At 45.7% G+C, this 46695-nt stretch carries 38 protein-coding genes and 1 pseudogene; 30 read left to right on the forward strand and 9 right to left on the reverse strand.

The annotated features are described in order from the left end of the window. A pseudogene (locus OCV68_RS13375) lies at positions 1 to 97 on the forward strand (IS5/IS1182 family transposase); the annotation flags it as partial. 163 nt (positions 98 to 260) lie between these two features. On the opposite strand, the gene OCV68_RS13380 reads toward OCV68_RS13375, so the two are convergent. The 7 genes from OCV68_RS13380 to OCV68_RS13410 all read right to left on the reverse strand — a co-directional run bounded on the left by OCV68_RS13380 (position 261) and on the right by OCV68_RS13410 (position 12076). Continuing rightward, a complete protein-coding gene (locus OCV68_RS13380; RefSeq protein WP_262573378.1) occupies positions 261 to 2015 on the reverse strand; it encodes an ABC transporter ATP-binding protein in 1755 nt (584 codons plus the stop codon). Further along, positions 2008 to 3786, reverse strand: a complete 1779-nt coding sequence (locus tag OCV68_RS13385) for an ABC transporter ATP-binding protein (protein ID WP_262573380.1) — start codon at positions 3784 to 3786, stop codon at positions 2008 to 2010. Before OCV68_RS13385 ends, OCV68_RS13380 begins: the two co-directional genes overlap by 8 nt. Positions 3787 to 3800: 14 nt before the next feature. Continuing rightward, entirely contained in the window at positions 3801 to 4751 is a 951-nt protein-coding gene (locus tag OCV68_RS13390; RefSeq protein ID WP_262573383.1) for a helix-turn-helix domain-containing protein, read from the reverse strand. A 175-nt stretch (positions 4752 to 4926) separates the two neighbouring features. Then, on the reverse strand, positions 4927 to 7356 hold the full coding sequence (locus tag OCV68_RS13395) for a PAS domain-containing protein (RefSeq protein WP_262573385.1): 2430 nt from the start codon (positions 7354 to 7356) through the stop codon (positions 4927 to 4929). 130 nt (positions 7357 to 7486) lie between these two features. Next, positions 7487 to 8341 (reverse strand): hypothetical protein, encoded by an 855-nt coding sequence (locus tag OCV68_RS13400; RefSeq protein WP_262573387.1) that lies wholly within the window; start codon positions 8339 to 8341, stop codon positions 7487 to 7489. A 10-nt stretch (positions 8342 to 8351) separates the two neighbouring features. Continuing rightward, positions 8352 to 11660 (reverse strand): hypothetical protein, encoded by a 3309-nt coding sequence (locus OCV68_RS13405; RefSeq protein ID WP_262573388.1) that lies wholly within the window; start codon positions 11658 to 11660, stop codon positions 8352 to 8354. 14 nt (positions 11661 to 11674) lie between these two features. Then, the gene (locus OCV68_RS13410) at positions 11675 to 12076 is read right to left on the reverse strand and encodes a hypothetical protein (protein WP_022474970.1); all 402 of its coding nucleotides are present in this window, start codon (positions 12074 to 12076) and stop codon (positions 11675 to 11677) included. 147 nt (positions 12077 to 12223) lie between these two features. On the opposite strand from OCV68_RS13410, the gene OCV68_RS13415 reads away from it, so the two are divergent. The 3 genes from OCV68_RS13415 (at position 12224) to carB (ending at position 18726) form a co-directional block, all read left to right on the forward strand. After that, the gene (locus tag OCV68_RS13415) at positions 12224 to 14626 is read left to right on the forward strand and encodes an ATP-binding protein (protein WP_262573390.1); all 2403 of its coding nucleotides are present in this window, start codon (positions 12224 to 12226) and stop codon (positions 14624 to 14626) included. Further along, on the forward strand, positions 14616 to 15218 hold the full coding sequence (locus OCV68_RS13420; protein WP_262573392.1) for a response regulator: 603 nt from the start codon (positions 14616 to 14618) through the stop codon (positions 15216 to 15218). Before OCV68_RS13415 ends, OCV68_RS13420 begins: the two co-directional genes overlap by 11 nt. A 295-nt stretch (positions 15219 to 15513) precedes the next feature. Then, the gene (gene carB / locus OCV68_RS13425) at positions 15514 to 18726 is read left to right on the forward strand and encodes a carbamoyl-phosphate synthase large subunit (protein WP_262573394.1); all 3213 of its coding nucleotides are present in this window, start codon (positions 15514 to 15516) and stop codon (positions 18724 to 18726) included. Between the two features lie 61 nt (positions 18727 to 18787). Here carB and OCV68_RS13430 read toward each other — a convergent pair whose 3' ends face one another. Continuing rightward, on the reverse strand, positions 18788 to 20737 hold the full coding sequence (locus tag OCV68_RS13430; protein ID WP_262573397.1) for a coiled-coil domain-containing protein: 1950 nt from the start codon (positions 20735 to 20737) through the stop codon (positions 18788 to 18790). A gap of 102 nt (positions 20738 to 20839) precedes the next feature. Here OCV68_RS13430 and OCV68_RS13435 point away from each other — a divergent pair, with 102 nt between their 5' ends. The 16 genes from OCV68_RS13435 to OCV68_RS13510 all read left to right on the forward strand — a co-directional run bounded on the left by OCV68_RS13435 (position 20840) and on the right by OCV68_RS13510 (position 38105). Beyond that, complete coding sequence (locus OCV68_RS13435) at positions 20840 to 21709, forward strand: LacI family DNA-binding transcriptional regulator (protein ID WP_262573400.1); 870 nt, start codon at positions 20840 to 20842, stop codon at positions 21707 to 21709. A 369-nt stretch (positions 21710 to 22078) separates the two neighbouring features. After that, positions 22079 to 23620, forward strand: coding sequence for an alpha-amylase family glycosyl hydrolase (locus OCV68_RS13440; protein ID WP_262573403.1), 1542 nt, complete (start codon positions 22079 to 22081; stop codon positions 23618 to 23620). Between the two features lie 370 nt (positions 23621 to 23990). After that, on the forward strand, positions 23991 to 24587 hold the full coding sequence (locus OCV68_RS13445) for a TetR/AcrR family transcriptional regulator (protein WP_262573405.1): 597 nt from the start codon (positions 23991 to 23993) through the stop codon (positions 24585 to 24587). Beyond that, complete coding sequence (locus tag OCV68_RS13450; protein WP_262573407.1) at positions 24584 to 25021, forward strand: alpha/beta fold hydrolase; 438 nt, start codon at positions 24584 to 24586, stop codon at positions 25019 to 25021. The genes OCV68_RS13445 and OCV68_RS13450 overlap by 4 nt, the downstream gene beginning before the upstream one ends. A 268-nt stretch (positions 25022 to 25289) precedes the next feature. After that, a complete protein-coding gene (locus OCV68_RS13455; RefSeq protein WP_095926336.1) occupies positions 25290 to 26357 on the forward strand; it encodes a DNA cytosine methyltransferase in 1068 nt (355 codons plus the stop codon). Positions 26358 to 26469: 112 nt separating this feature from the next. After that, positions 26470 to 26784 (forward strand): YdcP family protein, encoded by a 315-nt coding sequence (locus OCV68_RS13460; protein ID WP_227177024.1) that lies wholly within the window; start codon positions 26470 to 26472, stop codon positions 26782 to 26784. 21 nt (positions 26785 to 26805) lie between these two features. After that, the gene (locus tag OCV68_RS13465) at positions 26806 to 27183 is read left to right on the forward strand and encodes a YdcP family protein (RefSeq protein ID WP_021390915.1); all 378 of its coding nucleotides are present in this window, start codon (positions 26806 to 26808) and stop codon (positions 27181 to 27183) included. Positions 27184 to 27221: 38 nt separating this feature from the next. After that, positions 27222 to 28619, forward strand: coding sequence for an FtsK/SpoIIIE domain-containing protein (locus OCV68_RS13470; protein WP_227177025.1), 1398 nt, complete (start codon positions 27222 to 27224; stop codon positions 28617 to 28619). Positions 28620 to 28812: 193 nt separating this feature from the next. Then, positions 28813 to 29994, forward strand: coding sequence for a MobT family relaxase (gene mobT / locus OCV68_RS13475; protein WP_227177033.1), 1182 nt, complete (start codon positions 28813 to 28815; stop codon positions 29992 to 29994). A gap of 51 nt (positions 29995 to 30045) precedes the next feature. Then, on the forward strand, positions 30046 to 30267 hold the full coding sequence (locus tag OCV68_RS13480; RefSeq protein WP_002570387.1) for a hypothetical protein: 222 nt from the start codon (positions 30046 to 30048) through the stop codon (positions 30265 to 30267). Between the two features lie 96 nt (positions 30268 to 30363). Beyond that, the gene (locus tag OCV68_RS13485; protein WP_449555771.1) at positions 30364 to 30885 is read left to right on the forward strand and encodes an antirestriction protein ArdA; all 522 of its coding nucleotides are present in this window, start codon (positions 30364 to 30366) and stop codon (positions 30883 to 30885) included. Between the two features lie 92 nt (positions 30886 to 30977). Then, complete coding sequence (locus OCV68_RS13490) at positions 30978 to 31370, forward strand: conjugal transfer protein (RefSeq protein WP_005427021.1); 393 nt, start codon at positions 30978 to 30980, stop codon at positions 31368 to 31370. Continuing rightward, entirely contained in the window at positions 31354 to 33804 is a 2451-nt protein-coding gene (gene tcpF, locus OCV68_RS13495; RefSeq protein ID WP_227177026.1) for a conjugal transfer ATPase TcpF, read from the forward strand. The genes OCV68_RS13490 and tcpF overlap by 17 nt, the downstream gene beginning before the upstream one ends. Further along, the gene (locus OCV68_RS13500; RefSeq protein ID WP_449555772.1) at positions 33801 to 36179 is read left to right on the forward strand and encodes a CD3337/EF1877 family mobilome membrane protein; all 2379 of its coding nucleotides are present in this window, start codon (positions 33801 to 33803) and stop codon (positions 36177 to 36179) included. The genes tcpF and OCV68_RS13500 overlap by 4 nt, the downstream gene beginning before the upstream one ends. Beyond that, entirely contained in the window at positions 36176 to 37180 is a 1005-nt protein-coding gene (locus tag OCV68_RS13505) for a bifunctional lytic transglycosylase/C40 family peptidase (RefSeq protein WP_227177027.1), read from the forward strand. The genes OCV68_RS13500 and OCV68_RS13505 overlap by 4 nt, the downstream gene beginning before the upstream one ends. 16 nt (positions 37181 to 37196) lie before the next feature. Further along, entirely contained in the window at positions 37197 to 38105 is a 909-nt protein-coding gene (locus tag OCV68_RS13510; protein ID WP_227177028.1) for a conjugal transfer protein, read from the forward strand. Between the two features lie 57 nt (positions 38106 to 38162). Here the strand turns inward: OCV68_RS13510 and OCV68_RS13515 are convergent, their stop codons facing one another. After that, on the reverse strand, positions 38163 to 38540 hold the full coding sequence (locus tag OCV68_RS13515; RefSeq protein ID WP_009255071.1) for a helix-turn-helix domain-containing protein: 378 nt from the start codon (positions 38538 to 38540) through the stop codon (positions 38163 to 38165). 160 nt (positions 38541 to 38700) lie between these two features. Here OCV68_RS13515 and OCV68_RS13520 point away from each other — a divergent pair, with 160 nt between their 5' ends. From OCV68_RS13520 to OCV68_RS13565, 10 genes are all read left to right on the forward strand, one after another. Continuing rightward, positions 38701 to 38889 (forward strand): helix-turn-helix domain-containing protein, encoded by a 189-nt coding sequence (locus tag OCV68_RS13520; RefSeq protein ID WP_032509791.1) that lies wholly within the window; start codon positions 38701 to 38703, stop codon positions 38887 to 38889. Continuing rightward, complete coding sequence (locus OCV68_RS13525; RefSeq protein ID WP_074099369.1) at positions 38882 to 39574, forward strand: response regulator transcription factor; 693 nt, start codon at positions 38882 to 38884, stop codon at positions 39572 to 39574. Before OCV68_RS13520 ends, OCV68_RS13525 begins: the two co-directional genes overlap by 8 nt. A gap of 6 nt (positions 39575 to 39580) precedes the next feature. After that, positions 39581 to 40498: a sensor histidine kinase gene (locus tag OCV68_RS13530; protein WP_227177029.1), complete on the forward strand. Its 918-nt coding sequence runs from the start codon at positions 39581 to 39583 to the stop codon at positions 40496 to 40498. Positions 40499 to 40634: 136 nt separating this feature from the next. Then, positions 40635 to 41561: an ABC transporter ATP-binding protein gene (locus OCV68_RS13535; RefSeq protein ID WP_016728878.1), complete on the forward strand. Its 927-nt coding sequence runs from the start codon at positions 40635 to 40637 to the stop codon at positions 41559 to 41561. Further along, positions 41554 to 42363: an ABC transporter permease gene (locus tag OCV68_RS13540; RefSeq protein WP_074099368.1), complete on the forward strand. Its 810-nt coding sequence runs from the start codon at positions 41554 to 41556 to the stop codon at positions 42361 to 42363. The genes OCV68_RS13535 and OCV68_RS13540 overlap by 8 nt, the downstream gene beginning before the upstream one ends. Before the next feature lie 5 nt (positions 42364 to 42368). Continuing rightward, positions 42369 to 43142 carry an ABC transporter permease gene (locus tag OCV68_RS13545; protein ID WP_074099367.1) on the forward strand — a complete coding sequence of 258 codons (774 nt, stop codon included), beginning with the start codon at positions 42369 to 42371 and terminating at the stop codon, positions 43140 to 43142. 452 nt (positions 43143 to 43594) lie between these two features. Continuing rightward, positions 43595 to 44017 (forward strand): RNA polymerase sigma factor, encoded by a 423-nt coding sequence (locus tag OCV68_RS13550; RefSeq protein WP_077710151.1) that lies wholly within the window; start codon positions 43595 to 43597, stop codon positions 44015 to 44017. Continuing rightward, entirely contained in the window at positions 44014 to 44253 is a 240-nt protein-coding gene (locus OCV68_RS13555; protein ID WP_009255079.1) for a helix-turn-helix domain-containing protein, read from the forward strand. The genes OCV68_RS13550 and OCV68_RS13555 overlap by 4 nt, the downstream gene beginning before the upstream one ends. Positions 44254 to 44709: 456 nt before the next feature. Further along, positions 44710 to 44862, forward strand: coding sequence for a transposon-encoded TnpW family protein (locus OCV68_RS13560; protein ID WP_009255080.1), 153 nt, complete (start codon positions 44710 to 44712; stop codon positions 44860 to 44862). Positions 44863 to 44956: 94 nt separating this feature from the next. Beyond that, positions 44957 to 46633: a recombinase family protein gene (locus OCV68_RS13565; RefSeq protein ID WP_009255081.1), complete on the forward strand. Its 1677-nt coding sequence runs from the start codon at positions 44957 to 44959 to the stop codon at positions 46631 to 46633. Positions 46634 to 46695 lie beyond the last annotated feature (62 nt).

Below are 46695 nucleotides of genomic sequence, written 5' to 3' on the forward strand. Positions count from 1 at the left end.
AATAAAAAATGAATTTGAAATTCAGCCTGTTCGTTGGGTAGTTGAACGAACATTTGGCTGGATGACTTGGTCCGGGCGTTTGTCAAAGGACTATGAAATTAGGACTTTTTACCAAGAAAATATTTGTATTATTTCCAATTTGCAAACCCTGTTGCGTCGATTTTAGCTTGTGAAGACAAGTTCTGACATAGACATAAAATCGCCATATACACAAGGCATTATGCTTTTGTGTATATGGCGATGATTTTTTTGTATTGACCTTATACGCTGCCTATGCGCCAGCCCTCGGCCTGTTCTCTTATCTGAATGATGCGTTTGTAAACGCCGTCCTGGCTGATAAGCTCGCTGTGAGTTCCCTTTTCGGCAATTCTGCCGTCATCGACTACAAGTATCTGATCGGCGTGCTCGATAGTTGCGAGACGATGTGCGATGGTGATGATCGTCTTGCCCTTTGTAAGCTCGGATATTGCCGACTGGATAAGATGCTCGTTTTCGGGGTCGATGGAAGCGGTGGCTTCGTCAAGGATTATGATAGGAGCATTTTTGAGGATAGCTCTTGCGATGGATATTCTCTGCTTTTCGCCGCCTGAAAGAGTTCCGCCGCCCTCGCCTATAACGGTGTCATAGCCCTGAGGGAGAGCCGATATAAAGTCGTGGCAGCGTGCCTTTTTGGCTGCGGCTATCATTTCCTCTTCGGTAGCGTCGGGCTTTCCGAAGCAGATGTTTGCACGTATGGTATCATTGAAAAGATATACGTTCTGGAAAACCATGGAGATGTTTGAAAGCAGGCTGTCGCAGGTCATTTCACGCAGGTCATGGCCACCTACTGTGATGCTTCCGCTGTTGGGATCATAAAATCTGGCAAGCAGGCTGCAGATAGTGGTCTTTCCCGAGCCGGACGGTCCCACAATGGCGGTAGATGTCTTTTCGGGGATAGAGAAGCTTACATTTTTAAGCACCTGACGGGAATCATATCCGAAATCAACATTTTTGAACTCGATATCGTAGTGGCTGAGAGGAATATTCTTTCCGTTTTCATCAATAAAGCTGCTTCCTTTAAGAGCATCCAGCTGATCCATTGCATCGTCGATAACGCTGAGAGTGTGTGCGCTGTCGCTGATAGGTTCAAGGCTTGCAAATACCACAAAGGAGAAGAACACGAACATGAGCATTACGGAAAAGTCCATCTTTCCGTTAAGGCACATAAGTGACGCTGCAAGTGCAAGTGCTACCGAGCCGCATTTAAGGGCTATCAGGTGGCAGAGATTTGAGGGAAGATATCCCCACTCTATTTTAAGATGTATGCGCTTGCTGTCCCCTACCGCCTTTGTGACGGAATCCATGGAAGCACCGCTTTTTCCGAAGGACTTAACTACCGCAAGTCCTCTTGAGTATTCGATTATTGCGCCTGTCATATCCTTGTTAGCCTGAGCCTCAACAGGTGAATTTTTGGCGCTGTAGCGTGAGATGAGCACAAGGAATATGAATGAAACCGCTGCGGCTGCCAGTGCTATAAGTGCGGTCACGGGGCTGAATATTGCAAGTGTGACAAATATAACGATAAAGTTCAGATATCCGCCTACGAAATTATCGACCATTCGTATGCCCATATTTTCAAGGGTAGAAAGACCTGTGGTTACCGAGCTGAGTATATTTCCCGTGCTTACCTGCTGGAAATAGCCGAGAGATACTCGCTTCAGGGCATCACCTACTGCAAGGCGGTCACGGGCGGTAAGCTCATAGCCGATAGACTCCTGAAATCTTGCTCTGAGATAATCAAACAAGAATCTGAGGGCAACGAAAACGATCTGCAAAACAAGGCTCTTCCATATCCAGCTTCTGTCAAAGGCTGTGCCGTTCATTTTTGAGTCAATAAGCAGTCCTATGGTATAGGCTGCGACCATTATTGGCATAGCTGTGAAAATATGAGATAAAAATGATACCGCAAAGCCTGCGTAAAGCCTGCCCTTAAATTCACCGCACCAGTTGATTATGCGCTTGATAGTTTTAAACATTTTCCGCACCTCCGTTTGTGGCAACAGCCCAGTCCTTTGCGCCTATATGGGCTTCCCACATATCCTTGTAAAGCGGGCAGTCTGCCAGAAGCTGTTCCTGGATTCCCTGAGCAAGTATTTTGCCGTTTTTCAGCACAACAATATTGTCGGCAGATTTAATGGTAGAAAGTCTGTGGGCAATTACCAGCAGAGTTTTGCCCTTGGTGAGAGCTGTTATGGACTGCTGTATCTTATGCTCGTTTTCGGGGTCGGTAAATGCTGTTGCCTCGTCAAGAATTACTATGGGAGCATTTTTGAGCATCATTCTTGCAATGGCGATACGCTGCTTTTCGCCGCCTGACAGGCGCTTTCCTGCTTCACCGGCGGGAGTGTCGTAGCCATTGGGGAGCTTGTTTATAAACTCCTCGCACTGGGCTGCTCTTGCAGCTGCCTTTACCTGTTCATCGGTCGCCTTGGGATCGCCCAGACGGATATTTTCAAGTATGGAGCAGCGGAAAAGGAAGTTATCCTGTGTAACAAAGCTTACATATTCCGAAAGCTGGGAAAGGGGCATATCCTTGACGTTCACGCCGCCTATCTCTATGCTGCCCGAGCTTACGTCCCAGAAGCGGGCGATAAGCTTTGCCACTGTGGATTTTCCTCCGCCGGATGGGCCAACAAGAGCTGTGAAGCTGCCCTGAGGGAGCTTCAGGTCAATGCCGTGGAGGACTTCATCATCAGCATTTCCCATGTAGGAAAATCTGACATTTTTAAGGGAAACATCTGTCTTTTTAACATCTGCACGCTTTGCAGGCTCGGGAAGCTCCTTCATATTAAGAAACTCTTCCAGTCCCTCAACCGTGAACTTGACCTGACGCATATTTTCGGAGAATACCTCCAGCTTTGCAAGCGAGCCTACCATGGAGATAGAAAGCATTACTGCCAGTGCTGCCTGCGCAGGAGATATGGTTCCCGATGATGCCAGAGCCAGCGCTGTGGGCAGTGTTCCGATAAGTGTTGAGGGGAAAAGCGCAAATGCAAGCTTCATGGTCACATATGTGGAAGCGAGCCACTTTACAACAAATGTTTTAAAGTCGTTTATTGCGCCTGCGTATTTTTCGTAGGAAACGCCTGCACGTCCGAAAGCTTTGATAACTTCAATTCCCTCGATATACTCAACCACGGTGCTGTTCATATAAGCGCCCGCCTGATCATATTTATCGAAGTTTTCGCCGCTTATTTTAAAGGTAAGCCCCATGCAGATAAATGACAGAGGGAATGTTACCAGCGATGCCAGAGCAATTCGCCAGTCGATGCAGATGAGAGCGATAATGCTCACTACAGGCAGCACGATATGTCCTGCACCCTCGGGGACCATGTGAGCAAGAGGAGGTTCGAGATTTTCAATCTTATCCACCATCATGTTCTTTATTTCGCCTATGGAGTGATTTTCCACATCTCCGAGAGGTGCGTGGAGAAATCTGTCTGCCAGACGGAGACGAAGTCCCTCAAGAACATTGTATGCCATATTGTGGGAGATGCCTGTGGATAGCGTGAACAACACTACCTTTACGATATAAGCCGCCAGCGCACCAATGCACCAGCCGATTATCGAGCTGCTTGAAGCTATGCCGTCAGTGAACAGGCATATTATCCTGTACATACAATAAAAAGGCACAAGTCCCGATGTTACGCTTATGACTGAGAGTATCACCGATATCACAAGCTTTGCCTTCTGCCCCTCGGCGTACCTGAACAGCGTGGCTGTCCAGCTGCTTTTTTCCTTTTCCATTTTCATCTTTCCTTTCAGCGGATATCTTTGCGGTATTCAATGGGCGTGCGGCCCATTATCCTTTTAAATGTCGCCGCAAATTTGCTTGCACTGTCATATCCCACAAGTCCTGCTATCTCTGCTGCGCTTTTGTTTCTGTCATTTATCAGCATTTCCGCAGCACGGTTCATTCGGAAGCCTGTGAGCCATGCTCCGATAGACGTTCCATAGACCGAGCGGAAACAGCTTTTCATTGTTGTAAGAGGAATTTCAAACTGCTCCGAAAGCTCTTCCTGAGTAAAATTATCTGACATATTTTCTGCCAGAAATGTTTTTATCGCCTTGACCTTTTCAACCTGCGTCCTGTAGAAATACTGTCGCTTTTCATCTTCTGACGTCTCAGCAGTATCAAGGCAGAGCAGAAGTTCCAGAACCTTTACCCGCAGATACGGGAGACGTATGCTGTCGGGAACTCCGTACATTCCGCTGAAAACCGTATCAAGAGCGGCATTTTCACGAATAACTCTGGGGTATTTGCCCATGCGGAATTTTTCCGTAAGCTTATCAAAGTCAATGGTCATTCCGTCTATCATGCCGTTAAGCGATCTTTCGGCTATAGCTGTGGCAAATCCAACTGTTATGCCGTGAAAATGGCATGACGGGAACACGAACCGACCTGTATGTATCTGCCTTGTATCAAGCTTTACGTCGTGGGCTTCAAAATAAGAAAATGTGTTTTCGGCATATTCATATTCCATTCGCCCCTCGCTGCAGTGATCTGCCACAAGAACGCCATTTTGGGGAACATATCCCGAATCGACATATTCCATGTGGAAATCGTTGTAGAAAAGCTGCACGCCGTCAAAAAGCTCATAGCAGGTCATTGTGCCGTCGCCAGTTTCATTCCTGAATTTCCAGACGCTGCACCCGCTGCTTTGTGCAAGAAGTTCTGCACCTTGCTTTGTGAATGCTTCCGCACCGTTCATTCTGTGCCTCCTTTATGTTGCCTATTGCTAACTATATGATATTATATCATGCAAATATTTGTTTGTCTATCCCTTTCGGACAGATATGCTCCGTTTGGACAGAAAAGATTTCTGCTCTGTTCTGTATATAAAAAGTCCCCCGATAACGACTGAATATCATTATCGGGGGATATCATTACTTTTTAGTCATAACGTCCGTTATAGCTTCACGAATTTTGTTGATATCAAGTGGCTTTGTGATGTGGGCGTTCATTCCCACCTCAAAGCTGCGCTGAACATCGTCCTGAAAAGCGTTTGCGGTCATTGCGATAACGGGTATGGCCTGAGCGTCCGCACGGGTCATTGACCTTATTTTGCGGGCAGCGTCCAGTCCGTTCATTACGGGCATCATAACGTCCATGAAGATGATGTCAAATCCGCCGACCTCAGAAGCGGCGAACTTTTCCACAGCTTCTTTGCCGTTGGAGGCTTTTACAACTATCATGCCCTCACCCTCAAGAAGAAACTCGGCTATTTCCATGTTAAGCTCGTTATCTTCGACCAGGAGAGCCATTTTGCGGTGCATATCAACTGTGGGGCGGACAGTGCTGTCGGACTTTTCTCCGCTGACATCACGGTCAATTTTCAAAGGCACGGAGACAGAGAAGTAAGTCCCTTCATTGACCTTGCTTTGCAGGTCTATCTTTCCGCCCATACGTTCAACAAGCTCCTTGACGATGGAAAGACCGAGACCTGAACCGAAGGAGCTGTTTTCGCTGCGCTCCTCCTGTGAAAAGGGCTCAAAGGCGTGCTTGATGAAATCCTCATTCATGCCGATGCCTGTGTCGGAGCAAACAAAGGTGTACATGGAGGTATCGCTGTCTATAGGCTCTTCTGTGCTATATACGGTTATGCTGCCGTTTTCACGGTTGTATTTAACGGCATTGTTTGTCATGTTGAGAAGTATCTGCTGGAGATGTACCGGGCTGCCGATAACATTCCTGTGGATTATGTTAAGCTTGCTTTCATCAACATTAAAGGCAATGCAGTGTTCGGAGGCATTTATTTCAGCAACGGAATTGGATTTTTTCAGCATATCTATGATATCGAACCGCTTGTTTTTCAGTATTACCTTGCCCGATTCCAGCTTGTTCATATCAAGAACGTTGTTTACCAGCGACAGCAGATATCCCGAAGCCTCCCCTATCTTGCGGCGGCATTCTGCCTGCTTTTCCATATTTTCGGGGAAATGGTTTGCTATTTCAAGCATTCCACGAATGCCGTTTATGGGGGTTCGGATATCGTGGCTCATTCTTCGGAGAAAATCAGATTTTGCTATATCAGCACGCTTCACTTCCTGAAGTGTATTTACAAGCTTTTCTTCGTATTCAAGCTCCTTGGTCTTGCGGTCGTTTATGTCGCTTACAACATACAGCACTCTTGTTACTTTTCCATTTTCGTCCCTGCTCTGCACTATAAAATTAACAGAATACCATTTGCCGTTGAAGCCTTTCATTTCCGTATAAACGGAATTTTTATCGGCAAGGCGGTCTGCAAGGGTATCAAAATCAAGAAACTCTGCCATAACATCGTGATATTCGGGAGAAGCAAGCCGGTTTATGCCGATATCAGCCATTTCGGAAATATGTCCGCCACGTTCCACCATGCCGTATTTAACGCCATAGGTATTAACTCGGTCATATCTTTCGGCAGTGAGATCGACTGCATATATCTGCAAAAAAAGCGTGCTTACGGCAGAGATAACTTCATTTTTCAGGTTTGCCGAGCTGAGAGCAGCTTCAAGGGCACGCTCTCCTTTTTCCTTATCTTCCATATATTTGGTTATGTCGGAGATTATACCCTGAAAAAAAGTTCTGCCGCCTGCGGCAATGAGTATTGTGGTATCGGATACCCAGTGATAGCCGTCTTTTCCAAGGAGCCTGTATATCTGATCTGCATAGTTATCGGTCCCTTTTTCCTGTATCACCGTATTGCAGTATTTAAGTATGAGCTGGCGGTCATCGGGGTGAACAAGGTTCATGTATTTGTTGTCAAACCGTGTTCTGATATCCTCCTCAGTCCAGCCGAGAATATTAAGGAAACGGTCACTGACGTAAAGGAACGGGAAGCCCTTTTCACACGAGCAGCGGTGATATCCACCCGGCAGATTTTTGAACATTGATTCGGACAGAAAATTCTGCTGTTCAAGCTCCTTCTGCCGCCTTACAAAATCCGTCATGTCATTGCATATGCTTACAATGGCGAGCCTGCCGTCATCGGTCCTGATGACCTTGCCCTTATCCACAGTCCAGAACCAGCTTCCGTCTTTGCGGAGCATACGGTAGGTGGTCTCATATGTCTGACCCTCGTAATAGCTGTCGGTAAGGTCTTTTTGCACCTGCGGCATATCGTCGGGGTGTATAGTGTTTGCCACCATTCCGCCGATACCCTCTGCCAGTGAAGCGGTATCGGGATAACCGAGCATTTTTGCCATTTTATCGTTTGCATAGTACAGCGGAAATCCGTCTTCACAGTACCCGCCGAGTATTCCTGCGTTCTTTTCATGCAGGAATACATCTGTGATAGCCTTTTCATCATATTCAGACAAATGTCCGTTCATCTGCATTGTGAATACCTCCGATAAATAAAATTATAGCAAGGCATAAAATGACCTTGCTATAATACAACTGCATGATATTATAACATATAAAGATTAACAAATCATGCCAAGTGTGGAGAATTTCGCTTAATGTGCTTTAACGTACATGATCGAGGAAATTCAGCCTTTCAACAATACGCACCAGCTGTTCCGTCTGAGCGGTGAACTTTTCGCTGTTTGCTTTTATGGAACGGAATGCTTTGCCTTTGAACGGCAGGTCGTTTGTGCATACTGCAAGGTAAATATACTTATCTGTCACAGCTGCCGCTGCGGGATCCCCTGTTTCGGCGACAAGTGCGGAAAGACCGTTTGTGAGAGCAACAGGTACATTTTCTCCGATAGATGAAAATACGGATATGCCGTTTTCACTGCGAAGCTTTTCACCGTTCCGATACAGCGCAGGAGCATTTGCAGTGTCACTGCACACTTTCACTCCCGCATACTGCGGTATCTGATGTTCGGTGCGCAGGATATAGCCTGAAAAGACCTTGTTATCAGATGTTACTTTTTCATATGAATTGATATCGGGGTTATATATTTCTTCCGTATCACGGTCTGTCAGCTCGATATTGCAGCGGACAAAGTGTATGCCCTTGACCGAGCCGTCAATATACGCTCCGCCGTCAGCAGAAGTAAATCCGCTGAGGAGACCTGTACGTCTTATCTCAGGATCGTCAAAGCGCTTTGAGGCGGAGTATTCTTTCAGCTCAATGCGCTGCATAAGGATATCGGGCAGGATATCCTTACTTATATCGTCTGAGCCTGTTTTTTTCATTGCCATTGTGACCGCAGAACATATGAAAAAGCCGATGACTGCCGCAATAAGTCCTGCCGTAAAGCCGTAGGAAGCTGCCATAGAAACAGCTGCTACGAGAGTTATTATTATAAAAAGCAATGTGACTGCTATACGGAGCAGTATTTTTCCTATCCGTTTTGCTTCCTTATTATCCATAATGCACCTCTTATCCGAAAATATCGCCGGTTACCGTTTCAGAGCCGCCGCAATAAAGAGCGCCTGTGTTTATGTCAAGGTAAAAATCCACTGTGTCAAAATCGGGGTCATACATATCAATGGCTGTTATTTTTATTCCTGTATGCTTTGAGCCGCCTGCGTTAAAGGTGATAAGTTTTGCGTCCGCACTGAGGCAGTCCATATAAAATCCGTCTGCACCGCTGCAGTATTCATCAATGTAGTTAATTGCATTGGGAACTATCCTGTCACGCAGATATGCCGCCTTGCCCGTATCATTTTCCCAGTTGTTTACCCAGAAAGGCACTTTTTCGCCGTGCATTGATGATTCGGTAAGGCAAAGGATAATATCGCCGTATTTGTCGTAGATATCACTGCAAAGCGAAGTATCGGTAAGCAGGGCGTATTCTTCTATCTTATCGCTGTCAGTTATTTTCCATACCGTGTCGGTGTAGATATCAGGCTCGCCCCAGCCTGTGCCGTAATCGTCATATTCGGGGAAATATATGTATGCTTCCTTTGCGGGCAGAGGTGAACCGCCTGTCATGGCGCTTATAACACGGTCGTCGGAGTAATTTGCCAGAATATATACAAGGGTGGTGATATAGCCGTAATCATAGTCGTATCCGCCTGTGTACATTTCGGCGGTGATTGCTGTAAGCTCTTCATCGCTGTATTTGTCGGCGATATATGCGGCAATAGAGTCCTCGTCATATTCGGTGAGTATCATGTCGATAGTTTCAGCCATTTTGCTGTTGTAGCCGTATTCTGCATCGTGGCTTGTGTCGCCGTCGGTTATCCGATAGCGGTCAAGCTCCTTTGCTGAAGTCGTCTGAGTCGTAACAGGCTTTGTTTGCTGAGATGTGACCGCTTCTGTTTTTGCTTCTGTCAGAGCTGTGACGGCGGGTGCTGTGGTCTGAGAAGTTTCCTCGGAAATATCACGGACATAATCGGGCTTTTCGATTTCAATGATATTGCATATCTCTTCCAGAACAGAGGGCACGCCCTTGCCAAGGTCGGAATCCTTTTGTGGCTCGCACTTGTAGGCAAAATACATGGCAAACTCTGTGTCCATGGTCAGATTCTGGAGCATGGACTCTTCATCATAGTCAACATAACCTATCCGCTTATAATAATCCTTTGCAAGCTTATCTACATCATAATTATTGTATCTTAGAATATCAAGAATATGGGCAACAAGCTCTTTCTGCTCTATGCAGTATATGGCTGAATCCGACTGAATGCTCTCGTCATATTCCTGTTCAAGGCTGTACCAGTATTCACCATCGGCAGAGGCATAGGTATAATCTGACTCAGGCTCATAGATAAGCACTTTGTTTGGATATGCAACAGCTTCTGTAACTGTGGTAACTGTAACGGAAGCTTCCTCGGGCGGGTCGGACATGGTGAGTTCTGTCTCCCTTGCTTCTTTTGCCAGCTGTTGGGCTTTGGTCTCTTCCCTGCTGTCTTCGGTGACAAATTCCACGCTGAACATGGGGAGAGTGGATTCGTATGCCTTTGCCACATTTGGAGCATCTATCTGCATAAGGGCTTTCATATCATTGCCCCTTGCTCCGTAGAAAAATCCGCTGTTTGAAAGCCAGCTCACATAGCTGTCGCCTATGCGGATATCATCGTCATCAGCGATAACGTCAAAGCAGGCAAAAAGATTTCTGCGCTCCTTTTTTGTGGTGAGGTATTCAAAGGTAACGGTCATTTCCATGCCGTTAAGGCCGTCCTTATAGCGGATAACACCGTCATAGAAGGACGTTTGTGTGAACTGGAGGGGCATTGTGATGAGTGCACCGTATTCCTCAATGAAAACGGTCTGCATTTCGGTATTGCTTATCTCGGAGGCTGAGGAAATGATAGTGAAGCTTTCTTCAAATTCCTCATACACCCATGCGTACTCCTCGGGATAGCTAAGCACAGCGCACACGTTCTCGGTATCGGTAAGGTACATTACGCCGTATCTTCCGCCGTTCATATCGCCGGCTTTTACTCGGTGTTCGCTGTCAATATAGCTTTCATCAAATCCATAGTTCTGCGCCCAGTCGCTGAGGGGGATACGGTCTGTGTCGCCGAAAAGGGTTATTTCCGCATTTGTAACAGGGTCGGTGAAAAACACGTATTCATCGGTTTTATCCACCTGAGAGAATATTTCGGGATAAAGCAGGATAACGCCGTGTTTCTCGCTATAATATGCCGCTGTTTCTCTGCTGAATTTGTCGCTGTAGGCAGTGACCTTATCCTTGGAGTAGCCCTCGCCCGAGGCGGTGCTTTTCCAGATATCGTCACCCACAAAGCAGCATTTTATCAGTCCTTGGAGCTTGCCAAAGACATTGCAGTTTTTTTCGGGATATGTAAGCTCCGCTTCAACTATATATCTGCTGCCGAAGCCCGAATAATCGAATGTTATCCTGCCGTTTTCTTTGCTTTCCGAGGTGAACCAGTTTGCCCCGTATGCCAGAACCTGATTGTTTTCAGTGTTCTTTATAAAGCTTTCCACCTCTGACATGGAGGTATATTCATTGGGAGTGAGAGTTACTTTAAGGACTGCGCTGCTTTTCTCGTCACGGAAGATATATCCGCTGCCTATATCGGAAAATGCTGTAAGCTGTGCAGGGTAATAAAGCAGGCAGTTTGCTTCTTCGATGTAAAAGGAAGAGCTGTCAGTGCGGTATTCGATTTTATTGGCATCTTCCGAATAGGGCGTGCTGTCAGTTACAAGAACAGCTGCTGCGGAAGCTGTATATTCAGCTCCTGCATTATTGGGCGATGTGTTCACCTTGGCTGATACCATAGTGTCCCCTGCGGATATATAAACCGTTTGGGGCTTGCCCTCAGCATCTATTACAGCCGACCATTCACGTCCGTCACTTTCGCCGTGCAGGACTGAGCCGCTTATCACGGAATTGTCGGACAAAGCCGCTGTATCATAAGCCGATGAAGCTTCTTCAAGAGCGCTTTCCATATCATCTGCTGATATTTTTTCAAAGGTGAGGGATATTTCGCCGTCATCATATGTATAGGTGTTGTCGCCGTTATCGGTCATATCCTCCACAGCTGCGACAAACTGGGAATGTGAGCTGACGGCATTTGGGTCGGGATCATCGTAAGGATCGTCCGCCCTGAAAGCCATTATAAATACAAGTATGATGTAGGTAAACATAAGTGCGAATACTATGGAAAAAAGTGTGATGCCAAGTATTTTTACAGGCTTTTTCTTTATTTTAAGAGCCGATAAAATTATTCCTGCCGCTGATAACGGCATAAGAAGCAGTGCGAGCCAGAAAGGCATATGTTATCCCCCTTTCAACCGGTTACGCTGTTGTTTGCGTAGTAATTGACTTCATACAGGCGGTTGATTTTTCCGTCATCGCCTACAGTCCATGTGAATTTTGAGTCAGTGCCTATCTTTCCGTCCTTAAAACCCTTTTTAAGTTCACTTGCGCTGAAATACTGCTCGGGAGACCATGCTCCCACACGTTCAGGGTCCTGAAATTCCGCATATACATCATCGGAAACAGGCAGCCAGAAGCCTTCGTCCCCGCTGTCTGACCAGTCCTCCCCTGCTTTGATCGCCCCGTTTTTTACATCGTAAAGATAGAGAACATCTGCCGAAATGTCAGATGGGTCTGTCATATCATCACTGCCCGAACAGCCCGCCAGCATAAGACAAGCCATAGTGCAGAAAAGCATTTTTTTAATATTCATAAAATACCCCTTTCAGTATATCATAGTCCATTTTCATTATAGGATATACACGGCGCAAATACAATGTCCCTCAGGGACACTTCTGCGTTCAAACCGTTGCGAAGCACGTTTGCATATGTTATAATAGCAGTAATATGGGGTGATGATATGCTCAAAAGAATAAAGTACAGGCTTTTTTCACGGGAACTTAATTTCAAGGCAAGGATATTTAATCTCCTTGCTGTTACGGGCTTTTTAGTGAGCTTTGTTATATTTGCGGTGTCGCTGATAAACGGTGCGTCGGCGCTGAACAGCGTTGTGCTGCTGTCGGCGGCTCTGCTTTCAGGCGCACTTCTTGTGTATTCAGCGGTAACTGGCAACTACAGACCGTGCTACATAATAACGGTCACATTTGTGTTTATGCTTCTGTTCCCCATAATGTTCTTCTCCGCAGGGGGATATAACAGCGGAATGCCATGCTTTTTCGTGTTTGCAGTCGTTTTCACGCTGTTTATGCTTGAAGGCATGGCGGGTATCATATGCGCTGCTGCCGAGATAGTCATATATATCCTCTGCTGTGTTGCTGCCTATAAATTTCCGCAGTGGGTAACATCTTTTCCCGATGAAAAGGGCGTTGTGGGCGATGTCATAACAGGCTTCTGCATATCGTCGGCGGCACTGGGAGCGGCAATGTTCTTTCAGATAAGAATGTACAATGCCCAGCAGCGTCAGCTTGAAGAAGCTATGGCGGAAGCCAGACGAAGCAGCAAGGCAAAGGGTATTTTCCTTGCAAACATGAGCCACGAGATACGCACGCCCATAAATGTTATTCTCGGAATGAATGAGCTTATAACCCGCTCTTCAGACCGCAGCGAGATCAGGGAATACACATCAAAAATACAGAGTGCAGGCGATTTGCTGCTTTCAATAATAAACAATATCCTTGATGTTACCCAGATAGAGTCGGGAAAAATGATAACCGCCGTAAAGCCATACCGCACAGATTCGCTTATATCCGAGCTTGCTTCCATAGGCAGCGAGCTTTGCGGAAAAAAGGGGCTGGATTTTGACACTGAGTTTTCCCCGCAGATGATGTCCATGCTTGAGGGCGATAAGAACCATCTCAGGCAGATAGTTACGAATTTTATCTCCAACGCAGTCAAATACACAGAATCGGGCGGCGTAAAGCTTTCTGCCGAGACTGTTCCCTGCGGCGATGATGAGAAAAAAGCAGTTCTAAGGATAACCGTTTCCGATACCGGCATAGGTATTCCCTCAAAGGAGCTTGAACACATTTTTGAGGTGTTCGGACGTGGCAAAAACGCTGTGGAATGTGCTGTTGAGGGAACGGGTCTGGGGCTTGCAATTTCAAAGGATCTGGCGGACAGCATGGGCGGCAGGCTGATTGTGGAAAGCTGCGAAAACAAGGGCAGCACCTTTGGCATTGAGATACCGCAGAAGATATGCGACAGCTCACCTGTAGGCGAGATATCGCTGAAAGTAAGCGAAAAGACCTGCTCCGACAGCTTTATTGCTCCCGAATGCCGCATACTTGCGGTTGATGACAACGCCGAAAATCTTCGCGTTATAAGCCTTCTGCTGGAGCGCACCATGATAACTGTTGACACAGCCTCTGACGGGATATCTGCAGCGGAAGCAGTAAAAAAAGCAGATTATGACCTTATCCTGCTGGACTACATGATGCCTGTTACGGACGGCATAAAAACTCTTGGGATAATGCGTGAAAACGGTCTGCCGGAAAGCACTCCCGTTGTTGCTCTCACAGCCGAGGCACTTTCTGGGTCGGAGGAAAAGTTTATTTTGGCAGGGTTCTGTGCATATCTTTCAAAGCCTGTGCGCTGGCATACGCTGGAAAAGCTGCTCATATCCCTGCTTCCTGCGGAAAAGGTCATAATCAGCAGTGCTTCCGAGGACGTGCTTTCTCCCGAAGACTTTCGCAGGCTCTCGGACGGTCTTAAAATGTATGACATCAGCCTTGAATCGGGGCTGAGCTATCTCAGCGGAAACATTACCCGTTTCTGCGCACTGGCTGAGATATTTGCTGACGGCTATGACCGCAGCCATGAAAAAGTGGAGCAAATGTTTGAAAGTGGCAGCGACAGTCTTGTGTTTGAGATACACTCCCTTAAATCGGCTGCCAAGGGAATTGGCGCTCTAACGCTGTTTGAGGCGGCAAATGAGCTTGAAAAGCGGTTGAATGCAGGTGACAGAGAGTATGCGGCTCATGCACGCAGTCTGCTGATGTTCGAGTGGAAGCGTGCGGCAGAGGGCATGAAGCTGCTTATTTCGGAAACAGCAGATAATATCAATTCATCTGTCGGCGAAGCTGCCAGCAGCCGCAGTCTGGAGGCACAGATACAAAAGGGATTGGAAGAGCATATCTGGCTTGAAACCCAGAATGACCTGAAACAGCTTATTGCCATGGAAACGGACAGCGAAAATATAAAAAATCTGACCTATATTGCGGAGTTTGTTGACGAGCTTGACTTTGTAAGTGCGGAAGCTCTGTTCAGGCAGTTTATGGAAAGGAGAAACGAAAATGGACGATAAAAAGCAGCGTATAATGGTGGTCGATGATGACAAGGTGATGTTAAAAAATGCCGCAGTGCTGCTGGGCGTGAACTACAGCGTCAGCCTTTATTCGGGAGGCAGAGAAGCGCTTGAAGCTCTTTCGGATAAAGCTCTCCCCGACCTTATCCTCCTTGATGTAAGAATGCCCGATATAGACGGTTACAGCGTTATAATCGAAATAAAATCAATGCCCAAATGCAGAAATATCCCTGTGGTGTTCGTTACGGGAATGTCCGACGAGGAGGACGAGCTGAGGGGCTTTCAGCTTGGTGCGGCGGACTACATCAAAAAGCCCTTTTCTCAGAAAATACTGCTTGCAAGGATAAGTAATCTTTTGAAAAAATCTGAGCCTGTGCTGTCGTCACAGTTCCCGACGGCTTATTTTACCGAGACCGAGTGCAAAGTGGCAGAGCTTATAGCAATGGGTTACAGCGGCAAGGAAATATGCGACAAGCTGTTTTATTCCTACAGCTATGTTAAAAAGCTGCTGGCATCTATGCGTGAAAAAAGCGGCTGCGAAACGCTGGGAGACTTAAAAAAGCTGCTTTGCTCCAACATCAGAACGAATTAAGAACCTGTCTTCATAAGAAATGTGTGCGGATTTTCGAGCATAATTTTGTTGCAGAGTAGGCAAAAATCCGCAGGCGGGCTTTCGCCCGGCAAGGATTTTTAACGCAGTCTGCGGCAAAATTTGCCGAAAAGACGTGCGCATATGCTTGTGAAGACGGGTTCTAAAACGGCACTCTCTTGTAAAAGCAGTAAATTCAGCAAAAAATTTGCAAAATCTATTGGCTTTTTGTCTGAAATGTGCTATAATGGAAAAGCTAACTATTCCATTACGATAAATTTCAAGGGAGATACTAACTATGGGGAATAACCGTAAAAAAGTTCTTATTATCGGATCAGGACCGATAATCATCGGACAGGCGTGCGAATTTGATTATTCGGGCACTCAGGCGTGCAAGGCGCTGAGAAAGCTTGGATACGAGATCGTGCTTGTCAACTCCAATCCCGCAACCATCATGACAGACCCGGGCATTGCTGATGTTACCTATCTTGAGCCTCTTAACGCTGAGAGACTTGAAGAGATCATCGCTGCTGAGCGCCCCGACTGCCTGCTGCCTAACCTTGGCGGTCAGTCCGGTCTTAACCTTTGCTCAGAGCTTGACAAGAAGGGTATCCTTAAAAAGTACAATGTTGAGGTAATCGGCGTTCAGGTAGATGCTATCGAGCGTGGCGAGGACAGAATCGAATTCAAGAAAACTATGGACAGCCTTGGAATTGCCATGGCTCGCAGCGAGGTCGCATACTCTGTTGAAGAGGCGCTGAAGATCGCTGACAAGCTGGGCTATCCCGTATGCCTCCGTCCCGCATACACAATGGGCGGTACAGGCGGCGGTCTGGTATATAACACAGAAGAGCTTAAAACTGTCTGTGCAAGAGGTCTCCAGGCTTCTCTCGTAGGTCAGGTACTGGTCGAAGAGTCCGTTCTCGGCTGGGAAGAGCTGGAGCTTGAGGTCGTGCGTGACCGCAAGGGCAACATGATAACCGTTTGCTTTATTGAAAATATCGACCCTCTGGGTGTTCATACAGGCGACAGCTTCTGCTCCGCACCTATGCTCACCATTCCCGAGGACGTTCAGAAGGAGCTGCAGCGTCAGGCTTACAAGATCGTTGACGCTATTCAGGTCATCGGCGGAACCAACGTTCAGTTTGCAAGAAACTCCGAGGACGGCAGGATCATCGTTATCGAGATAAACCCCAGAACATCACGTTCCTCCGCACTTGCTTCCAAGGCAACAGGCTTCCCTATCGCACTTGTTTCCGCAATGCTGGCAACAGGTCTTACTCTGGAGGATATCCCCTGCGGCAAGTACGGTACTCTTGACAAGTATTATCCCGACGGTGACTACATCGTTATCAAGTTTGCACGCTGGGCATTTGAGAAGTTCAAGAACGCCGAGGACAAGCTTGGTACTCAGATGCGTGCTGTGGGCGAAGTAATGAGCATCGGCAAGACCTACAAGGAAGCTTTCCAGAAGGCTATCAGAAGCCTTGAAAAGGGCCGCTACGGTCTGGGCTTTGCAAAGGATTTCCACGATAAGACCAAGGAAGAGCTTATCGGTATGCTCCACGTTCCCTCTTCCGAGCGCCAGTTCATCATGTATGAGGCTCTCAGAAAGGGTGCTACCGTTGATGAGCTGTTTGAGCTTACAAAGATAAAGAAGTACTTCATTGAGCAGATGAAGGAGCTTGTTGATGAAGAAAACGCACTTATCGCAGCCAAGGGCGCTATTCCTGAAAAGGACGTTCTTGCACAGGCTAAGAAGGACGGCTTCTCTGACAAGTACCTTTCACAGATACTTGATGTTCCCGAGAATGATATCCGTGCAAAGAGAACTGAGTACGGCATCGTTGAGACATGGGAGGGCATTCACGTAAGCGGAACTCAGGACGCTGCTTACTATTATTCCTCCTACAATGGAACCGATAAGGATCCCGTTAACAACGACAGACCCAAGATAATGATACTGGGTTCAGGCCCCAACAGAATCGGTCAGGGTATTGAGTTCGATTACTGCTGCGTTCACGCTGCAAATGCTCTCAAGGAGCTGGGCTTCGAGACTATCATGGTAAACTGCAACCCTGAGACTGTTTCCACCGACTATGATACCTCTGACAAGCTTTATTTCGAGCCCCTTACTCTTGAAGATGTTCTTTCTATCCATGAAAAGGAAAAGCCCGTGGGCGTTATCGCACAGTTTGGCGGACAGACTCCCCTTAATCTTGCGGCTGACCTTAAAAAGGCAGGCGTGAACATTCTCGGAACAACTCCCGAGACCATCGACTTTGCAGAGGACAGAGACCTGTTCAGAGGCATGATGGAAAAGCTTGGTATCCCCATGCCAGAGTCGGGAATGGCTGTTACGGTTGACGACGCTCTCTCTATTGCAGAGAAGATCGGCTACCCTGTAATGGTTCGTCCTTCCTACGTTCTTGGCGGACGTGGAATGGAAGTTGTTCACGATGCTGAAAACCTTAGAGTTTATATGAATGCCGCTGTCGGCGTAACTCCCGACAGACCTATTCTTATAGACAGATTCCTGCACAATGCTCTCGAGTGCGAGGCTGACGCTATCAGCGACGGCGAGAACGTATTCGTTCCTGCTGTTATGGAGCATATCGAGCTTGCAGGTATCCACTCGGGCGACTCTGCCTGCATTATCCCCTCTCTTAACATTTCCGCAGAAAATGTTGCGACTATCAAGGAATACACCAAGAAGATCGCCAAGGAAATGGGCGTAAAGGGTCTTATGAATATGCAGTATGCTATCGAGGACGGCAAGGTATATGTGCTTGAAGCAAATCCCCGTGCATCGAGAACCGTTCCTCTGGTTTCAAAGGTATGCAATATCCAGATGGTAAAGCTTGCTACCCAAATAATCACTGCACCTATCACAGGCAAGCCCTCACCCGTGCCCGAGCTTCGTGAAAAGAAGTTCAAGCACTACGGTGTAAAGGAAGCCGTATTCCCCTTCAATATGTTCAGTGAGGTCGATCCTCTCCTTGGCCCCGAGATGCGCTCCACAGGTGAAGTTCTGGGAATGTCCGACAATTTCGGCGAGGCATATTACAAGGCTCAGGAGGCTACTCAGACAAGAATTGCGCTGGAGGGCACTGTTCTTATCAGCGTAAATGACAACGACAAGCCTGAGATAGTAAGCGTTGCAAAGGATTTTGAGGCTCTCGGCTTCAAGATAATCGCTACAGGCGGAACCTATGACCTGCTCACCAAGAACGGCATCAAGGCTGAAAAGATCTGCAAGCTCCAGCAGGGCAGACCCAACATTCTTGACGCTATCACCAACGGCGAGATAGATATCATCATCAACACTCCCGACAACAAGCAGGGTCTCGAGGACGACAGCTACATCAGAAAGAGCGCTATCCGCAAGCGTGTATTCTATGTTACTACCGTTGCGGCTGCAAAGGCTACTGTTGAGGGCATCAAGGCTGTAAGAAGCAGAGGTGCAAACACAGTCAAGTCTCTCCAGAAGTTCCACAGCGAGATCGAATGATATAGTCAATAAATAAAAAGGCTCCTTCCGATATGGGCTTTCATATCGGAAGGAGCCTTTTTTATGTGCTGTTTCGTACAGTAGGAAGATGCCCGGGCATATAGCCAATGGCAATTTTCTTTGCTTCATCGTCCCAGGTGAAATATACACGGATAAGCACCTGAGATTTTATGCCGTATTTTATGTGCTGATCCATAAGAAGTTTTCTGCCGTCAATGTTCATTGTGTAGTCGCTTTTATAGATTTTCAATGCTTCTTTTCCGCAGTTCTGGACTTCCCAGCCTGAGTGCTCGGCGTACAGGTCAAGGAGCTGTTTATCTATCCTGCCTGTTTTGAATTTAGCGTAACCGCTGAGAAAATATATGCCGTCGCAAAGGGTGGAAACGTCCAGACTTCCCGAATATTTTTTCAGCTCGCTTTTTGCCCGTGAGCTTATTTCAATGTATTCGCCGTACTCACGTTCCGCCCATTCCGCCACTGCGGATATTTCTGTGGGAAATTCAGCCGCTGCTTCGGCTTTGTCCTTGTAAAATTTTATTACAGATGCTGAATTATAGAACGCATCGCTTATTTTACGGTAACGCATTTCAAGTTCATTAAGGCTTGCGGAAAGCTGTGCAGCATTTTCCTCCGATTCACGAAGAAGCTTTCTGTACTGCCTGAGTTCATCGGAGGTCTGGTTGCCTGCGGCGGATTTCTGTTCCAGATCACGTATTTTATTTTTAAGTTCTCTGTTTTCCTGAGAAAGCAGATCGCATTTTTCCTCAATAGTGATGTTCTGCTTCTTCTTTTCCTTTATTTCCAGCAGTCTTGCATCACTGCCGAAAACTACATTGCCGAAATCAACGGTATTGCGCATGGGCAGAGAAAGAACTTTTTCCTTTATCCGACAGTAAAATTCATCAAAATCAGCAGATGATACGCTGTAAGGAAATCTTTCAATCACTGTGTTATGGTCGATGATAATAACATCTCCGCATTGCAGCTTCATATCCATTCGGTTATTGAAGATGCCGAAGCAATCCTCTTTTACAAAGCATATAAAGGCATATCCCACCGACTTCCGTGCAAGGCGTTGATAGTCAAATGTCCGAAGCCTGTCCGCTTTTTCATCGGTAATAGAAACAGCAGGCTTTTCAGGCATTTGAGGCTTTGCTTCCGAAATGGTATGATCTTTGTTTGCAAGCTTTGTTTCAAAGCCCAGGTGAGATATATCCACCCTGACAGAGGATAATTCATCTGCGGGTCTGAGACCGTACAGCGATAGCTGGATATCATCAAGACCGTATCCTTTTAATGCTGCCATATGTTTGCTCAGCAGAGCTTTCACATCGGCAGCTGATATTTCATGACATTCTTCCGCTTCATACGGTGCTTCCGCTGCTATTACCACGGGTATGTTGAACTTAGGGTCCTGCACTGCATCAATAAGGCGGTTTGCCTCAGACCTTGTGGTTATATCAAGCGGCTGACCGTTCATCTCATATTCGTTTCTGAGACCGATCATGGGATTTTGTGCCAGCATTTTAACTATTGCGGGGCGGAAAACCTTGCATGGCGCTGTTGTGTCCGATGGCTCGGAGCATATGGTCCGGATACCTATCTCAACGCAGGCGTTATGCAGCATGAAAGAAATTTCGGTGCGGAATGTCCTGCCGTTTACGGGAGGGCGCTCTCTGTCAGTGCCGGGATTTTCGCCCATATCAGTTTCCGTAAGCTCAAACGACCACACTCCCCTGCTTTCAATAAAAACAACGCTGATATTAAAGCCTATGCTAAGGCTGAATGACTGGAGCATATCAAACGACAGCAGATCATAGTTTTCCGGTTCGGGAAGCATTATCTGTTCGGGCAGGGTGTCAAAGCGAGAAAGCCTTGAACGCAGCCATTTCATTGTTTCAAGGATACATATTCGGAACATATCCTCTGCTGCCGAGCTGCTGCTTCTGGTGTAAGCATGGAGCTGATATGTGGGGTAACTTTTTATCTGACGAAGCTGTGTGGTAAGCATGATGACCGCCCCCTTTTGTACTTTTTATATATTGTATCACAGCACTTTGTTATTGTCAATATGGTTTGTTATAAGAAAAAGCAGCGGAAATGCGCTGCCGAAATGGGATATAACATCAGCCCCGAGCGTATGATGTGCAAGAAAAACGTTGCCGTGCTGGTTTTCGGAATACATTACGGCACGAGCAATCAGTTTGGATATGAGATAATCGCAGGTATCCAGACGGCTGCCATTGAAAATAATGTGGGGATAAACATAATCTCAGTTACTGAGGATCAGGTCAACACAGGTGACTATGACCATCTGATCATTGATAAGAATTATGAGGGTATCTTTTTCCTCGGATTTCGCCCGCATATTGACTTTATCGAGCGCAACCGTGGGCATAACATACCCATGGTTGCGCTTGATAACTACATCGAAAATCCCCTTGTGGCAAGAGTCGGCTGTGACAATGCCGACGGTATAACTCAGGCGGTGAAGTACCTTTATGCAAAAGGTCATCGGAAAATAGATTTTCTTGGCGGCGAAGCTGACAGCATAGTTACCATCGAGCGAAAAAACGCATATGCGGATAATCTGACTGCTTTGGGGATACCTGTTTCGGAAAGCATCATCAAGTACGGGCATTTCTCGGGCAAGGGCATCAAAAGAATGGTGCTGGATATTGCAAAGGAAAATGTAACGGCTATCGTCTGCATAAGCGATGTGCTCGCTTCAAACGCCATAAAGGAGCTTACAAAAGCAGACTATCGTGTTCCGCAGGATATAAGCATCACAGGCTATGACAATCTGCCCATTTCCGAATGCTGCGTTCCTCCGCTGACAACTATTTATCAGAACAGACTTCACATTGGAAAAGTTGCATTTTTCACCATGCAGCAGATAAAAAGCGGCATACAGATAAGTTCGGTGCAGCTTCATACACGGCTGGTGGAGCGAGGCTCTGTGGCTGACATAAATCAGCATTGACAGGTCTGGCAATACAAAACTATAATACTAATCTTCAATCAACCTACAGACAAATCCTCGGCTGAAATAAGCCCATTCTTCGTCAAGCTCCCTTGCCGGGCGGCAAGCCCGCCTGCGGTCGCTTTCCTTGACTGGTCTTATTTCATCTGTCGGCTTTGCCTATAGAGCGATTGAAGATTAGTATAACATTGGCACCGAAACGGACATCTGCTTCGGTGCTTTTTGTTTATCTGATTTAAAAAGTAGGATAGTATTATTATATAGTGCTTTTTTGATAGAAATGCGTGGTCAAAAGCAGTATTATATAACCAGAAAGCAATAATGTGAAATATATAACGATTCATATTTTTGAAAGGACGGTAATTTTTTATGGCAAAGTGGCTTGATAATGCAGTATTTTATGAGATATATCCTCAATCGTTCAACGACACCAACGGTGACGGTATCGGCGACTTCAACGGAATAATCGAAAAGCTTGATTATATCAAAAAGCTGGGCTGCAACGCTATCTGGATAAATCCCTGCTTCGAGTCCCCTTTCGGCGATGCGGGCTATGATGTTTCCGATTACTGCAAGGTCGCTCCCAGATACGGAACTAACGAGGATCTCAGGCATCTTTTTGATGAGGTTCACAAGCGTGATATGCACGTTCTTCTTGACCTTGTTCCGGGTCATACAAGCGTTCAGCACAAGTGGTTCAAGGAATCAATGAAGGCTGAAAAGAATGAATACACCGACCGTTATGTATGGACTGATTCCATCTGGGAAAGCCCTCAGAATATGGGCAGCATAAGAGGATTTTCCGACAGAGACGGTACTTGTGCGGTAAACTTTTTCTCACATCAGCCTGCGCTAAACTACGGCTTCTATAAATGCGAGCGTCCCTGGCAGCAGCCTATGGACGCAGAGGGCCCCAAGGCAACTCTTGAAGCTATGAAGGACGTTATGCGCTTCTGGCTGGGAATGGGCTGCGACGGCTTCCGTGTGGATATGGCAGGCTCCCTGGTCAAGAACGATGAGGACGGCAAGGGTACTATCAAGCTCTGGCAGAATGTAAGAGAATTCCTTGACAGGGAATTCCCCGAAGCTGCAATGGTATCAGAATGGGGCGAGCCTGACAAATCCATTCAGGGCGGCTTCCATATGGACTTCCTGCTCCACTTCGGCCCGTCTCATTATAATGACCTTTTCCGCTGCGAGGAACCTTTCTTCTCCGACAGAGGCAAGGGCGATGTTTCCGAGTTCGTGTCAAAGTATAAGGAGAATTACGAAAAGTCCGAGAAAAAAGGGCTTATCTGCATACCCTCGGGCAATCACGACATGGACAGACTGGCACGCACTATCAAGGGTGATAACCTGAAAATTGCCTTTGCATTCCTGCTTTCAATGCCGGGAGCGCCTTTTATCTACTACGGCGACGAGATCGGCATGAGATATGTTGAGGGCCTTACCTCTGTTGAGGGCGGCTACGGCAGAACAGGTTCACGCTCCCCCATGCAGTGGGACAGCACCACAAATGCAGGCTTCAGCTCCGCACCCAAGGAAGCGCTGTACATCAGGCAGGACGAAAGTGCCGACAGACCCACCGCTGCTGCCGAAATGGCAGATGAAAATTCTCTGTGGCATGAGATAAACAGGCTTATAGAAATAAGGCAGTCCCACAAGGCACTTCTCAGCAAGGGCGAGATAGAGTTTGTATATGCCGAAAAGAACAAATATCCTCTTGCATATGTAAGAAGCAGCGGTGACGAAAAGATACTTGTTATCATCAATCCCGCTGACAGAGAGGTTTCCTTTGAAAGCAATCCTTCGCTTGGTGAAAGCATTTACAGCTTCGGGGGTAAGGCTTCTGCCGAAAACGGCATTATCACTGTTCCCGCCAAAAGCGCAGGATTTTATACTGTTAAGTAAGAACCTGTCTTCATAAGAAATGTGTGCGGATTTTCGAGCATAATTTTGTTGCAGAGTAGGCAAAAATCCGCAGGCGGGCTTTCGCCCGGCAAGGATTTTTAACGCAGTCTGCGGCAAAATTTGCCGAAAAGACGTGCGCATATGCTTGTGAAGACGGGTTCTAATAATCAAATATTCTGAATATCCTTTTAAATCGCAGAGGTCAATACCGACTTCTGCGATTTTTTATACATAAAACCTTATGAGATTTTGTTGCAAATATACAACTTTAACAAATCATTCCAAAATAGCTTGACATTACAGTTAGCGTATGGTAACATATAGCTGTGACCAAAATGAATAGAAACGGTCACAGAAATGAGGTGTGCTAATGCCGATAGCTTTTACAGAAGAAGAAATGACAAAACTGCGGCATGAACTGATACTTGCGGGAATAAGGCTCAGCAGAGAGCTGGGGCTGCAAAGAATGTCTGTGGAGAAGATAACCTCCGCTGTGGGGATTGCTAAGGGCAGCTTTTACATTTTCTTTGACTCAAAGGAGGACTTTATCCTTGAAATTGCGGATTATGCAAACAGAGAAACAGAGAAAATGCTGCTTGCCGCACTGAATGGTCGGCGGCAGATGTCAGCACATGAATTTATCAGCTTTTTTAATATGTATATCCACTCCGATTATGACCTTATGGGCAGTCTTACGGTCAATGATTTTTTCTGGCTGCAAAAGCACATAAAAAAACAGGATCTGTTTGACCCCGATGCTCAGCTCAAAACGGCACAGATCTGGCTTTCGCTGATAAATAACGTGCGTGACGGCGTTGATGTAGGAACCTTTGTTAACCTTATAAAATCTATCTACGCCATAAGAGAGCACAGCGACACCATGGTGAAGGCTTCCATAGAGAACAGTATTCAGGTGATACTGCGCACCATTGAAATATATATAAGCGGAAAGGGCGATATAATATGAGAAAATTTTCAGAAGATTACAACGCATTTTTCAACACACACAAATTCAGCAAGGTAACAGTCTTGGGGTATGATTTTCAGGTTGTCGATGCTGGCAGCGGAAAGCAGACTGTAGTATTCCTCAACGGAATGGACATCTATCATTCCTGGATCAAATATGTTTCGGCGCTTGAAAATGATTATCGTGTGATAATGATGAACTATCCTGTTGAGGTCAGCAAGAATGATGAAATGGCTGATCTGCTTCATGCACTTTTCGGAAAGCTGGGCATTGAAAAGCCTGTATTGTGCGGCATCAGCGACGGCGGAGTTCTTGCGCAGCTGTATGCAAAAAAATACAAGGTTGGCGGTCTTATAATGGTTTCCACTCTGACGGTGGATTCGCAGTATGTTAAGAAAAATAAAAAGGAAAAGCTTGTATTAGCAAGGCTTTGATAAGGATGGTAGTAGAAAACCAGTAAAATCAAGGCTTTGCAGACAGCAGGCAGACAGTGCTTTTATAAAAAATGAATATGAAGATAGAAAAAGACGCATTTTTGAGATTTGCGTCTTTTTCTATTGAGCTTTCTGCTTTACCTTGAAACATTAGCAGACAACAACAAACGCCATTGAATGGACTTCCATTGATGGTGTTTTTTTTATTGTCTGGAAAGGAGCAGAAAAATGGAAATAACACATGAAAAAGTAAAACGAAAGGCGGTCTATGTGTGCCCTTAAATTAGGAAGCCTGTTTGACGGAATCGGCGTGTTCCCTCTTGCGGCTTCCCGTAATGGAATCATTCCCGTTTGGGCAAGTGAGATTGAAAAATCCCCGATTGCCATAACAAAACGCCATTTCCCCGGCATGGAACATTTAGGGGATATTACAAAGATACATGGAGGACACATCCCTCCTGTCCATATTATTACATTCGGCTCTCCCTGCCAGAACCTTTCTAAAATCGGGAAACGTGAGGGACTGGCTGGAAGCAAATCAGGTCTGTTTTTTCAGGCTATCAGAATTATAGAAGAAATGAGGTGTGCTACAAATGGGTTATATCCAGTTATCGCTGTTTGGGAAAACGTCATGGGAGCGTTTTCTTCAAATGACCGGATGGATTTTAGAGCCGTGCTGCAATCATTTTCCGATACCGAAATTTCAATGCCTCCTACTGGAGGATGGGCTAACGCCGGTATGGTGCGAGGGGGAAAAACTGACCTGTGCTGGCGGCTCATGGACGCCCAGTATTGGGGAAAGCCCCGGCTTGTTCAGCGAAGAAAAAGAATCTTCCTTGTGGCGGATTTTAGAGGACAGCGTTCCGCAGAAATACTATTTAAGCCCCGCGATATGTTCCCGATTCCTCCGCCTTGCACAGACTACGGGCTGCCCGCCGCCGGAGCCAGTCGAATATCTCTTGATAAAACAAGGGGGAAGATACCCATCATCCGCCCCTTTCAGGAACGGCGTATGCGGAGTGCTGCAAAATCAGGAAACCAGTCTGCTTTCCTCGCAAGTTTCGGACGGCCAGATGAACCTTTTCCAACTTTACTGGCAAAAGCAGTCAATATGATTTCATTCTGGTATGAGGGGGAAGAAAAAGACGGAGTTCTCCGAAATTTGACACCTGTTGAGTGTGAGCGCCTGATGGGATTACCGGAGGGGTGGACAGCATATGGAAATTTAGGACAACCCATTAGTGATAATGCACGATGCAAAGCACTTGGAAACGCAATCGCCCTGCCGTGTGCTGATTACATCATGGCAGGAATAGCAGAAACCATACATGAATAAGAAAGGCAGTTTTGTATGACAGAGAAAAATCGTTCTCCTCCGTTGTCGGGTGGAACATCAACAGAAGCTATCGAACCAACTATATTATTTCAGAAAGGACAGGTACATCTATATGGAATTAAAATTCGTTATCCCCAACATGGAAAAGACATTCGGCAACTTGGAGTTTGCCGGAGAAGACAAAACAGAACAGAGAAAAATCAACGGACGCATGGCGATACTCTCTCGTAGTTTCAACCTGTATTCAGACGTACAGAGGGCAGATGATATTGTGGTTATCCTCCCTGCCGAAGCCGGAGAGAAACATTTTGATTTTGAGGAACGTGTGAAGCTCGTCAATCCCCGTATCACCGCAGAGGGCTATAAAATCGGCACAAGGGGCTTTACCAACTACATTTTGCACGCTGACGATATGGTAAAAGCGTAAGGAAAAGGAGGACATCAAACTATGAGATTAGCAAACGGAATCGTAATTGACAAAGAAGCAACATTCGGGGCATTGAAATTTTCTGCCCTCCGCCGTGAGGTTCACCTCCAGAATGAAGACGGCTCGGTATCAGAAGAAATCAAGGAGCGTACCTATGACTTAAAATCCAGAGGACAGGGACGTATGATTCAGGTTTCCATCCCTGCCAGCGTGCCGTTAAAGGAGTTCGATTACAACGCAGAGGTAGAACTTATCAATCCTGTGGCAGATACCGTGGCAACGGCTACCTTTCAGGGGGCAGAGGTGGACTGGTACATCAAGGCGGAGGATATTGTCCTGAAAAAAGGGGCTGCCATGAATCCACAGCCGCCGAAGAAAGACGCTCCCCCTGTAAAATAACAGGAATATAAGAAGAAAGCGAAAGGAGGATTGTTCCCATGAAGCAGCTTTTCCACCGTGGAAAACGTATCCGTCCCACGGATAAAGACCTTGTATTCCATACTGCCCTTGCTTCTCTGTTCCCTGTCTTCCTGCTGGTTGTCCTGCTGTTTCATATCCGGCAGATTGCCGGAACCAACTGGCAGGAAGAGTCCCTCTCCCAGATAGTACAGGATGTAAACATCCCTTACCTGTTATTCAGTATGGGCGTGGCAGGGTTGGTGTGTCTTACAGCCGTTCTTCTGTTCTGGCGATACCGCAGGGATGAAGTAAAGCAGCTCATCCACCGCCAAAAGCTGGCAAGGATGGTGTTGGAAAACAAGTGGTATGAATCAGAGCAAAAAAAGGAAGACGCTTTTTTCAAGGACTTGTCTTCCAGCCGTTCCAAAGAAACCATCACTTACTTTCCTAAAATCTACTACCGGATGAAACAGGGCTTGCTCCATATCCGTGTGGAAATCACCTTAGGGAAATATCAGGAACAGCTCTTAAACTTGGAGAAAAAGCTGGAAAGCGGCTTATACTGTGAGCTGACGGATAAGGAATTAAAGGATTCCTATGTGGAGTACACCCTGCTTTATGATACTATTGCCAACCGTATCTCCATTGAGGACGTGCAGGCAAAGGACGGCAGGCTCCGGCTTATGAAAAATGTCTGGTGGGAGTATGACAAGCTCCCTCATATGCTCATTGCCGGAGGAACCGGCGGCGGAAAGACTTATTTCATCCTGACCCTTATTGAAGCCCTGCTCCGCACCAACGCCGTCCTGTCCGTGTTAGACCCGAAGAACGCCGACCTTGCGGATTTACAGGCGGTTATGCCGGATGTGTACTACAAAAAGGAAGATATGCTCACCTGTATTGACCGTTTCTATGAGGAAATGATGAAACGCAGCGAAGACATGAAGCTCATGGAGAATTACCGGACAGGGGAAAACTATGCTTATCTGGGGCTTCCGGCACATTTCCTTATCTTTGATGAATATGTGGCATTTATGGAAATGCTCGGTACAAAGGAAAATGCCGCTGTCCTTAACAAGCTAAAACAAATCGTTATGCTTGGGCGGCAGGCTGGCTTTTTCCTGATTCTCGCCTGCCAGCGTCCAGACGCAAAGTATCTGGGGGACGGAATCCGTGACCAGTTCAATTTCCGTGTGGCTCTGGGGCGGATGTCGGAAATGGGCTATGGAATGATGTTTGGGGAAACCACAAAGGACTTCTTCCTAAAGCAGATAAAGGGGCGTGGCTATGTGGATGTGGGAACCAGCGTTATCTCGGAGTTTTACACGCCCCTTGTACCAAAAGGACACGATTTCCTCAAGGAAATAAAAAAGCTCATAGACAGCAGGCAGGGAGTGCAGGCGGCGTGCGAAGCGAAAGCCGCAGAAACGGACTGACCTGCTGTGGCTGGTGTGCCGCAAGGCACGCCAGCATAAACCCCTCGTATCTAACAGAGGGGTACAAATCGACAGGCAACAACCAAACAACAGGGCAGAATCCCACAGTACACAAGGGATTTTCCCCATATCCGGCGTATGTCAACAAGGCTTTGAAAGTTGACATACGCTTTTTAGACAGGAGGGATTTTCACTGAATGAAGAAACATGGGTACGGGACATCAAAGAAAAACGGGAAAGTTACGGTATCTCACAACAGAAACTTGCCTTAGCTGCCGGAATCACCCGTCCGTACCTGAGCGATATTGAAACGGGCAAGGCTCACCCATCCGAAGCATTACAGGAAGCCATCACGGAAGCTCTGGAACGCTTCAATCCAGACAATCCCCTTGAAATGCTCTTTGACTATGTGCGGATTCGCTTCCCCACTACGGATGTGAAGCATATCGTGGAAGACGTGCTGCGGCTAAAGCTATCTTACTTTATCCATGAAGACTACGGCTTCTACTCGTACACAGAGCATTACTATCTGGGGGATATTTTCGTTCTGGTATCGCCGGAATTGGAAAAAGGGGTGCTGCTGGAACTGAAAGGGCGTGGCTGCCGCCAGTTTGAAAGCTATCTTCTGGCACAGGAACGGAGCTGGTATGAATTTTTTATGGATGTTCTCATGGAGGACGGCGTGATGAAGCGGCTTGACCTTGCCATCAATGATAAAACGGGAATCCTGAACATTCCCCATCTGACAGAGAAGTGCCGGAATGAGGAATGTATCTCGGTCTTCCGCAGCTTCAAAAGCTACCGCAGCGGTGAACTGGTACGGCGTGAGGAAAAAGAATGTATGGGGAACACCCTGTATATCGGCTCCCTCCAAAGTGAGGTGTACTTCTGCATTTACGAAAAGGACTATGAGCAGTACAAAAAGCACGATATTCCCATTGCAGACGCAGAGGTAAAGAACCGCTTTGAAATCCGGCTGAAAAATGAGCGTGCCTTTTACGCCATCCGTGACCTGTTAGAACATGACAATCCAGAACGGACAGCCTTTCAAATCATCAACCGCTATGTCCGGTTCGTGGACAGGGACAATGCAAAGCCCCGTTCTGACTGGCGTATCAATGAGGAATGGGCGTGGTTTATAGGGGAACACAGGGGAAGTCTGAAACTGACAACCAAACCGGAACCCTATTCCTTTGAACGCACCCTGCACTGGCTCTCCCATCAGGTAGCACCCACGTTAAAGCTGGCTCTCCGTCTGGATAAGATGAACCACACCCAGATTGTCCATGACATCATCACCCATGCAAAGCTGACGGAGAAGCACGAAAAAATCCTGAAGCAGCAAGCCGCTGCTGCAAAGGAGGTGGTGCTTTAACGGCGGCAATCTTGAAACATAAGGAATCTTACAGGAAAGAAAGGAGCTTTTATGAATTTCGGACAGAATCTTTACAACTGGTTTTTATCCAACGCCCAGTCCCTTGTGCTGCTGGCAATCGTGGTGATTGGACTGTACCTCGGATTTAAGAGGGAATTTTCCAAACTTATCGGTTTTCTGGTGGTGTCCCTTGTAGCGGTCGGTCTGGTCTTCAATGCGGACGGTGTAAAGGACATCTTACTGGAACTGTTCAATAAGATTATCGGTGCATAGGAAACCCTTGTTACACTTCCGTTATGGAGCAAGCTATGATTGCTTCATGGCGGAAGTCCACTAGGGACTTGGGGAGCGTAACTCCCCAAAAGGAGCATGACAGAGAATGGAGGTGACACTGTGGAGGAAATGCGGATTTACATTGCCAACTTAGGCAAATACAATGAGGGCGAACTGGTAGGGGCATGGTTCACGCCGCCTGTGGACTTTGAGGAAGTCAAAGAACGTATCGGTTTGAATGATGAATATGAGGAATACGCCATCCATGATTATGAGCTGCCCTTTGAGATTGACGAATATACCCCCATTGAGGAAATCAACCGCCTGTGTGAAATGGTGGAGGACTTACCGGAATACATTCAGGAGGAACTATCAGAGCTGCAATCCTACTTTGGCAGTATCGAAGAACTCTGTGAGCATGAAGATGATATTATCTGCCATTCCGGCTGTGATGATATGGCGGATGTGGCTCGCTACTATCTGGAAGAAAGCGGACAGCTTGGCGAACTTCCGGCACACTTGCAAAACTATATCGACTATGCAGCCTATGGGCGTGACATGGAATTGGATGGAACCTTTGTTGTCACGAACCACGGCGTATATGAAATCTTACGGTAGACCCGTCTGTATCTCTTTCAGGAAATGCAGGCGGATTTTTTATTCAGGGGCGGCTCTTTTGCTGTCCCCATTTTTTAGAAAGGACGGACAACATGAAGAAAATACGAAGCTATACCAGTATCTGGTCGGTGGAAAAGGTACTCTATTCCATCAATGATTTTAAGCTGCCATTCCCCATCACGTTCACACAGATGGCGTGGTTCGTGGTATCGGTGTTTGCAGTTATGCTCTTGGGGAACCTCCCTCCCCTTTCATTCATTGACGGGGCATTTTTGAAATACTTCGGCGTACCCTTTGCCCTCACTTGGTTCATGTGCCAGAAGACCTTTGACGGGAAGAAGCCTTACGGCTTCCTGAAATCCGTACTGGCATATCTGGTACGCCCGAAACTGACCTATGCAGGAAAGCCCGTGAAGCTGGAAAAGGAATATCCGGCACAGCCCATCACGGCAGTAAGGAGTGATATTTATGGCATATCCGATTAAGTATATCGAAAATAACCTTGTGTTCAACCATGACGGGGAGTGCTTCGCTTACTATGAGCTGCTTCCCTACAACTATTCCTTTTTAAGCCCCGAACAGAAATATCAGGTACACGATTCCTTCCGGCAGCTTATCGCCCAGAACAGGGATGGAAAGATTCACGCCCTGCAAATCAGCACGGAATCCAGCATACGGGCGGCACAGGAACGCTCCAAACAGGAAGTGACAGGCAGGTTAAAAGACGTTGCCTGTGCAAAGATTGACGCACAGACCGAAGCCCTGATTTCCATGATAGGGGAAAATCAGGTGGACTACCGTTTTTTTATCGGCTTCAAGCTGCTTGTCAATGAGCAGGAAGTCACCATGAAGCAGTTTCGCAGGGAAGCAAAGACCGCTGTTTCCGACTTCCTCCATGAAGTCAACCACAAGCTCATGGGGGATTTTGTTTCCATGAGCAATGAGGAAATCTGGCGGTTTCAGAAGATGGAAAAACTGCTGGAAAGTAAAATCTCACGCCGCTTTAAAGTCCGGCGGCTTGATAAGGACGATTTTGGCTATCTGATTGAGCATTTATACGGACAGACCGGAACCGCCTACGAAGATTATGAGTATTACCTGCCGAAGAAGCGGTTTCAGGAGGAAACACTGGTGAAATACTATGACCTCATCAAACCCACCCGTTGTCTGATAGAGGAAAACCAGCGGTATCTGAAAATCGAACAGGAAGACGGGACAGTGTATGCCGCCTACTTTACCATCAACAGCATTGTAGGGGAACTGGACTTCCCATCCTCGGAAATCTTTTACTATCAACAGCAGCAATTCACCTTTCCCATTGATACCTCTATGAATGTGGAGATTGTCACAAACCGGAAAGCCCTCTCCACGGTGCGGAACAAGAAAAAAGAGCTGAAAGATTTGGACAACCATGCATGGCAGAATGACAGCGAAACCAGTACAAACGTGGTGGACGCTTTAGACAGCGTGAATGAGCTGGAATCCACCTTAGACCAGAGCAAGGAATCCATGTATAAGCTGTCCTATGTGGTGCGTGTGACGGCTCCCGACTTGGAAGAACTGAAACGACGTTGCAATGAGGTGAACGATTTTTATGACGATTTGAACGTGAAACTGGTTCGCCCCTTTGGGGATATGCTGGGGCTGCATGGGGAATTTCTCCCTGCCAGCAAACGGTATCTGAACGATTACATCCAGTATGTCACCAGCGACTTCCTCGCTGGTCTTGGCTTCGGGGCAACCCAGATGTTGGGGGAAACGGAGGGTATTTATATCGGGTACAGTCTTGATACAGGAAGAAACGTGTACTTAAAGCCTGCCCTTGCCAGTCAAGGGGTAAAAGGCTCCGTCACCAACGCCCTTGCTGCCGCTTTTGTCGGCTCCCTCGGCGGTGGAAAATCATTCAGTAACAACATGATTGTCTATTATTCCGTATTATTTGGGGCACAGGCTCTCATTGTTGACCCGAAAGCGGAACGGGGACGCTGGAAAGAAACCCTGCCGGAAATCGCCCATGAAATCAATATCGTAAACCTGACTTCGGAGGAACAGAACAGGGGCTTACTTGACCCGTATGTGATTATGGAGAACCCAAAGGATTCTGAATCACTGGCAATCGACATCCTGACCTTTTTAACCGGCATTTCCAGCCGTGACGGGGAGAAGTTCCCTGTTCTTCGGAAAGCTATTCGTGCAGTAACAAACAGTGAAGAACGGGGGCTTTTCAAAGTGATTGAGGAACTACGGGCGGAGGGAACCACCATCAGCACCAGCATAGCCGACCATATCGAATCCTTTACGGACTATGACTTTGCACACCTGCTCTTTTCGGATGGGGATGTCACACAGTCCATCAGCCTTGAAAAGCAGCTCAATATCATTCAGGTAGCGGATTTGGTGCTGCCGGATAAGGAAACCTCATTTGAAGAATACACCACAATGGAGCTGCTTTCCGTGGCAATGCTCATTGTAATCAGCACCTTTGCCCTCGACTTCATCCACACCGACCGCAGCGTGTTTAAGATTGTGGATTTGGATGAAGCATGGAGCTTCTTACAGGTGGCACAGGGCAAGACCCTTTCCATGAAGCTGGTTCGTGCCGGACGTGCCATGAATGCAGGCGTTTATTTTGTCACCCAGAACACGGACGATTTGCTGGATGAAAAACTGAAAAACAATCTGGGCTTGAAGTTTGCGTTCCGTTCCACGGACATCAACGAAATCAAAAAGACCCTCGCCTTTTTCGGGGTGGATTCCGAAGATGAAAACAACCAGAAGCGGCTCCGTGACTTGGAAAACGGACAGTGCCTTATCAGTGATTTGTACGGGCGTGTGGGCGTGATACAGTTCCATCCTATCTTTGAAGACCTGTTCCACGCCTTTGATACCAGACCGCCCGTAAGAAAAGAGGTGGAATGATGGTGATACATAGAACTTCCAACCGACCGCAATTCCCAGTTCCTCATCACACAAAAAAGGGCTTGTCTTGGAAGACGGCAGGAAAAGTGATTGGCAGGGTGCTTCTGGCACTCCTGCTCATCCTCCTGCTGCTTGCAGTCTTCGGCACAGCCGCCCACGCTGCCGGACTGGTGGATGATACGGTGGATACTGCCAACGAATACAGCAAATATCCTCTGGACAACTACCAGCTTGATTTTTATGTGGACAGCGGATGGGACTGGCTCCCGTGGAACTGGCTGGACGGTATCGGAAAACAGGTGATGTACGGGCTGTATGCCATCACAAATTTTATCTGGACAATCAGCTTGTACCTTTCCAACGCCACAGGGTATCTGATTCAGGAAGCCTACTCGCTGGATTTCATTTCCTCTACGGCGGATTCCATTGGGAAAAATATGCAGACCCTTGCAGGCGTTACCACTGGCGGCTTGTCCTCGGAGGGATTTTATGTCGGGTTCCTGCTGATTCTCATTCTGGTGGTGGGGATTTACGTTGCCTACACAGGGCTTATCAAACGGGAAACCACAAAAGCCATCCATGCCGTTGTGAACTTCGTGGTGGTGTTCGTGCTGTCCGCTGCCTTTATCGCTTATGCCCCTGATTATATCGGGAAAATCAATGAATTTTCCGCAGACATCAGCAATGCCAGCCTGACCCTTGGTACAAAGATTGTGCTGCCGAACTCGGAAAGTCAAGGAAAAGACAGTGTGGATTTGATACGGGACAGCCTGTTTTCCATTCAGGTCAAGCAGCCGTGGCTCCTGCTGCAATACGGCAACTCGGATGTGGAAAGCATTGGGGCTGACCGTGTGGAAAGCCTGCTCTCAACCAGCCCAGACGAAAACAACGGGCAGGACAGGGAAGAAATCGTGGTGGAGGAAATCGAAGACAGGGAAAACACCAACCTTACCATCACAAAGACCATCAACCGCTTGGGAACCGTCTTCTTCCTATTTATCTTCAATATCGGTATCTCCATTTTTGTATTCCTGCTCACGGGGATAATGATTTTCTCACAGGTGCTTTTTATCATCTACGCCATGTTCCTGCCTGTGAGCTTCCTCCTTAGCATGGTTCCCTCTTTTGAGGGGATGTCAAAGCGTGCCATTACAAAACTGTTCAATACCATCCTTACCAGAGCCGGAATCACCCTGATTATCACGGTAGCGTTCAGTATTTCCACCATGCTCTACAACCTGTCTGGGGAATATCCGTTCTTCCTGACGGCGTTCTTGCAGATAGTGACCTTTGCCGGAATCTATTTCAAGCTGGGGGATTTGATGGGGATGTTCTCCTTACAGAGCGGCGATTCCCAAAGCATGGGGAGCCGTATCATGCGAAGACCCCGTATGCTCATGCACGCCCATATGCACCGTTTACAGCATAAGTTAGGACGTTCCGTGGCGGCTCTTGGGGCTGGAACGGCTGCCTACCACGCAGGAAAACAGGCTGGTTCAGACCAGAGAACTGCTTTCCACTCCGGCTCTTCCAAACGGACACAGGCAGACCACAGCAGACCAGACGGACAGGCAGCACCGGAACAGGAATCCGTATGGAAACGGGCTGGCTCTGCGGTAGGTGCGGCGGCAGATACCAAAGATAAGATAGCCGATACTGCCGGACAGCTTCGGGAGCAGGCAAAGGATTTGCCTGTCAATGCAAAGTACGCCCTTTACCACGGGAAAACACAGGTATCAGAGGGAGTACGGGAGTTTACTTCCAGCGTGACCCAGACCCGAACTGCCAGAGCCGAACAGCGGAACGCACAGGCAGAAAGCCGCAGACAGACCATTGCAGAACGCAGGGCGGAACTGGAACAGGCAAAACAGCCGCAACAGAGAGCTTCCGAAGCACCCAAAGGGGCGGCTCCTGTCCATGAACGCCCTGTTACTGCAAAGCAGCCAGAAGATTTCCGACATCATGCAGATACCGCTCATGCAGGAAAACCAGCCATGCAGCCAGCTTTCCCATCCATCAGGGAACGGGGACAGGTTCCTTATGGGGGAACTGTGGCAGAACTGGCTTCTATTCCGGTGGTAAAAGCGGCTTCCATCCACCATGAACAGATACCGTCTGTAAGGGCAGAACGCCAGATAGTCCCTCCGGCTTCCCCAGACAAACCAGAGGAAAGACAAAAGACAACTACTACACCTGCTGCTCCCCATCCGGCAAGACCTGTCCAGAACGATACGGCTCCTGTGATACCGGAAAGAAAACGGGCTGCCCCTGTGGTAAAAGAATCAAACTTTACCATCCGGCGTACCACCGCCAGAAAGGAGTGGACAAAAACGGTAACAGCGACTGCCAAACAAAAGAAAGGGGAGAAACCATGAAATTAAGACACCTTTTCTTTGCCTGTTCCGGCGTGTTCGTGATGATGTTCTCCCTGCTCCTTTTGGTGGTGATTGTCTTCTCGGATGAGGAAGACGGAGGAAGCGGCGGAAATCTTATCTATGGGGGCGTGAGCGTATCACAGGAAGTCCTCGCCCATAAACCTATGCTGGAAAAGTATGCAAGGGAATATGGCATAGAGGAATATTTAAATGTGCTGCTCGCCATCATTCAGGTGGAATCCGGCGGCACGCTGGAAGACGTTATGCAGTCCTCGGAATCTCTGGGGCTTCCCCCGAACTCTCTTAGCACAGAGGAATCCATCAAACAAGGCTGCAAGTATTTCTCGGAACTGCTCGCAGCGGCAGAAACAAAGGGCTGTGATTTAAATAGTGTGATTCAGTCTTACAACTACGGCGGTGGTTTCCTAGACTATGTAGCAGGGCACGGAAAAAAATACACCTTTGAACTGGCAGAGAGCTTCGCAAGGGACAAATCCGGCGGAAAGAAAGTCACCTACACCAACCCTGTTGCCGTAGCGAAAAACGGCGGCTGGCGGTATTCCTACGGAAATATGTTCTATGTCCTCTTGGTATCGCAATACCTGACCGTGGCACAGTTTGATGATGAAACGGTACAGGCTATCATGGAGGAAGCCTTAAAGTATGAGGGCTGGACGTATGTGTACGGGGGCGATTCCCCATCCACTTCCTTTGACTGTTCTGGACTGGTGCAGTGGTGCTATGGCAAGGCGGGAATCGCCCTGCCACGGACAGCACAGGAACAGTACAATGTGACGCAGCATATCCCCCTGTCCGAAGCAAAAGCAGGGGATTTGGTCTTTTTCCACTCCACCTACAACGCCGGAACCTACATCACCCATGTGGGGCTGTATGTGGGAAATAACCGGATGTACCATGCCGGAAATCCCATTGGTTACGCAGACCTGACAGGCTCCTACTGGCAACAGCACCTTGCCGGAGCCGGACGAATCAAACAATAAGAAAGGATGAACCGATATGATTCAGATTAGAAAAGAGGAAAACCAGAAAAAGCAGAAAGAAAAGAAACTGAAAGTTTACAAAGTCAATACCCACAAAAAAACCGTGATTGCCCTGTGGGTGCTGCTGGCAGTGAGCTTCCTGTTTGCCGTCTATAAGAATTTCACGGCGATAGACATTCATACTGTCCATGAAACCAAAGTGATTGAGGAACAAATCCTCGACACGCACAAGATAGAGAATTTTGTGAAGAATTTCGCAGAAGTCTACTATTCATGGGAACAGTCCGCCGCTTCCATTGATAGCCGGACAAATGCTTTAAAAGGGTATCTCACCGGAGAACTGCAAGCCCTGAATGTAGATACTGTCCGAAAGGACATCCCCGTATCGTCTGCCCTGACCGATTTTCAGATATGGGAAATCACAGAAGAAAAGGAGCAGCATTATCAAGTGACCTATACAGTGGAACAGCGTATCACAGAGGGAGAATCCGGTAAAACCGTCCGTTCCGCCTATCAGGTGACGGTCTATGTGGACGGCTCTGGAAACCTGACGATTATCCAGAATCCAACCATTACCAGCGTTCCCGTAAAATCCGGCTATACGCCAAAAGCGGTACAAAGTGACGGTACGGTGGATTCCATCACTACGGAGGAAATCAACGAATTTCTCACCACCTTTTTCAAGCTGTACCCTACGGCAACCGCAAAGGAACTGACCTATTATGTAAATGAGGGTGTGCTGAAAACTGTGGGAAAAGAGTATATTTTCTCGGAACTGGTAAATCCGGTTTATAACCGAAACGGAAATCAGGTGACAGCTTCCCTTGCAGTAAAATATCTGGATAACCAGACCATGACAACACAGGTATCACAGTTTAACCTTGTACTGGAAAAGAACGGGGAAAACTGGAAGATTGTGAAATAAGCTATATAAAACAGAAGACACATTGTATTTCCTGAAAGATTACAATGTGTCTTCACGTTAAAATTCTGTTCTGGACATTCCCCTGTCCTCTGTTTCGACTTCGGCTATCTCTTTTGCTGTGGCGGTGACTACCCGTATTCCTTTCTCACTCATACTATCAAGCAGTGTATCAAGCTGCCTACGTTGTGTATCTTTTTCCGCTGATTTATCTGGGAAAAAGAATTGGTCTACGGATATATCATAGCGTGTTACAAGCTCATAAAAAATTTGTAAACTCGGCTGTTGTCCTTTATTCTCAATATTAGCAAGATAACGTGGTGAGATATACATTTCATCACTTACTTTTTTACGGCTCTCTTTTCGTTCGGTTCTCGCTGCTTTGATAGCTTGTCCGAAAGCCTTAAAGTCATATTTAGCTGTTGGTCTTTTTGCCATATTTATTCACCCATATACATTCTACTGTTCCTCTTTCATACTGAATACGTCTATACAGTTCCTATTTATAGCCATAATAATTCATATGCTTGCACTTGCTATTATTCGTATGCCCGACTATAATTATACTGATATGATTTGTAGAAAGGACTTGGGTGTTATGGAATATATGTCTTGCCCCGAAGCAGCGAAGAAATGGGGGATTTCTGAACGGCGTGTACAGATACTATGCAGAGAGAACCGCATCCCCGGTGTTTCAAAACTTGGGTATATGTGGCTGATACCAAAGGACGCGGAAAAACCGATTGACGGGAGAACAAAACAAGGAAAGGAGCTACACCATGAATAAAGTTTTGATTATAGATGATGATAAAGAGCTTTGTGTGCTGATTAAGCGAAGCGTTTTATCAGAAGATATAGAAGCTGATTTTTGTAATACAGGAAAAGAGGGACTACAAAAATTAAAAGAAAAAGAATATCAACTTGTGATACTGGACGTTATGATGCCCGGTATGGACGGATTTGAAACATTGGAAGAAATCAGAAAAGAAAACAGTCTGCCGATTTTGATGTTTACCTCTAAAAATGACAGCGCTTCCAAAGTGCGCGGCTTACGCGCAGGAGCCGATGACTATTTAACAAAGCCTTTTGACATGGACGAACTAATAGCCCGTATTATTTCTCTTATACGGCGTTATACCCGTTTCAATCAAACAGACGGAATGACACAGCAGCTTGAATTTGACGGGTTGAAAATTGACATTGAAAATCGTTCTGTTACTACGGAAAATGGAACTTTTGAACTGCCTCCAAAAGAATTTGACTTACTCTTATACTGCGCGAAAAATCAAGGGAAAATTCTGACAAAGCAACAGATTTATGAAGAAGTGTGGAGAGAGGAATATTTCTATGATGACAGCAACATTATGGCGATTATCAGCCGACTTCGCAAGAAATTAGAGGTAAATCCCGGAAGTCCAAAATATATTCAAACGATTAAAGGTATCGGTTATCGTTTTAACAAGGAGGTTTGATTTTCTATGGAAGCAGTCATTTTTCTATCCATAATAATTGCACTTTTTTCCATTCTTGTTTCCTGCTTTGCTATTCGACGTGTTAAAAAACAGATAGCCGAGATAACAGACACATTGATTGATGTAAAAAACGGAAATGGAAACAGGCGTATTTTATCTGCAACAAATGAACTGGTAGCCCCTCTTGCCTATGAAATAAATGAGATTGTTGTGTCTTATGAGAGCAGGCTTTCTACTGTCCGGCAGACAGAAGAAACAAACCGACAGCTTATGACAAGTCTTTCCCATGATGTTCGGACACCGCTTACAACGCTTATTGGGTATCTTGACGCTGCACATAAAGGAATTGTTACAGGAAAAGACAGGGACGACTATATCGAAACAGCCCGCCGCAAAGCTCACGATTTGAAAGAATATATTGATGTTCTTTTTGACTGGTTCAAATTAAATTCTAATGAGTTTGCTATGGATATAAATATTGTTGAAGCTGCGGAGCTGACACGAAATATCTTGATTGACTGGATACCCATATTTGAAGATAAGCAGATAGATTACAACATTGATATTCCCGAACAGCCTTTCCGGGTAAAACTTGATACGGACGGCTATATGCGGATATTGAACAATCTTATTCAGAATGTAATTTCTCACAGTCATGCGGATAAAATAGAAATAATCCTGTCAAAGCAGGAAAAAAATATGCAAATCCGATTAGCAGATAATGGAATAGGGATTGAAAAAGAAGATTTGAAGCATATTTTTGAACGACTCTATAAATGCGATAAGGGACGGTCTGAAAAAGGCAGCGGTCTTGGGCTTTCTATCGCACACCAACTTGTAGAAAAGATGAACGGCACAATAACAGTAAATAGCATACAGGGAAAAGGAACAGAATTTACTTTGCTTTTTCCCTTAGCAAAGTAAGGTTCTCCCGTCCTTTTGACGGGAGCCTTAATTATTTGGGGAGAAATATTTCAAATTGCAAGGTTAATGCAAGGTTGCGGCAAGGTTAATGCAAGGTTGGTATGATAGAATAGTTTACAGAACAGGAGGTTTGAATATGGACAAAAATTATATCATTGAAACAAAAAATCTTACAAAGCAGTACGGCTCACAAAAGAGTGTCGCTGACTTAAATATTCATGTGCAGAAAGGGAGAATTTACGGACTGCTTGGAAGAAACGGAGCCGGAAAAACGACTACTATGAAAATGCTACTTGGATTGACAAAGCCAACTTCCGGCGAAGTTAAAATATGGGGAAAGTCTTTGCAGGGGAATGAAAAGAAATTGTTGCCCCGTATCGGTAGTCTGATTGAGTCGCCCGGTTTTTACCCTAATTTGACTGCTACGGAAAACTTACAAATTTTTGCTACCTTACGGGGCATACCCAACCGTCATTCAATTAAAAACACATTGGATTTGGTAGGATTGCCTTATAAAGACAAAAAACTGTTTTCCCAGTATTCTCTTGGTATGAAACAACGACTTGCGATTGCACTTGCAGTTATGCACGACCCTGAACTTCTGATTTTAGATGAACCTATCAATGGGCTTGACCCGATTGGAATTGCAGAAGTACGTTCTTTTATTCGCGAGCTTTGCGATACAAAGGGAAAAACAATTTTAATTTCCAGTCATATCCTTTCGGAGATTTCTTTGCTAGCAGATGATATTGGAATTATCGACCATGGCGCACTATTGGAAGAAGAAAGTCTTGCGGAACTGGAACAAAAAAGCAGCAAACATATCCGATTTACTCTTTCTGATACCGCACAGGCAGCAAGAATTTTAGAGCGTACTTTCCATGAGAGCCATTTCTCTATACAGGACGACCACAATTTACGCTTGCATAATCTTGATTTGTCCGTAGGAAAAATCGTGACTGCTTTTGTAGAAAATGGATTGGAGGTATCAGAAGCCCATACTTGTGAAGAAAGTCTTGAAGATTACTTCAAGCGTGTGACAGGAGGCGAAGGAATTGCTTAAACTGATTAAGTGCGAATTTTGGAAATTAAAGCGAAAAAGACTGTTGTATGCACTGATGTCATTGTCGTTATTTTTTCCGCTGATTTTGGCATATATGGCAAAGGCGGGAACTGGTGCAGATACAACGGAACACTATCTTCAAACCCGATTTGATTATGTCTATACAATGATGTTGGGATATGGTTTAGTTTTTTTGCTTCCATGTCTAATTGGTATCATTGCCGCTATTTTGTTTTTTATAGAAAGAGATTGCGATACTTCCAAAAACCTTAGAACAATTCCAGTTACAAATACACAACTCATTATGGCAAAAATTTCTATGCTCTTTATTTTCAGCGTTGCATTTTGTCTGATAAGCACATTGTCTGTTGCGTTGTTTTGTAAATTGTTTCATGTAGGAATGGTTTACGGTATGACTTATAAGATATTTATGAGCCTTATTTTTGGAGTTCTTATCGTAGCAGCTTCTTTACCGATTGTATTTTTAATTATTTACTTTAACAAAAGTTTTTTACTTTCTATCCTGCTTGCATTTTTTTATTCCATTTTTAACTGGGGCATACTGGGAACGATTGGGACATCTATAAGTGCTGCCAAAATTGCTTTCTTAAATTCTTTTCCGGTTATATGTGTTATGAACTGGACAAGCGGCTTAATGATGGATAATTTGCAAAAAGATAATCTTTTGCCGGAAGCCTATGCGATTGTACCAACCACTTGCCATACAATTTTTATTATGGCAATTACAGTTATACTTTCTTTGTGGCTGATAATTCGCTTTTATAAAAAATGGACGAGGTAAAAGATATGAGAAATATAATAAAAACTGAATTTTTAAAATTAAAACGATATTCTGTAATAAAAGCCGGAATTATTATGACAACACTTTCTCCGTTGCTGTCACTGTTTTATTCCACAGCCAACGGTGGACAGACATGGACGTTTGACTATTTTATGCAACAGGTTATGATTAGTAACTGTACCTTATTTTTCCCGATTATTATTGCGCTGATTGCAGGTTATATCATAACAAGGGAATATACAGACGATACTATGAAGAATATATTAACAATTCCTATTCCATATAAACAGTTACTTTCTGGAAAATTACTTATTCTATTGCTGTTGACAATCAGCTTTAGTCTTATAGGTTGTGTGATAGCATTAGTAATCAATATTATTGTCGGATTTCCGGGAGTTCATTTTGGCAATCTACTCAATATGTTTATTCGTGTTACTGGGGCGAATATAGGAATTTATATTTCAGTCTTGCCGATTATTCTGATATTCTGTTGTTCGGCAAATAATTTTTTGGGTGGAGTTGCACTAGCTTTTGTGTATGGATATTTTGGAACTTTTGAAGGAACACTGTTAAATTATTATCCGATTAAAGCAAGCATGATTTTAGTAGACCCTACTTGTGGTGCGGAATATGGTTATACTTATCACATTTTCCCCGCTTTCATTACAATAGTTTTGACTTTCTTGATTTCTATGATTATTCTTGCAAATAAAAAGAAAAAACCTGGTACATTGACTGTTGGTAAGAAGAAAAAAGCAGTTAGAAAAAAGGGTTGGTAAATAATTTGATTGATAGTACCTGCCGAACGACGGCAAAAGAAAAAAAGCTGTCGCAGAGCAGATACACTTTCACGCGCCTTTGAAGCGGTGGCTTTAATTTTTAAAGCCGCCGCTTCTTTTTGTCTACTGCTACCTATAACATAAATTAGCGGCATTTAGGAGGGCTGCCGCTATGGGAATTTCTTTGCTGCTATACAGCATACATAGGTTGCATTCGTTAAAAAAAGTATAGCTCCTCCACTGTGGAAGTCCGACTTTGAATATGAACTGACAAGTCATATTTATTCTACTGTTATTTCTCATGCACTCATTTTTATTTTAAAATGGGTGTATTTTTTTATTCAAAAATGCAACTACACCCCCTGTCCTGTCGGGACTAAGAGCGAAAAGGGGGGAAGAAGCAGAAATTTCTATCAACTCGCTCCCTTTCAAGGCTGGAAAGGGGGTGAGCAATGATGAAGCCATCTGAATTTCAGACAACCATAGAGAACCAGTTTGATTACATTTGTAAAGTCGCTATGGAAGATGAACGCAAAGACTATCTCAAAGCGTTGTCCAGGCAGTGCAAACGGGAAACCCTGTTTTGTGATATGGACGATTACACCGTCAATCTGTTTTCTTCCGAAGACACCTATCCATCCTATTTCCATACTTTTGAAATGGATGGATTTACTGTCCGCATTGAAAACAGCCTGTTAGCAGAAGCGTTGGAAAATCTGGACGGAAAGAAACGTGACGTTATCCTGAGATATTATTTCCTCGGATTTGACGATACGGAGATTTCAAAAATTCTGGAAGTCAACCGTTCTACCATCCAGAGAAGAAGACACGCCGGACTGGAATTTATCAAAAAGTTTATGGAGGATAAAGCATGACAGCAAAGCACCCTATGATTCCGTTTCCTGTGATTGTAAGGGCTGCGGACGGCGATATTGAAGCAGTCAACCAGATTGTACGCCATTACAGCGGTTTTATTGCCAGCCGTTCCATGCGTCCCATGAAAGACGAATACGGGAACACCCACATGGTTGTAGATGAAACCCTACGCCGCCGGATGGAAACACGTCTGATTGCAAAGATTTTATCTTTTGAAATCAGGGAACCAAAGTAAAAATAACGCTCTCCTGTGGAAGCATGGACAAGCCCATGCTTCCCAGACAGAGCTTGCCCGTCTATTAAAGTGCATTATCACCAGTGCATTTTAACAGGCTGACAAAGCCGGATTGTTCCTTGAAAAAGAAAGCGTCTAATCAACGCAGCATAAAGCAGCCGAATACGTTTCGATAGAAAGAGAGCCGTTGGGCTGGCACGCCGTGACCCACCAAAGGAGGGATGATACCGGATAGCGATTCCTGCCAGCGTTCCATAAGTAGCTTACCGCAGAGCTGCCGCCATGAACTTTCTATTGTGATAATGATACTTCCGTACAGCCTTAGTCCGTGTGATGATGTAGCACCGCTGGCAAAGGGTACGGCTGGATGAGAACCATTCAGGGGTGAGATTCCCATGAGCTTTAGCGAAAGCTGTTCGGTTTGCTTCAAAGAAAATAACAGGAGGTTGTTATCTTATGGAAAACACAAAGAATCCTGCCCCTGAAATGATACGGGAATACCAGATAGGAAACACCTGTTATGTGGTAAAATCCCGCTCAAAAGAACAGGCACAGGAAGACGCAGTAACGAAAGTAAAAAGGCTTATCCGTAATGACTTGAAACAATAATTTTGCTATAAAACAGGGCAGACAGAAAACAGAAAATGCGGTACAATAAAGTTGCAAAAGCATTGTCTGTTTGACTGTCGGATAGGAGGTATTTATGTTACAGCAGTCAAACAACACTATCACTTCCATTTATCCGATTGGAAATCAAACAGAGGAATTAACCGCATTATACTGTCGGCTTTCACAAGATGATAAACAGGAGGGTGATTCAAACAGTATTATTAACCAGAAAAAAATCCTGAAGCGTTATGCAATCGAACATGGGTATCAGCCTTATGTGTTTTTTGTAGATGATGGATTTTCTGGTACAAATTTCAACAGACCAGATTTTCAAAGAATGATTGCAGAGGTCGAAGCAGGAAGAATCAAACGCGTTATAGTCAAAGATATGTCAAGACTTGGGCGTGATTATTTGCAGGTGGGAATGTACACAGAAATTATGTTCCCGAACATGGATGTCCATTTTATTGCTGTCAATGATGGCGTGGATAGCCATGTGGGGGAGAATGAGTTTACCCCATTTCGTAACATAATCAACGAATGGTACGCAAAGGATACCAGCAAAAAAATCCGTGCAGTCAAACGTTCTAAAGGAATGGCAGGCGAGCATATCGGTTCTCACGCTCCTTATGGCTACATGAAGAATCCTGACAATAAAAAGGAATGGCTTATAGATGAAGAAGCCGCCGAAGTGGTTCGGGAAATCTTCCGTTTATGTGTCAATGGTTATGGACCGACACGAATTGCCAATATTCTAACGGAAAGAAAAATTCTTTGCCCTACTTATTATGCGTTAGAGCATGGGGAAAAGCCACGAACCGTTCTTCCACCTGACAAGTATCTGTGGAGTGCAACTGTGGTATCTCACATCTTAGAAAGAATGGATTATTTAGGACATACTGTGAATTTTAAGACCCATGTTAAGTCTTATAAAAATCGCAAAAAAATTGATAACAGTCCTGAACAATGGAGGATTTTTGAGAATACCCATGAAGCAATCATTGACAAGGAAACCTTTGAGATTGTACAGAAAATCCGTTCCGGAAAACGCCGCCCTACCAAAATGGGGGATATGCCTATGTTCTCTGGTTTGCTCTACTGTGCAGATTGCGGAAGCAAAATGACATTTCATAGGCAAATGGCACAGAGCGCAGAGAAACATAATTTTGTATGCAGCAATTACCGGCACAATTCAAAATCATGTACTATGCACTATATTCGTAATGTAGTAGTCGAACAAATTGTGCTGGAAAACCTGAAAGAAGTTATCCGCTATGTATCAGATTATGAAGATGAATTTGTTCAGATGGTCATGGATACGGATATGCGGCAAAGAAATAAAGAACTGTCGCAAAAGAAAAAACGGCTTACAGAAATCCATTCCCGTATTCAAGAGTTGGACAAAATTTTTCAACGGATTTATGAAGACAATATTAGTGGAAAACTTTCAGATGAGCGCTTTATGAAACTTTCAAAAGGATATGAGGAAGAACAGCATACTTTGCAGGAAGAACAGACTTCCTTAGAGAAAGAATTACAGAAAGAAGAAAAACAATCTGTGGATGTAAAGCAATTTCTTTCAGTAGTCCGCAAGTACACTAACCTTACAGAACTAACACCAGAAATTGTACATGAGTTTATCGACAAAATTATTGTCCATGCTCCTGATAAGAGCAGCGGTAAACGCTTACAGGAAATTGAAATTATCTATAACCATATCGGAGTATTCGACCACTCAAAGGTCACTTTGTGGAAAGGGAAAGCGGTATAGTACGCAACATACTATACCGCAAAACCTAAATCTTAAAAACATCCTTACCAAACCCTCACATT

Origin of the sequence: Huintestinicola butyrica (genome assembly GCF_025567215.1) — a bacterium.
Lineage (GTDB): Bacteria > Bacillota > Clostridia > Oscillospirales > Ruminococcaceae > Huintestinicola > Huintestinicola butyrica.

Coding starts and splice junctions, on each gene's coding strand:
- OCV68_RS13380 (WP_262573378.1), bottom strand. CDS start 2,015: ATGTTTAAAACTATCAAGCGCATAATCAACTGGTGCGGTGAATTTAAG.
- OCV68_RS13385 (WP_262573380.1), bottom strand. CDS start 3,786: ATGGAAAAGGAAAAAAGCAGCTGGACAGCCACGCTGTTCAGGTACGCC.
- OCV68_RS13390 (WP_262573383.1), bottom strand. CDS start 4,751: ATGAACGGTGCGGAAGCATTCACAAAGCAAGGTGCAGAACTTCTTGCA.
- OCV68_RS13395 (WP_262573385.1), bottom strand. CDS start 7,356: ATGCAGATGAACGGACATTTGTCTGAATATGATGAAAAGGCTATCACA.
- OCV68_RS13400 (WP_262573387.1), bottom strand. CDS start 8,341: ATGGATAATAAGGAAGCAAAACGGATAGGAAAAATACTGCTCCGTATA.
- OCV68_RS13405 (WP_262573388.1), bottom strand. CDS start 11,660: ATGCCTTTCTGGCTCGCACTGCTTCTTATGCCGTTATCAGCGGCAGGA.
- OCV68_RS13410 (WP_022474970.1), bottom strand. CDS start 12,076: ATGAATATTAAAAAAATGCTTTTCTGCACTATGGCTTGTCTTATGCTG.
- OCV68_RS13415 (WP_262573390.1), top strand. CDS start 12,224: ATGCTCAAAAGAATAAAGTACAGGCTTTTTTCACGGGAACTTAATTTC.
- OCV68_RS13420 (WP_262573392.1), top strand. CDS start 14,616: ATGGACGATAAAAAGCAGCGTATAATGGTGGTCGATGATGACAAGGTG.
- carB (WP_262573394.1), top strand. CDS start 15,514: ATGGGGAATAACCGTAAAAAAGTTCTTATTATCGGATCAGGACCGATA.
- OCV68_RS13430 (WP_262573397.1), bottom strand. CDS start 20,737: ATGCTTACCACACAGCTTCGTCAGATAAAAAGTTACCCCACATATCAG.
- OCV68_RS13435 (WP_262573400.1), top strand. CDS start 20,840: ATGGGATATAACATCAGCCCCGAGCGTATGATGTGCAAGAAAAACGTT.
- OCV68_RS13440 (WP_262573403.1), top strand. CDS start 22,079: ATGGCAAAGTGGCTTGATAATGCAGTATTTTATGAGATATATCCTCAA.
- OCV68_RS13445 (WP_262573405.1), top strand. CDS start 23,991: ATGCCGATAGCTTTTACAGAAGAAGAAATGACAAAACTGCGGCATGAA.
- OCV68_RS13450 (WP_262573407.1), top strand. CDS start 24,584: ATGAGAAAATTTTCAGAAGATTACAACGCATTTTTCAACACACACAAA.
- OCV68_RS13455 (WP_095926336.1), top strand. CDS start 25,290: ATGTGTGCCCTTAAATTAGGAAGCCTGTTTGACGGAATCGGCGTGTTC.
- OCV68_RS13460 (WP_227177024.1), top strand. CDS start 26,470: ATGGAATTAAAATTCGTTATCCCCAACATGGAAAAGACATTCGGCAAC.
- OCV68_RS13465 (WP_021390915.1), top strand. CDS start 26,806: ATGAGATTAGCAAACGGAATCGTAATTGACAAAGAAGCAACATTCGGG.
- OCV68_RS13470 (WP_227177025.1), top strand. CDS start 27,222: ATGAAGCAGCTTTTCCACCGTGGAAAACGTATCCGTCCCACGGATAAA.
- OCV68_RS13480 (WP_002570387.1), top strand. CDS start 30,046: ATGAATTTCGGACAGAATCTTTACAACTGGTTTTTATCCAACGCCCAG.
- OCV68_RS13485 (WP_449555771.1), top strand. CDS start 30,364: ATGACAGAGAATGGAGGTGACACTGTGGAGGAAATGCGGATTTACATT.
- OCV68_RS13490 (WP_005427021.1), top strand. CDS start 30,978: ATGAAGAAAATACGAAGCTATACCAGTATCTGGTCGGTGGAAAAGGTA.
- tcpF (WP_227177026.1), top strand. CDS start 31,354: ATGGCATATCCGATTAAGTATATCGAAAATAACCTTGTGTTCAACCAT.
- OCV68_RS13500 (WP_449555772.1), top strand. CDS start 33,801: ATGATGGTGATACATAGAACTTCCAACCGACCGCAATTCCCAGTTCCT.
- OCV68_RS13505 (WP_227177027.1), top strand. CDS start 36,176: ATGAAATTAAGACACCTTTTCTTTGCCTGTTCCGGCGTGTTCGTGATG.
- OCV68_RS13510 (WP_227177028.1), top strand. CDS start 37,197: ATGATTCAGATTAGAAAAGAGGAAAACCAGAAAAAGCAGAAAGAAAAG.
- OCV68_RS13515 (WP_009255071.1), bottom strand. CDS start 38,540: ATGGCAAAAAGACCAACAGCTAAATATGACTTTAAGGCTTTCGGACAA.
- OCV68_RS13520 (WP_032509791.1), top strand. CDS start 38,701: ATGGAATATATGTCTTGCCCCGAAGCAGCGAAGAAATGGGGGATTTCT.
- OCV68_RS13525 (WP_074099369.1), top strand. CDS start 38,882: ATGAATAAAGTTTTGATTATAGATGATGATAAAGAGCTTTGTGTGCTG.
- OCV68_RS13530 (WP_227177029.1), top strand. CDS start 39,581: ATGGAAGCAGTCATTTTTCTATCCATAATAATTGCACTTTTTTCCATT.
- OCV68_RS13535 (WP_016728878.1), top strand. CDS start 40,635: ATGGACAAAAATTATATCATTGAAACAAAAAATCTTACAAAGCAGTAC.
- OCV68_RS13545 (WP_074099367.1), top strand. CDS start 42,369: ATGAGAAATATAATAAAAACTGAATTTTTAAAATTAAAACGATATTCT.
- OCV68_RS13550 (WP_077710151.1), top strand. CDS start 43,595: ATGATGAAGCCATCTGAATTTCAGACAACCATAGAGAACCAGTTTGAT.
- OCV68_RS13555 (WP_009255079.1), top strand. CDS start 44,014: ATGACAGCAAAGCACCCTATGATTCCGTTTCCTGTGATTGTAAGGGCT.
- OCV68_RS13560 (WP_009255080.1), top strand. CDS start 44,710: ATGGAAAACACAAAGAATCCTGCCCCTGAAATGATACGGGAATACCAG.
- OCV68_RS13565 (WP_009255081.1), top strand. CDS start 44,957: ATGTTACAGCAGTCAAACAACACTATCACTTCCATTTATCCGATTGGA.